Below are 57,671 nucleotides of genomic sequence, written 5' to 3'. Positions count from 1 at the left end.
CCGTCCTCCGCTTCGTCGAAGGTCGTGCGCAGCGCTTCATGGCGCGCGATCAGCGCATCGCACGCGAGCCGCAGCGCGTGCGCGTCGAGCGGGCCCGTCAGCGCGAGCCGCTCGGTGATGTGATACGCGTCCGGCGCGTCGATCAGCCGCGCGTGCAGCCACAGCCGCGTCTGCGCGAACGATGCCGGCACACGGTCGCCGCGCGGCGTGCGCGGCGGGATCGGCAGCATGCGAAAGTCGATGCCGGCCGCGCCGAGCTTGTCGATGAACACCGCGCGCTGCGCGTCGGGCAATTGCGCGAAACGCGTCGCGAGTGCGAGCCAGTCGGGTTGCATCCTCGTCATCCGTCGTCCTTATTGGGTTTCCAGTTCGCCGAGCAGCGCGTCGATCGCGCTCGCCGCGTCGGTCGCGCCGCGTGCCGCGCAGGCCGCATCGATCGCGTCCGCGCAGCGTGCGAGCGTGCGGGTGTCGAACAGCGTGCGCAGCGGCAGCGCGAGGCCCCAGTGCAGGTTCGCCTGCGCATGGGCTTGCGTCGCGAGCAGCGAGTGGCCGCCGAGCAGGAAGAAATCGTCGTCGCGGCCGATCGCGTCGACGTGCAGCACGCGTTGCCAGATCGCCGCGAGCGCGCGCTCCGTGTCGGTCACGAGTTCGCTGGCCGCGGCCGCCTCGCGCACCGGTGCGGGCAACGCATGGCGGTCGCACTTGCCGTTCGGCGTGACCGGCAGCGCGTCGAGTTCGATCAGCTGCGACGGCACCATGTAGGCCGGCAACTGCGCGCGCAGCGAATCCAGCAGGGCCGCACGATCGAGCGGCCCTGCGTCGCCGCGTGCGACATAGCCGATCAGTTGCTCGTCGCGCACGATCACGACCGCGTCGTGCACGCCCGGCGCCGTGCGCAGCAGCGCCTCGATTTCACCCGGCTCGATCCGCTGGCCGCGCAGCTTCACCTGCGTGTCGACGCGGCCGAGGTAGTCGAGCGCGCCGTCGGCGCGACGCCGTGCGAGGTCGCCGGTGCGATACATGCGCGCGCCCGGCACGAACGGATCGGGCACGAAACGCTCGGCGGTCAGCCCCGGGCGGCCGAGATAGCCGCGCGCGAGCCCCGCGCCGGCCAGATACAGTTCGCCGGTCGCACCGGCCGGCACCGGCTGCCAGGCCGCGTCGAGCACGTGCAGCTGCAGGTTCGCGATCGGATGGCCGATCGGCACCGCGAATGCGTTGGCGTCGTCGGGGCCGCAGGTCCAGTGCGACACGTCGATCGCGGCTTCCGTCGGCCCGTACAGGTTCACGAGCGTCGCGTTCGGCACGAGCCGCGCGACCTTCACGACGAGTTCCGGCGCGAGCGCCTCGCCGCTCGCGACGATCAGGCGCACGCTGTCGCATTGCGCGGCGGCGTGGAAATCGTCGAGATACGCGGCGAACGCGGCCAGCATCGACGGCACGAAGTGCAGCACCGTCACGCCGTGCGCATGGATCGCGGCCGCGAGGCGGGCCGGATCGCGGTGGTCGCCGGGCGCGGCGATCGCGAGCTTCGCGCCGGTCGCGAGCGGCCACACGAATTCCCACACCGACACGTCGAAGCCGAACGGCGTCTTGTGCAGCACGACGTCGTCGCGCGTGAGCCGGTACGCGTGCTGCATCCACGCGATCCGGTTCGCGAGCGCGCCGTGCGAGTTGCCGGCGCCCTTCGGCTTGCCGGTCGAGCCGGACGTGTAGATCAGGTACGCGAGCTGGGCGGCGTCGATGTCGGTCGCGATCTCGGCGGCATCGCCCGCTTCGCCGTGCTCGCCGCCATCGTTCGCTTCATCGGCGAGCAGATCGGCGACCGTCAGCAACTGCGTCGTCGCGTCGTCGCCGAGCGCGGCCTCGACTCGCGCGCTCAGATGGGCCTGGGTGATCGCGACCGCGGGCCGCGCGTCGCGCAGCAGGTACGCGATGCGCTCGGCCGGATAGTCGGGGTCGACCGGCAGGTACGCGGCGCCGGCCTTCAGCACGCCGACGAGCGCCGTCACCATGTCGAACGAACGCTCGACGCACAGCGCGACCGGCGTGTCGGGCTGCACGCCGCGCCGGCGCAACGCGGCGGCGACGCGCGTCGTGTTCCGGTCGAGTTCGCGATAGGTCGCGCGTTGCACGTGGCCCTGGGCATCCGTGTATTCGAGTGCGATCGCATCGGGCGTTGCGCGTGCGGCGTCCGCGAATTGCAGATGCAGCGGTTGCCGCTGCGCGTCCGGCCAGCTCCGTGCGGTGTCTTGCGCGCTGGCCAGCGCGTCGCGCGTCGCGTCGTCGGCGATCGACAGCGTGCCGAGCAGCGCGTCGGGCGTGCGGGCCAGCGCATCGAGCGCGCACGCGAACGCGCGGTGCCAGGTCTCGACCTGGTGCGCATCGACGCGCGCGGTGTCGTAGCCGTAGTCGATCGTGAGCTCGGCGCCGCTTTCGATCACGAGCGTCAGCGCGAAATCGGTCGACTCGATGCTGCGCACGCCGCGCAGCGCGAGCGCACGCGGATCGGCATCGCGCGCCGTGTCGTCGACCGGGTAGTTCTCGAACACGACCAGCGTGTCGAACAGCGCGCCGCCGGCGCCGCGCGCCCAGCGCTGGATGTCGGCGAGCGGCGTATGCGCATGCTCGGCGGCCGCCGCGTTCTCGCGCTGCAATCCTTGCAGCCAGTCGGCCGCGCGTTGTTGCGGCGCGGGCGCCGTGATCACCGGCAGCGTGTTGATGAAGAGGCCGAGCACCGTATCGACGTCCGCGAGCGCATCGGGACGGCCCGCGACGGTCGCGCCGAACGCGACGGCCGGCTGGTGCGTCATGCGCTGCAGCGCGAGCGCCCACGCGCCCTGCACCAGCGTGTTGACGGTCAGCTTCAGCGCGCGCGCCGTGTGCGCGATACGCGTCGTCGCGGCCGCGTCGATCGTCGCGCGCCACGTGACCATCTCGGCGTCCGCGCGGTCGGCCACACGCTCGGCGATCAGCGTCGGCGCGTCGAGGCGCGCGAGCCGCCGGGTCCAGAAACGCTCGTCGGCGTCGCGGTCGCGCGTGCCGAGCCACGCGATGAAGTCGCGATAGCGCAGCGCCGGGCGGCTCGCGAACGGCGACACCGCGTCGGGGTCGCGATAGTCGCGCAGCACGTCCGCGAGCAGGCGCGCGGTGCTCCAGCCGTCGAGCAGCACATGGTGGCGCGTCCACACGACGCGCCACGCGTCGTCCGTTACGCGGATCACCGTGAGCCGCATCAGCGGCGGCTCGCGCCAATCGAAGCCGCGTGCGCGATCGACCGCGAGCCACGCGTCGAAGTCGGCGTCGAGCGTGTCGCCGCGCGTACGCCAGTCGAGTTGCTCGACCGGCATCCGCGCATGGCGATGCACGCATTGCAGCGGTGCGGCCTCGTCGGGCATCACGCTGGTGCGCAGGATGTCGTGACGTGCGACCGAGGCGGCGAACGCGGCCGCGAGCCGGTCGGTATCGAGCGCAGTCGCGGTCGCGACGAGCTGGTTCACGTAGCTCGCATGACCGGGCGCGAACAGCGCATGGAACAGGATCCCCTGCTGCATCGGCGACAACGGATACACGTCGTCGATCGTGCGCCAGTCGAGCGGCGCGCGCTCGATCGCGGCCTGCGTGAGGCCGGCGGCCTGCGCGAGCGGGAAGTCGCCTGGCGTCGCGCCGCCGCCGCGATGCGCGACACGCGATGCGCATGCGTCGGCGAGTTCGCGCAGTGCGGCCGCAAAGCGTTCCGCGAGCGCATCGATCGTCGCGCGCTCGAACTGCGGCGCGCCGTATACCCAGTGAACCTTCAGCGTGCGCGCGCCGTCGCGGTCGGTATCGAGGTACGCATGGATCGCGAGCGTGTTGCCGAGCGGCCCTTGCGGGTCGCGCTCGATGCCGGTGCCGCCGAAGCGCGGCACGAGCGCTGCGTCGCGCGGCGCGTCGAACTGGCCGAGATAGTTGAACGTGACGCGCGGACGCGGCACGGCGGCCAGCGCCGCACGCGTCGCCGCGTCGCCGTAATGCGCGAGCACGCCGAAGCCGAGCCCCTTGTGCGGCACCGCGCGCAGCGTGTCCTTGACCGCGCACAGCGTGTCGCGCGCGGTGGCTTCGACCGGCAGCGTGACCGGATAGTGGCTCGTCAGCCAGCCGATCGTGCGGCTCGCGTCCGCATCGTCGAACAGCGCCTCGCGGCCATGCCCTTCGAGTTCGACGCGGCACGACGCGGCGCCGTCGGCACCGGCCAGCGCCAACGCGAGCGCCGCGCCCAGCAGTTCGATCGTCTGCGTGCGATACGCGGCGTGCGCGTCGGTCAGCGCGGCGCGGGTCAATGCCGCGTCGATGGTCTGCACGACGACGGCCGCGTCGGCGTTCGTCGCCGGTGCGTCGGGATGATCGGGCACCAGGTCGTCGCCCTGTGCCATGCCGGCCCAGTAAGCCGCTTCAGCGGCGAACGGCGATGCCGGCTCCGTCGCGGCACGCGCGAGGCGCGCGGCCCACACATCCGCGCGCAGGCCCGGCTGCGACAGGCGAACGGGCGTGCGCTCGCATGCGGCGCGATACGCGGCGTCGAGGTCGTCGAGCAGGATGCGCCACGACACGCCGTCGACGATCGCGTGGTGAATCGCCAGATACAGCCGCGCCGCGCCGTCCGGCAGCCGCGCCGCGCATGCGCACGCGAGCGGCCCGCGGCCGAGGTCGAGGCGACGCTGCAACGCGTCGAAGCGCGCCAGTGCGTCTGCTTCGTCGCGCGCGGCGACTTCGACGAACGGCAGCGCGTCGTAGGGTTTCAGCGCATCGCTCGCGCGCCACTTGCCGTCCGCGCCACGCGCGAAGCGCTGGCGGAATGCGTCGTGATGGGTGAGCAACGTATCGAATGCACGCGCGAATGCGTCGGCGTCGAACGGACCGCGCACGTCGAACGCGACCGACTGGTTCCAGTGGCCCGGATGCGGCACGTCGAGCGCGAAAAAGCGCTGCTGTGCAGGCGTCAGGACCGCTGCGGAAACCGTTGCGGACCGAGCCGGCACGGTCGATGTCGTTGCGGCGGCAACGTCCTCGATCTTCGCGATGCGCGCGAGTTCGGCGACCGTCGGGCCGTCGAACAGCTGCTTCGGCGTGAAGCGCACGCCGCGCTTGCGGGCGCGTGCGATCACCTGCAGCACGAGGATCGAATCGCCGCCGAGCTCGAAGAAATTATCGTCGCGGCCGACGTGCGGCGCCTTCAGCACCGCTTGCCAGACTTCGGCGAGCGCCGTTTCGACGGGCCCCTGCGGCGCATCGCCGGCGGCCACCGCCACCGGCGCGGCGGCCAGTTCGCGCAGCGCCGCGCGATCGAGCTTGCCGTTCGCGGTCACCGGCAGGCGTGCGAGCACGACGAACTGCGCGGGCACCATATAGTCGGGCAACGTCGCGCCGAGCGCCACGCGCACGGCCGCTTCGTCGAATGCCGCGCCGTCGCGCATCACGACGAACGTGGCGAGCCGCAGGCGGGCGTCGTGCTCGATCGCGAGCGTTTCGGCCTGCGCGATCGGGCCGGCCGCGCGTACCGCCGCGCTCACCTCGCCCGGCTCGACGCGATAGCCGCGAATCTTCACCTGGTCGTCGATGCGGCCGAGGAACGCGAGACGGCCGTCCGCGCGCAGGCGCACGCGGTCGCCGGTTCGATACAGGCGCGCACCGGCCGCGAACGGATCGGGCACGAAGCGCTCGGCGGTCTGCGCGGGCCGGTTCAGGTAGCCGCGCGCCACGCCCGGCCCGCCCAGATACAGTTCGCCCGCCGCGCCGGCCGGCACGCACGCGCCGAATGCGTTGAGCACGAGCGCGCGCGCATTCGGCAGCGGGCCGCCGAGCGGCACGCCGCTCGCGGGATCGCGCGCATCGGCGGCGATCGACGCGGTGTCGCACGCGATCGCGCCGACGGTCGCCTCGGTCGGCCCGTAATGGTTGATCACGCGGCAGGCCGGCGCGAGCGCGGCGATTCGCGCGACGAGCGCCCACGTCAGCGTTTCGCCGCCGGTCACGAGCGCATGGCGCGGCAGCACGTCGGCCGGCACGCGCGCGTCGAGCAGCGCCTGCAGGTGGCTCGGCACGATCTTCAGCACGCCGACGTCGCGGCGGCGCATCTCGTCGGCGAACAGGTCCGGATCGAACGCGCACGCGGCCGGCAGCAGGTGCAGCGTGCGGCCCGCGCACAGCGCGCCGAACAGCGTCGTGTGGCCGAGGTCGGCGGCAACCGTCGACACCATCGCGAACGACGCGTCCGGTGCGAATGCGAGTTCGTCGAGCATCCCCTGCACGTAGTCGGCCAGTGCGCCGTGCGACACGACGACACCCTTCGGCGTGCCGGTCGAACCCGACGTATAGATCAGGTACGCGCCCTGTTCCGGATGCGGCGCGACGCGGATGCCGGCCGCATGCGCGAGCGTCGCGTCCTGCGCAAGCGTGTCGACGTCGAGCGGCTGGGCGGCGCTGCCGGCCGGCCACGCGGCCCCGTCCGGCTGCTGCGCGACGAACGCCCAGCGTGCGCCGCAATCGGCGGCCGCGGCCGCGAGGCGCGCGGCCGGCTGGGCCGGGTCGAGCAGCACGGCCAGCGCGCCGGCCTTCAGTGCGCCGAGCAGGCCGACGACGAAGCGGGCCGAGCGCTCGATGCAGACGATGACCGGTGCTTCGGCCGTCGCGCCGCGCAGTTTCAGCGCATGTGCGATACGGTTCGACGCATCGTCGAGTTCGGCGAACGTCAGCGACGCCGACGCATCGGCGAGTGCGACGCGATGCGGATACGCGGCGGCCTGCCGCGCGAACGCGGCGACGATGTCGGCGTGTTCGATCCGCAACGCACGGCCGTCGCGCGGCTGGCGCGATGCCGGCGACGCATCGCATGGCAGCGCGGCCGTCGCGCGGTGCGGTTCATGTGCGGCGGACGCGACGAGCGCCGCATAGCTGTCGAGCCATGCGCGCGCGGTGTCGGCTTCGATGCAGTCGGTCGCATAGGCGGCGACGAGTTCGATCCCGTGCGCGTCGTCGGTGAAATCAAGCGCGAAGTCGAAGCGCGCGGCGAGATCGGGCCCCGGCGTCGCAACGGCGGTCGCGCCCGGCAGCACGCTGTCGTGCCGCGCGTCGAACTGCTGCGCGAATTTCACGCGCAGCCATTCGTCGCCGCGCCTGACGGGCGGTTTCACCGCATCGACGACGCGCTCGAACGGCACGTCCTGGTGCGCGACCGCATCGAGTGCCGCCGTACGCGCCGCGTCGACCAGCGCGCGGAACGGCAGCGTCGGCGCCACCTGCACGCGCAGCGCGACCGTGTTCAGGAACAGGCCGAGCAGCGCGCGGGTTTCCGGGCGCTGCCGATGCGCGACCGGCACCGCGACGACCACGTCGGTCTCGCCGGTCAGGCGCGACAGCCATGCGTCGAGCGCGGCCAGCAGTACCGTGAAGACCGTGGCCTGTGCATCGCGCGCGAGACGCCGGACGTCTGCCGCAACCGCGTCGGGCAGGCGAACCGACACGCGTGCGCCCTGCAGCGTGCGCGTCGCACCTGGCTTCCGATCGACCGGCAGCGCGAGCGAGCCCGGCACGTCGCGCAAGGTGTCGCGCCAGTAATCGAGCTGGCGCTCGCCTTCGCCGCCGGCGAGCATGTCGCGCTGCCAGTCCGCATAGTCGGCGTACTGGATCGGCAGTGGCGGCAACGACGGTTCGCGCCCTTCCGCATACGCACGGTACGCGGCCGACAATTCGTCGAATGCGCAGCGCGAGCTCCAGCCGTCGGTGATCGCGTGGTGCGCAGTCAGCAGCAGCCGGTGGCGATCGTCGGCGAGCACGACGAGCGTCGCGCGCAGCAGCGGCCCGTTCGACAGATCGAACGGTGCGCCCGCGTCGCGCTCGGCGATACGCGCGGCTTGCGCGTCGCGAGCGGCCGGCGGCTGGTCGCGCAAGTCGAGCGTCGCGATCGTAACCGGCAGACGGGCATGGATGCGCTGCATCACGATGCCGTCGTCGTTGTCGACGAGTGTCGTGCGCCACGCGTCGTGCCGCCCGATCACGTGATCGAGCGCACGCTGCAGCGCAGCGCGGTCGAGCGCGCCGTCGATCGTCCAGTGCGCGGCGATGTGATACGCGGCGCTGGCATCGCGCGTTTGCGCGAGCACCCAGAAGCGTTGCTGTGCGAGCGATGCGGCACGATCGACATGCGGGGCACCCGATGCGGCGGCTTCGGCCGGTGCACGGCGTGCGGCAATCGCGGCGAGCGGCTCGCCCGTTTCGCGCTCCGCGCGATCGACGCGCGCGGCCAGCTCGGCCAGTGCCGGATCGGCGAACAGCGTGTCGAGCCGCAGGTTCACGCGCAACGCGGCGCGGATCGCGGCCTGCAGTTGCATCGCGGCGAGCGAATCGGCGCCCAGCGCGAAGAAGCGATCGTCGCGCGACGGCGTCGCGTCGAGGCCGAGCAGCGTCTGCCAGAAGCCGGCGATCTGCGCTTCGGTCGGCGTGCGCGGCGCGGCGCCGGCGGGTGCTTCGGCGTCGCGCGCGGCCGCGCTGCGCTCGCGCAGCGCGGCACGGTCGAGCTTGCCGTTCAGCGTGTACGGCAGCGCATCGCAGCGCACGAAGCGGTGCGGCTGCCACGCGGCGGGCAATTGCGCGCCCACGTGCGCCTTCAGCGCCGCGTCGTCGGCGGCCGCGCGCAGCGCGACGCACGCGATCAGCCGCGTCGGCCCGTTGCCGGTTTCGGCGATCACGGCCGCGTCGGCCACTGCCGGATGCGTGCGCAGGCACGCGGCGATTTCCGCGGGCTCCACACGCACGCCGCGCACCTGGACCTGATCGTCGAGGCGGCCGAGATAATCGAACGCACCGTCGGCGCGCAGGCGCGCAAGATCGCCGGTGCGATAGACGCGGGCACCGGGCTCGCCGTGCGCATCGGGAATGAAGCGTTCGGCCGTCAGCGCCGGGCGGCCGTGATAGCCGCGCGCGAGACACACGCCGCCGAGCAGCAGCTCGCCGCCCTCGCCCGCGTCATTCGGCTCGCCGGCCGCGTCGCCGTCGATGCGCGCGACACGCGGGCCGATCGCGCGACCGATCGGCAGCGACGCATACGCATCGTCCGCTGCCAGCGCGGGCATTTCACCCGGCTCGACCGGCCACAGCATCGGTGAGATCACGGCCTCGGTCGGCCCGTAGCCGTTGATCAGGCGTACCGACGGGAACGTGCGGCGCACGAATTCGAATGCCTGTTGCGGCAGCGCTTCGCCGCCGAACGCGAGCACGCGCAAGGCCGGCGGCACGCCGTCGCGCGCGGCGACGGCCGCGAATTCGCGCAGGTAGGCCGGCGGAAATGCGGCGACGCTGACCGCTTCGCGCACCATCAGCGCATGCGCGGCGTCCGGCGCGAACGGTTGCGGCGGCGCGATCGTCACGCTCGCGCCAACCGCGAGCGGCGCGAGCCAGCACTCGTGCGCGGCATCGAAATTGACCGACGCGAAATGCAGCAGGCGGTCGCCGCCCGCGATCGGCAGCGCGGCCGCGAGCGCATCGCAATGCGCGGCGAGCGGCCCGTGCTCGACGACCACCGCCTTCGGCGTGCCGGTCGAGCCCGACGTATAGATCATGTAGGCGGCCGAGCGCGGATGCACCGGCACGTCCTCGTCGTCGACGCCGGCGGCGGCCTCCGCGGAGCTTGCGTCGAATGCGTGTTCGAACGACGCGCCGAGCGCCGCGCGGCCGGCCGCATCGACGACGCCGTGCCGCAGTTGCGCATCGCGGACGATCCAGTCGAGGCGCGCGGCCGGATGACGCGGATCGAGCGGCACGAATACGCCGCCCGCCTTCAGCACGGCGAGCAGCGCGACGAACAGCTCGCACGAGCGCTCGACGCAGACACCCACCCGCACTTCCGCGCCGACACCGGCCGCGCGCAGTTGGCGGGCAAGGTGCGACGCACGCGCGTCGAGCGCGCCGCGCGACAGGCGCAGGTCGTTCTGAAAAGGCGCGGCGAGCGCCGGGGCGTCGGGCGCGCGGCGCGCCAGTTCGCGGATTCGGTGATGCAACGCAGTCGGGAAACTCGTCATGTGCGTGAAGTCCTTCGGTCCGGCCGCTTCGGCCAAGTCTCGGGGCCGCATGGGGCGGCTTCACTGGTGTGACGAACGGCGCGGCCGATTTTTTACCGTTTTGCGCGCAAAGCCGGCACGGATGCATTTTTTGAAGGCAGGGCTAAATATTTGCGCGGCCCGTTCGTCTATCAGGGAGGAAAGTCGCAACCGGGCCCGCCCCGCGCGCCGCTTTCGCATCAGTCTTGCCGTTTCCGCAGGGTTTGCCTGCCCTTCATTTACCGACGTTGCCGATGACCGCTGCCCACGAGCCTTCTTCCCCGCCGTCCCTCGACGCCTCCCCCGGCCGCCCCGCGGCCCGCCTGATCCTCGCGTTGCTGCGCGAAAGCCGCGCGTCGCTCGCGCTGGCGCTCGTCGCCTGCGTGCTCAACGGCGTCGCGAGCGTGCTGCTCGTCGCGACGCTGAACCGCGCGCTCGCGACGCCCGGCGCGGCCGACGCGGCGCTCGCGTGGCGCTTCGCGCTGTGCGCGGTGATCGCGCTCGTCACGCGGATCGTGTCGGGCACGCTGTTCGCCCGGCTGTCGCAGGACACGATGGCGCGGCTGCGCGTGCATCTCGCGCGGCGCGTCGGCGCGGCCGAGCTGCGCGACATCGAGCGGATCGGCGCGGCGCCCGTGCAGTCGGTGCTGACCGACGACGCGACCAACGTGTCGATGCTGTTCTTCGCGCTGCCGAACCTGGTGATGCACGGCTCGATCGTGTTCGGCTGCCTCGGCTATCTCGCGTGGCTGTCGTGGCCCGTGTGCGTGCTCGCGCTGACCGCGATCGTCGCCGGCTCGCTCGGCTACCACACCGGCGATCGCCGCGCGATCGCGTCGCTGGAGGCGGCCGGCCACGCGCAGGACCGCCTGTTCGGCTATCTCGGCTCGCTGTTCTCCGGCGCGAAGGAGCTGAAGCTGCACGACGCGCGCGCGCGCCAGTTCGTCGACGGCCAGCTCGGCGCCGCGATCGGCGAGGTGCGCGACCACCGCCGCCGCGCGTTCAGCGCGTATGCGGTCGGCGTCGGCTGGATCATCTTCCTGTTCTACGTGTTCCTCGGCGCGGCCGCGTTCTGGCCGCAGCTCGGCGTGCATGCCGATGCGGGCACGGCGGCCGGCTACGTCGTCGTGTTCCTGTTCATGCTGGTGCCGCTCGACGGTCTGCTGAACAACCTGCCGACCGTCAACGCGGCGCGCGTGTCGCTCGGGCGCATCGAAGGCGTGATGGCCGAATTCGGCGCGCTGCGGACGGTGCCGCCCGCCAGCGACGCACCCGACGTGCCGCCGGCAGGCGCCGTCACGCTGCGCGGCGTCACGCACGCGTATTTCCACGAGCGCGACGAACGGATGTTCCGCATCGGGCCGATCGACCTGACGATCCGGCCGGGCGAGCTCGTGTTCATCGTCGGCGGCAACGGCAGCGGCAAGACGACGCTCGCGAAGGTGCTGACGGGGCTCTACGAGCCGGAGGAAGGCACGATCGAGGTCGACGGCCGCCCGATCGGCTGGCGCGAGCGCGCCGCGTACCGGCAGCGTTTCAGCGCGGTGTTCAACGACTTCCACCTGTTCGATGCGCTGCTCGGCATCGTCGATCCCGACGATCCGGCGCGGGCGCAGGCCGATGCGCGCGCGAACGCGCTGGTCGCGAAGCTCGCGCTCGATCACAAGGTGAAGGTCGTCGACGGCGCGTTCTCGAACCGCGCGCTGTCGACCGGGCAGCGCAAGCGGCTCGCGCTCGTCGTCGCGTACCTGGAGGACCGGCCGTTCTACCTGTTCGACGAATGGGCGGCCGACCAGGATCCGTCGTTCAAGGCGGTGTTCTACGAACAGTTGCTACCCGAGCTGCGCGCGCGCGGCAAGGCCGTGATCGTGATCACGCACGACGACCGCTATTTCGGTCTCGCCGATCGCCTGCTGAAGCTCGACAACGGGCAGATCGTCAGCGACACGACGCCCGCGCGGTCACGCGTACGCGATGGTGCGGATGCGCTGAGCGCGTAAGTATCGTCAAACACCGGCCGCCTGCGCGCAGCGGATGCTGCACGCAGGCGGTTTCAGGTTCGAAGGATGGTGAGCGTCGGGAAGCACCGGAAGCACCGGAAGCACCGGAAGCACCGGAAGCACCGGAAGCACCGGAAGCACCGGAAGCACCGGAAGCACCGGAAATATATCGTTCGGTGTACGTAGTTGTTTACGACGCCGACGTAATGCAGCGAAATAGGCATTCGCGCCACACGCGCGAGACAATGCAATTCGCGACCACGCCGCCCCACCCGCCGACGACCCGCCGCGCGTTCAGCGCACGGCCGGCAGCTTCAGCATCGTATCGGTCATCACGTCGGCCAGCTTCAGCGCCGACATCGGGCCGCCGAATCCCCAGATGTTCCGCTCGACGAGCGCGATCCTGCGCTCGCGCAGCGCGGGCACGAAACGCCACACCGGCGAATCGAGTTTCGACGCGAGCGGCACGTCCATCCCCGTCGCGGTGACGAACAGCACGGCGAGATCGCGTTGCCGAAGCAGATCGGCGGACGTCACGTAGAGCGTGCCTTCCCGCGTCGGCTTCTTCGGCCACGGATCGAGCCCGAGCGCGCGCGCGAGGCCGGCCGACGTGCTGTTGCCCGTATAGGCCCAGTAGCGGTCGGGCAGCCCGAGATCCTGCAGTAGTGCGATGCGTTCGCCGCCGCGGCCCGCGGCCGCGAGCCGAGCCGCATTGCGCGCGATCCCTGCGTCGAGTTGCGCTTCGACCGCCTGCGCGCGCGCCTCGCGCCCGGTCACGCGACCGATCGTCCGGAAGATCTGGCGCATCCAGTCGAGCTGCGTGACGGGCACGCCGTCTTCCGACACGTTCGGGCTGAACTGGAACAGGATCGTCGGCGCGATCCGGTCGAGCGCGGCGAAGATCGGCGCATGCCGGAAGCCGACGCCGATGATCAGGTCGGGCTTCACCGCGGCAATCGCCTCGAGCCCCGGCTCCTGCCGCGAACCGATGTCGGTCACGTGCGCGAGCCGGTCGCTCTGGTAGCCGAGCCAGCCGGGATAAAACGCGGTATCGGCCATGCCGACCGGCACGAGGTCGAGCGCGATCACACTTTCCGCGAACATGAAGTCGAGCGCGACCACGCGCTGCGGCCGCACGGGCATCGTCGCGCTCGCCTGCGACACGACGGGGTTGGCGGCGAGCGAGCGGCCCGGTTGCGACGGCATGCCGCCCTGCCCGCCGCGTGCGCCGTCCGCGATCGCGGCGGCCGGCGCACCGCAGCACGCGGCGCCGAGCGCAGCCAGTGCCGCGAGCGCATGGCGGCGGCCGGCATGCGGTACCGGCATCACCGGATCGCGTCCTGCCCGGCCAGCGCCGCGTCGTCCATCGTCAATAGCAGCGGGCAGCTTCCACACAGTTGCGTTTCTCCAGGAATTTCATAGCGCAGGCAGCACACGCGGCGCGCGCGAAACGGCGTCGGCAGCAGCGGCGAGCGCGGCACGGCGTCGCGCACCGGCATGCGCAGCGGATTCGGCTCGCCGGCGACGCACGACGCGCCGAACAGCCAGTCGGCATCGCGAACGGGATCGGCCGCGCACGGCAGCGCGCGGTACGTGTCGAGCAGATAGTCGAGCAGGTTGCCCGCGTTGCTCCACAGCACGCGCGGCGTGACGCGGCCCATCGCCGCGAGCACGTCGATCACCGCGCCGAGATGCGCGACGAGCCCCGCATAGCGCGGCGCAGGTTCGTCGCACGGCGCGCCGAGCGCGTCCGGCGCGACGTACAGCGCGGCCGGCATGCCGTCGTCGAGCGCGACGAAGGTGCGCTCCGGCGCCATGTCGAGCGGCCGGCCGAGCGTCAGCGCGGCGACCACGCCGGCGGGCGCCGCGCGGCCGAAGTAGTACTTGCTCCATTGCGACACCAGCGCGCGCGCATGCAGCGCCGGATCGCCGCCGTAGTGGCGGACCATCGCGTCGAGCACCGCATCGCGATGCTCGGGCAGCGCGCTGACCGGCACGACGATCCGGCCCGGCGCGTGCGTGTCGTCGGGCGTCCCGAGCCACACGGCGTCGAGATGCGCGGCGAACGGTTCGGGCGCGAACGCGGAGAATCGCTTGGCGCGTGCGCCGTCGAGCGCCGGCGTCATCGCCCCGCGCGCCGGGCGCGGCGCCCCTCGAGGATCAGCAACCCGAGCAGGTAAGGCGCGCCGATCAGCGCGGTCAGCACGCCGGCCGGCACTTCGCGCGGCGCGACGACCGTGCGGGCGGCCAGATCGGCGAGGCCGAGAATCAGCGCGCCGCATGCGGCCGCGAGCCACAGCCGCGTGCGATGCCGGCGCGCGCCGAGCATCGTCGCGACGTGCGGCGCCATCAGCCCGATGAAGCCGACCGGGCCGACCGCCGCGACGGCCGCGCAGGCGGCGAGCGTCGCGATCGTCAGCGCGAGCGGCCGCAGCGCGGCGACCGGCAGGCCGAGCGCGGCCGCCTGGTCGTCGCCGAGCGCGAGCATGTCGAGCGGCCGCGCGAGCCATGCGAATACCGGCAGCGCCAGCACGCACCACGGCAGCAGCATCGACACCTCGCCCCAGCTGCGGCCGTAGGTGCCGCCGACGAGCCAGACGACGAAGCGCGCGGGCTGCACGCTTTGCTGCGTGATCAGCCATTGCGCGAGCGTGGTCCAGAGCGCGCCGGTCACGATGCCGGTCAGCGCGACCGCGAGCGGTGCGTAACGATGCCGGTGATTCAGCACGAGCGTGATCGCGAGCGACGCCGCACCGCCGCTCAACGCGGCCGCCGCGAGCGTCACGTGCCCCATCAGCGGCCACGTCGACAACGCGAACAGCGTGACGAGCCCTGCGCCCTGCGTGACGCCGAGCACTTCGGGGCCGGCGAGCGGGTTGCGCACGACGCTCTGCATCGCGACCCCGCTCACCGCCAGCAGCGCACCCGAGAGGAGCGCGCACAGCAGCCGCGGCATGCGCAGGTCGATCAGCATCCGCGCGACGGAATCGTGACCCGACAGCGCGGCGGACCAGCGTGCCGGCGACAGCCATTCGGGGCCGGCCGACACGCCGACGAACACGACGAGCGCGCCGGCCACGACGAACAGCGCGGAGCGCAGCGGCCAGCCGAGCCGTTCGAGCCAGCCGACCATGCGCGTCGCCCCGCCGCCGGCCGCGCGTTCGGCTTGTGCGTGCAGCACGCCCGACCACGCGGCGCCGCGCCGGATCATCGCGAGCATCAGCGGCGTGCCGACGAGCGCGATCGCGACGCCGGTCGACAGCGTCGCGTCGAGGCCCGACGCGATCACCGCACTGTCGGTGACGAGCACGAGCGCACCGCCCGCGAGCGCCGACAGCGGCACCAGCACGCCGAGCCGCGCCGCGCGTGCGCCGCGCACCTGGCGCAGCAGGTTCGGCGCGACCAGCCCGACATACGACAGCGGGCCCGCGATGCTGACGGCCACGCTGGTGAACGCGACGGCGACGATCGTCGCCGCGAGCCGCGTCGCGTCGACACGCACGCCGGCCGCGGCCGCCGCCTCGTCACCGAGCGCGAGCGGATTCAGCGGCCGGATCACGAACGGCAGCGCCAGCAGCGGCACGACGAGCCAGCGTGCGGCGAGCGCGAGCCCGGTCGCGCCCGGCTGATAGAGACTGCCGTTGGTCCACAGCGCGGCGCCCGCGATGTTCTGCTCGAAGAACGCGAGCACGAGCGTCGACAGCGCCGCGAACAGCAGCATGCAGACGCTGCCCGCGAGCACGAGCCGCAGCGGCGTCGCGCGCCAGCCGCCGGCCGCGGCGATCGCGCACGCGGCGGCGACCAGCCCGCAGACGAACAGCAGCGGCACCGATGCGACCCCGGCGAGCGCCGGCACCAGCATCGCCGCGAGCAGGCCGAGCTGGGCGCCGCCCGTCACGCCGAGCAGGTCGGGGGACGCGAGCGGGTTGCGCGTGAGCGACTGGAACAGCGCGCCCGCGATGCCGAGGCAGCCGCCCGCCGCGAGCGCGGCCGCGACGCGCGGCAGGTTGAGATCGAACAGGAACACGGCCGCGAGCGCGGCCGCGTCGCTGCCCGGCACGGCGTTCCACCACACGCGCAGGTCGGGTGCGACGCGCAGCACCGCCAGCACGGCGATCAGTGCAACGAGGCCGAGCGCGAGCGCGCCGGCGCGGCGGCCGGCTATCGCACCGTGGGCGCCCTGCCCGCTCGCGGCGAGCCGCTTGCGCATCGCGAACGTCGTCATACGGCGATATCCCGCTGGACTGTGCGATCGAACGCGCCCGCCGTGCCCGATGCCGGCGGCCCGTAGGCCGGCACGCACATCGGCGCGCCAGTCTGCGGATGCGCGAGCTTCAGCATGTCGACGCCGAACGCCGCGCGCAGCCGCGCCGGCTCCAGCATCGCGTCGGGCGAGCCCTGCGCGACGAGGCGGCCGGCACGCATCAGCACGATGTCGTCGCTGTACGCCGCCGCCTGGTTCAGGTCGTGCAGGACCCACACGATCGTCAGCCCGCGCGCGCGGTTCAGCGCGCGCAGCGCGTCGAGGATGTCGAGCTGGTGATGGATGTCGAGATAGGTCGTCGGCTCGTCGAGCAGCACGATCGGCGCCTGCTGCGCAAGCGCCATCGCGATCCATGCGCGTTGCCGCTCGCCGCCCGACAGCGCGCCGACGTCGCGCCCGGCGTCGCCGGCGAGACCGCTCGTGTCGAGCGCCTCGTCGATCGCCGCATGATCGGCGCGCGACAGCCCGCGCAGGAAGCCGCCGTACGCGTAGCGCCCGTACGCGACGAGCTCGCGCACCGTCAGGCCCGACGGAATCTGGTTGAACTGCGCGAGCATCGTGAGCTCGCGCGCGAGCGCGCGGCGGCGAAACGACGCGAGCGGCTTGCCGTTCACGTCGACCTGGCCCGCACGCGCGGGCTGCAGGCCCGCGAGCGTGCGCAGCAGCGTGCTCTTGCCGCAGCCGTTCGGGCCGCACAGAGCCGTGACGCGGCCGGCCGCGATCGACAGGTCCAGCCGGTCGATCACGACATGGTCGCGATAACCCACGCTCAGCCCGCGCGCGGCCAGCGCGGCGGTACTACGCGTCATCGGTCCTCCGTTCGGTCGCGCGCGGGACCGTGTAACTCTGCGCCATCGCGACGACCACCTTGCGCGGCCCCTCGAACGGGTCACGTGCGTGCGCGGTCAGCATGTTGTCGAGCATCAGCACGTCGCCGGTCCGCCACGGGAACACGATGCGCTGGCGGTCGAGCACGCCGCGGATCTCGGCGAGCGCGTCGGCCTCGAGCGGCGCGCCATCGCCGTAGTACACGTTGCGCGGCACGTTCTCGAGCCCGACCGCGTCGACGAGCGCTTCCTGCATGTCGTCGTCGAGCGCGGACAGGTGAAACAGGTTCGCCTGGTTGAACCACACGCGCTCACCCGTGCGCGGATGGCGCGCGACGGCCTGGCAGCGTTCGCGCGTGCGCAGCAGCAGTTCGCCGTCGTCGTCGGTGCGCCATGCGCATTCGATCCCGCGCGCCGCGCACATCCGCTCGACCTCGGCCGGCGCGTCGGTGCCGAACGATTGCTGCCACGGCAGGTCGAGCCCCTGGCCGAAATTGCGCACGTACAGCAGTTCGCGCTGCTCGAAGCGCGCGATGAGCGCCGGATCGAGCGCGCGATAAACGGCGCGGCTGTCCGCGATCGGCGTCGCCCCGCCCTTCGGCGCCGCGAGCGCGCAATGAAACCAGATCCGCAGCGGCCACTCGCGCGTGTACGACTGTTCGTTGTGCAGCGGAATCGCGCGGTGCGGCGGGTATTCGGTCGACGTGTAGACGGCGCCCTCGACCTGGCTGCGCGGCGTCGACGCGTATTCATAGCCGATTAGCGGATCGCCGAACGATGCCGCGAACCGCTGGAACGCATCGATCGACGGCACGTGAAAGCCCGTGAACAGCACACCGCCCGCCCGTTCGAGCGTGTCGGCCGCGATCGCCTGCGCGAGCGGCGCGATCTCGTCGATCGAAATGCCGTCGGCGCTGCGCGGCGACACGACGGTGGGCAGCCCGGGCTCGATACGCAGGTCGTCGAGCGTCGGCAACGAAAGCAGGGTCATGCAACGTCCTCTTCAGGTGACGCGCCGGATCGCGGCGCGGCGGGTCACGACGTGCGCGTCGCGCGCTCGCCGTCCATCGCGCGGCGCAGGCTCGCGGGGCGCATGTCGGTCCAGACGGTCTCGATGTGCGCGAGGCAGTCGGCTTTCGGGCCGCGCACGCCGACCTCGCGCCAGCCGGCCGGCACGGGCCGGAACGTCGGCCAGATCGAATACTGTTCTTCGTCGTTGATGACGACCGTGTAGACGAGGTCGTCGGTATCGGCGGAAGGCGTCGTGGCTTGCGTCATGATCGAAAAAACGGGAAGCGGTTGAAGGATGCGAAGCGGCAAGTGACCGGACCGTCGGATCGTTGGACCGTTGAATCGGCCGCTCCTGTCTTGAAGACGATTGGCCGGCGCGTTTTTTTACCGTCGCCGCGCGCGCCCGCCGAGAAACACCGGGCACGCGACGCCGCGATGGCATGCGTCGAGGCATTCCGCGCAGTGCCGCTCCGCGTCGCGCACCATGAAATGCACGAGGGTTTGCGACACGTTCAGCGCGCGCGCCGCGGTCTGCAGCGTCTCCTCGCGCAGCCGCACCATCTCGAACGCCGCGCGGCTGCGCGCCGGCAGGTCGTCGAGCGCGGCCCATACGCGGCGCAGCGTGTCGCGCGTCAGCAGCGCGGCCTCGGGCGTCGGTTCCGGCGACGGCACGTCGAAGCCGTCGTCCTCTTCCGTGTGATAGACGTTCTCGAGGCTTTGCCGGCGGCACGCGTCGATCGACGCGTTGCGCACCATCCGCGTCACGTACGCGACCGGCTGGCGCACGGCGTCCTGGTTCGGGAACTCGACGAGCTTCACGAACACGTCGTGCACGACGTCCTCGGCCCGGCTCGCACAACCGACGAAGCCGCGCGCGACGTTGACGAGCATCGCGCGATGGGCGATCAGCACGTCGAGCAGCGCGCCCTGCGCACGCGGCTGCGCGCCGCGATGCGCCCGCGGTGCGGGACGTGACGGGAGGTCCGGACAACTGCCGAGGAACGGGTTCGCCGCTGCGGCTGCCGGCCGTTCGAGCACTTCCGCCATTGCCATCGATCTGCTCCGTCAGATTTCGAGATAGCGCAATTTAACGTAAACGCAAATCATTCTCAATACGATTACGAAATGCCCCTTCAGATCGTCAGGATTTGTCTGATTAATTGACGGGATCCGTGTTTTTGTCGGACGGGATGGCTGCCGCGGAGCGGTGGCGTGGGGAAAGCTTTCCGCGGGAAGGAATTGGCATGGCACCGTAAACGGCCCGCGGCGCCTGGTGGGTGTGGCACGGCGTCGGGAGCGCCGCAAAGAAGCGCCGGCATGCCGGCGCTTCTTTCATGGCGCGCGCGGCGCGTCCGGCCGCGCACGCAGCGCGCGTCAGTAGATGAACAGCCGGATCGTTGCGGTCGCATCGAACCGCCCGATCTTCGGCGGCCCGAACGACTTCAGCACCGCGTCCATCCGCACGCTTTGATTCATCACGTTCGACGGAAACTGCGCGAGCGTGAACTGCTGGTTGAACGGAATCGCGTTGCCCTTGCTGTCCTCGATGCCGATCCCGAAATTGCTGTCCTTCGCCGGCACCAGCAGGCCGTTCTGCAGCGGATAGCTCGTTTCGAAATAACCGTCGACGCGCACCGCGACGTTGCACTTCTTGGACAACGACAACGAGAACGGCTTGCGCGGCACCGCGGGCAGGAAGCCGTTACCCACCGCCTGCACCTGACCGAAGTTGACGATGCCCGGTTCGGGCGTCACGAGCACGTCGACGAAGCACGGCGTCGGCTTGAGGTTGCGCAGGCCGCTCAGGCGGTACTGGAAGCTCGTGCCGAATGCATTCAGCCCGAACTCGCCGTCGAACTGGAACACCGTATAGATATCGCTCGGCGGCTGGACCCAGTTGCCCTTCTTGCGCACGACGACCTGGTAGTCGATGCTGATGCGGGTCTGCTCGCAACGCCTGCGATCGAAGTCTTCCCTGCTGCACGGCGGCACCGCATAGCCGGTAAACACCCCGCCGCCGCGATTGCTCGTCTTGTCGAAGTAGTCGACGCCCTGGTAGCGGATGCCGATCTCCAGCCCCCACGCCGCCGGGTTCGTGCGGTTCGGATTCGCGTAGAAGTAAATGTTGTCGACGACTTTCAGGCTGTCGGCATCGCCGAGATCCTTGTAGCAATACCCCGATGTCGTGCGGACCGGCGACACCCAGATCACGTAGCCGTCCGGCGCGTCGGTCGGATACGACGCCACGCCACCGATCGGCTCGGTCAGCGAGGTCGCGCCGCTGTTCGTCAGGCATCGCAGCGCCCACGCCGGCTGCGCCGCCGCGACCAGCAACGCAAGCACGAGCCAGCGCAGCCATGCTGCCGGCCGTTGCCGTTCGCGCATCCCGCCGCTCATCGCTTCACGCTCTTGCACGCACCGGCGTCGCACGCGTATTCGACCGCCACCTGGCCGCCGTAATCGTCGATATGCGTGACGAACAGCGTCGACGGCGTCGCGGCCTTGAACGGCACGCCGGCCGTGCTCATCGGGCTCACCATCACCGGCTCGATCGGCACCGGCGTCTTCTGCGCGCCTGCCGTCACCTCGACCACCGTCACGTGGTACGGCGTCGGATTGTCGAACACGAGCGTGTGCGCGGCCGGGTCCAGCCGCAGCGTCATCGGCAGCGTCCAGTCCTCGTCGCGCGCGGGCTGCACGGCCTTCGGCCGGTAGAACAGCTTCATCTGCGTATGCAGCGCGATCTGCAACGTGTTCGGTATATCGGACTTCGGCGGCACTTCGCGGATGTTCAGGTAGAACACCGATTCGCGATCGGCCGGCAGCGCGGCACCGGGCAGCTTCGCGATCCGCAGCACGTTGCGCTCGTTCGCCTCGATGCGCTGCAGCGGCGGCACGACCATCAGCGGCGACGCGATCTTGTTGCCCTTCGCGTCCTCGAGCCACGACTGCACGAGATACGGATACGTCGTGCTCTTGTTCGTGATCGTGACGATCGCGGCCTGTTCGCCTTCGTTGAAGATCACGCGGGTGCGGTCCGGGACGATCGCCGCGTGCGCGACACCGGCGAGCAGCGCGCTCGCCGCGCTCAGCATGCACGACGCGCGTCGCAGGAAGGAAAGGGAGAAAACGTGGTTCATCGCTGGATCCGTGAAATCATCGTTCGATCCGTGCGGCCGCTGCGTGCGACTCGCCGGATGCCTGGCACGTCACCGGAATCGGCGTGCCTTCGAGTTGAAGCTGGTTCGGCAGCACGTCCACCGTGCACAGCGTGCGTTCGCCCGCGCGCACCGCGAGCGCGGATTTCGGCTGAACCTGGGTCAGGAACGCGGCCCCGCCCTCGCCGACGATGCCGAGCTCCTTGCCGTTCGCCGCGTCCTGCACCGACGCGCCGAACGGCAGCGGCTTGCCGGCCGCGTCGGTCAGCGTCAGGTACAGGTTGCTGCCGCGTGCCGCCGAAAACCTGACGAAGCCGATCGCGCCGTCGGTCAGCACCATGCGCTGGATCGGGTTCGACACCTGCACTTCGAGCGGCAGCTTCTCGACGTTGACGGTCGCGTCGTACACGTTGTACGGCGAGATCCCGTCGAGCACTGCATAGCCGCGCGAGTCGGTGTGCGTGAGCGTGCCGGACAGCGGCACGTCGCGCACGCCGTCGGTCGAGACCAGGAGGCGCGTATCGCCCGCGTTGCCGTTCGCGTGTGCAGCCAGCCCGTACTGCGTCGCGACGAGCGAGCCGTCGACCTCGAGCGACGCGGCCGCATACGCGTTCGCGACCGTCGACGCCTGTGCGCTCAACTGGTAGGTCGACGTGCGCTGGCGGAAACTCGCGTTCGCCGATGCGCGGCCATCGGTCGCGCCCGCGTTGACCTGGTAGGTGCGGCCGTCCGGATCGTCGTAGATATAGCCTGCGTTCGCGCTCGTGCTGCCGTTGCCTGTCGTCAGGTTCGACGTGACCGTGTGACGACCGCCGATCGGCAGCGTCGCGGTCACCGAGAACTGGTTGCCGCTCGTGCCCGCGCTTTGCGTCCGGAACGCCGACAGGCTGACGTTCAGGTTGCGCAGCGCACCGATCGAGAACGCACGCGTCAACGTGAGGCCGATGCGCTGCTCCGACGAGCGCGCCCAGTAAGTCGTCTGGTCGTACGAAAAATAGGTCGACGTGTCGCCGAAGCGCTTCGACAGCGTCGCCGAATAGCGCTGCTTGCTGTTGGCGAGGCCGTATGCGGTCGGGTCGCCCGAGAACTGCGCGAAGTTCGTGTATTCGCGCTCGGAAAAGCGGTAGCCGAAAAAGCGCACGTCGGCATCGAGCGTGTCGAAATGCTTCGAATAGTTGATCCGGTACGAGTTGCCGTTGCGCGTCGCGCCGTTCCACCACAGGCGCGCACGCGCATGCGTGACGTCGGCCGAGACTGCGCCGAACGTGCCGAAATCGCGCCCGACACCGAGCGCGATCGACGTATAGCCCGACGCGGCGATGAAGCCGCCGTACACGGTGAAATCCAGCGGCAGGCCGTACGCCGCTTCACCGAAACCGAAGAACGGCGTGATGCCGGCGCCCCCGAACTGCCGCGGCTTGCCGACCGCGGCCTTGTAGCGCAGCTGTCCGGTGCGCGCGAGAAACGGCACGGCGGCCGTCGTCACCTGGAAGCGCTGCACGCTGCCGTCTTCTTCCTCGACCGCGACGTCGAGCGTGCCCTGCACGCTCGTGTTGATGTTCTGCAGCGCGAATGCGCCCGGCGACACGCGCGTCACGTACAGCACGCGGCCCGCCTGCGAGACGGTCACGGTCGCATTGGTGCGCGCGACGCCCGCGATCAGCGGCGCATAGCCGCGCAGCGAAGGCGGCAGCATGCGGTCGTCGCTGCGGATCGACGCGCCGGTCAGCGCGAACGTGTCGAAAATGTCCGAACTCAGGTAGTCGTCGCCGAACGTCACCGTCGACTGGATCGACGGCAGCGCACGAAATGCGTAAAGCCGGCTGAAGCGGAACGTGCGATCCGCGTACGCGCTGCTGCCCGCGTTCGACTGCGCCTGGTAGTCGCCGCGAAAGCGCCACGCGTCCCAGTTCGCCCCGATCGTTCCGTAGGCCTGGATCGAATTCGTCTGCTCGCCGCCCGAACCGAAGTTGCGGTTCGTGTTCGCGATCACGCGATAGTCGAGCATCGCGCCCGGAATCCCTTCGGACCAGCGCTCCGGCGGCAGGTAGTTCGAATCGGTGAATTCGAGCGCGGCCTGCGGAATCGTGATCTTGAGCCGACCGTCGCTCTTCAGGTAACGCACGGTGGCGCCCTCGATCGCGCCGAGATCGACGCAGCGACCGCCCTGGAAGCGCGGCAGGTCCTTCGCGAGCGACGGCTTCAGCCCGAACTGCGCGACGAGTTCCGGAGGCAGGCACGGCTTGCCTGCGCCGGACGGGTCGAGCGCGATGAACTGGATCGCCTGCAGCCCGTAGAACAGGTCGTTGACCTGCACGTCGAGCATGTATTCGCCCGGCAGCGTGAAGTCGGCCTGCGCGAACTGCGACAGGTCGACGTTGTTCGAGCCGTCGATGTCGAGGAACGACGAATTGAATTCCGTCGCATGGCTCTGGCTGCCGACCACCAGCACGGAGACGCAAAGGAAGGAATGTCTGATTCGCACGCGGCGCTACCGGAAGTCCGAGAAAAACTGGGCAGGAGGACAAGCCGGAGAAAGGGTGCGCGCACCCCTCCTCCGTGACGGCCGCTTACTGGTAGCGAACCGTGAAGTTCGCGACGCCGTCGGCCGTACCCGGCGTCACGTCGGCTGCCGTCGCTTCGTAGCGTGCAGCGAAGCGCACGGTGTTGTTGCCGTTCTGCAGCAGGGTTGCAGCGGCCTGTTCGACGCCGTTGTCGAGGTCTTCGCCCGTTGCGCCCTGTACGCGGATGCCGACGTTAGTTGCCGAGCCGATCGTGGCGAGCAGCTTCGGCTGGGCCGCGTTCGACGTACCCGTGAACGTGAAGAACGCGTTCTTCGAGATGCTGGTGTCGCAGTCGGTCAGGACGATGTCGAACTTGACCGGCTCGGACTTGTCACCGGCCTTCTTGAACGTGTGGGTCGGCACCTTGCCGAGGTTCACGGTCTGGTTGACCGAACCCGAATCGATACCGCACGCGCCCGCGACGATCTCGCCCGTGAAGTTGATCGTGCCGGTGCCGGCTGCGAAGGCCGAGGTGGACAGGGCTGCGAGTGCGACAGCGGCCAGGAGGGATTTTTTCATGACGTTTTCCGTGAGAATTGCAAAGGGAATGGACGACGTGGCGGATACAAAAGGCAGCGTGTGGTTGGCTCCCGTCCGTCACGAGGCGGCATTATCGAGATATGAATGAAAGAATTCTGTAAAGCATTGTCAAATCGCAAATGACAATCTTCGCCTTGCGTACTTTCAAACCCACTGTTTCCTTGAAATTCTCAATCCAGATATTTTCATCCGCAGTCCTTTTTGATTTTCTAGAACCGACTGAAAATTAAAGACATTTTCTTTTCGGGATCGCTTATTCCCCGCCTTTCCTTGCTGGATATGGCTTCGCCGGATTACCAATCAAAAAGGCCAAAATTCTGTCCGATCCTGCCATCGTTGCCCGACCGCAACGAATGCATTCATCGATTTTCAACTGAGAGGAAATTAACGGCCGATTTTCGGTGCTGCGGATTTCTCGCGCAAACGATTGCGCAATCCGCACAAACGTTTTACCGCGACATTTCGTCACCCGTCATTATTCCCGATACAAGAATCAATTGAATCGTCAAGCCGCGATTAAAAGCCGCATGTAATGCCGTGCGCCGTCACGACATTCGGCGTACCTGCGCGACAACGCGCACGCGACGTTTCGGCGCCCTGGATGGAATCGAAACAGGAGGAAGTCCGGCACGCTCGAGGCCGTGTGACGACGCGATCGGTCGCCAGGATGCGTTGCGGGTTGAAGGCGCGCTTCAGCTCGACAGCGGGGAGAAACTACGTGGATGACGACGACGCGCGGATGCGTTCATCGTCGATCCGTGCCGATGGCCGGATGGAAGCCACACCGGCCGGGGTGGCGACGACACATCGCAATGCGCGATCGCCACCCGCACAGCTAGCGAATCACGCGGCGGCCTCCCCGGCTGAAGCCGGCGTCCACCCGCCGCCCAGTGCGCGATACAGCGCAATCGCATTCGCGAGCCTCAGTTCCTTGAGCCGGATCAGTTCCTGTCCCGACTCGTACGTGCTGCGCTGCGCGTCGAGCAGTTCGAGATACGTCGCGACGCCGCCCGCATAACGACGCTCGGCGAGCTTCAGCCGCGCGCCGTCGGCCGCGTACACGTCCTGCTGCGCGGCAAGCTGGCGATCGATCCAGTCGCGCGCGGCGAACGCGTCGGCCACTTCGCGAAACGCGGTCTGCACGGTCTTCTCGTATTCGGCGACCGCGATGTGCTTGCGCGCGGTCGCGACGTCGAGATTCGCGCGATTGCGGCCGCCCGCGAAGATCGGCAGCGTGATGCGCGGCGCGAACGTCCACACGCTCGTGCCGCCCGCGAACAGGCTCGAGAACGCGTCGCTGACCGAGCCGTAGTCGGTCGTCAGCGCGACGCGCGGGAAGAATGCGGCGCGCGCGGCGCCGATCTGCGCGTTCGCGGCCTTGAGCCGCGACTCGGCCTGCCGGATGTCCGGCCGCCGCTCGAGCAGCGCGCTCGGCGCGCCGGGTGCCACCGGCGCGATCGCGAGCGCGTCGAGCGCGGTGCCGTCGGCCGGCACCGTGCGCGCGAAATCGCCGGCAAGCAATTGCAGCGCGCGCACCGACTGCGCGTGTTCGCGCTGCAGCGCGGCCTGCGACGCACGTGCGGACGCGACCAGCATCTCGGCCGAGCGCAGCTCGATCGCATCGCTCGTGCCGGCCGCATAGCGGCGCTGCGTGAGCGCGGCGATGCGCTCGCGCGCGTCGAGGGTGTGCCGCGCCAGCGCCAGTTGCGCGTGCAACGACCGTTCGGAAACGTACGCGCCGGCGACTTCGGCAATCACGCCGATGCGCACCGTGCGCTGCGCGTCGGCCGTCGCGAAATACTCGGCGAGCGCCGCATCGGACAGGTTGCGCACGCGGCCGAACAGGTCGAGCTCGTACGCGCTGATACCCACGCCCGCGCGATACAGCCCGCTCACCGCGCTCTCGCGCACGACCGGGTCGTACTGGCGCGTGCGCTCGTAGCCGAGGTTCGCGTCGAGCGACGGCATCCGGTCCGCGCGCTGCACGCCGTACAGCGCGCGCGCTTCGTCGAGCCGGCCGGCCGCGATCCGCAGGTCGCGATTGTTCGCGAGCGCCGCGTCGATCCAGGCCTGCAGCGCCGGGTCGGTGAAATATGCGCGCCAGTCGTCGAGCAGCGCGGCATCGACAGGCGCCGCGACCGACGCCGGCTGCGTGCCGCCGTCGACCGGCGCATAGCTGGCCGGCACCGGCGCCGCCGGCCGCTCGTAGCGCGGCGCGAGCGAGCAGCCGGCGAGCGCGAACGCGAGTGCAGCGGCCAGCGCGACCGGGGCCCGCGACGTCGCGCGCGCCTTCAGGTGAAACGTCATTGCGCACCCTCCATCGTCGCCGGCCGCGACCCGCCGCGCCGGCGCGGGCCGACGTCGAACAGGCGGCCGACGATCACGAAAAACAGCGGGACGAGGAATACCGCGAGCACCGTCGCCGTGATCACGCCGCCGAGCACACCGGTGCCGATCGCCATCTGCGCGCCGGACGCGGCGCCCGATGCGAACGCGAGCGGCAGCACGCCGACGCCGAATGCGAGCGACGTCATCACGATCGGCCGCAGCCGCAGGCGCGCGGCCTCGAGCGCCGCGTCGACGAGCGACATGCGCTGCGCGACCAGGTCCTTCGCGACTTCGACGATCAGGATCGCGTTCTTCGCGGACAACCCGATCGTCGCGATCAGCCCCACCTTGAAGTAGATGTCGTTCGGCATCGCGCGCAGCGTGACGCCGAGCACCGCGCCGATCACGCCGAGCGGCACGACCAGCATCACCGCGAACGGGATCGACCAGCTCTCGTACAGCGCCGCGAGCGCGAGAAACACGACGAGCACCGACAGCGCGAACAGCATCGGCGCCTGTGCGCCCGACAGCCGCTCCTCGAACGACTGCCCCGACCACGCGTAGCCGATGCCGGCCGGCAGTTTCGCGGCGAGCCGCTCGATCGCGGCCATCGCTTCGCCGCTGCTGTGCCCCGGCGCGGCCGAGCCGTTGATCGTGAACGACGGATAGCCGTTGTAGCGCGTGAGCTGCGGCGGCCCGAGCGTCCAGTGCAGCGTCGCGAACGCCGCGAGCGGCACCATCTCGCCGCGCGCGTTGCGCACGCGCAGCTTCTGCACATCGTCCGGATCGAGCCGGTGCCGCCCGTCGGCCTGCACGATCACGCGGCGCACCTGCGTGCCGTGCATGAAGTCGCCGATATAGTCGGAGCCGAACATCACCGCGAGCGTCGTGTTGATCTCGTCCATCGACACGCCGAGCGCCGACGCCTTGGCACGATCGATGTCGAGCTTGAGCTGCGGCGCGTCCTGGGTGCCGGCGAACATCAGGTCGGTGAGCGCCGGATCCTTGCCGCCCGCCGCGAGCAGTTGCTCGCGCGCGGCGCTGAACGCCGCATGGTCGAGCCCGCCGCGGTTCTGCAGCCGGAAGTCGAAGCCGCCCGTCGAACCGAGATCGGGCAGCGCCGGCGAGTTCATCGCGAACACCGTGGTGTTCGCCGTGCCCGCGAAGCGCGCGTTGATGCGCGCGACGATCGCCTGAACGTGATCGCGCCCGGCCTTGCGCTCCTTCCAGTTCTTCAGCGTGACGAAGATCATCCCGCCGTTCGGCCCCTCGCCGTACAGGTTGAAGCCGCCGAGCGCGAACGTGTACGCGGCCGGCTCGTCGCGACGAATGTACGACTCGACCTCGCGCACGCTCTGCATCGTTTCCGCGAGCGGCGTGCCCTGCGGGCGGATCACCATCACCATGAAGTTGCCCTGGTCCTCGTCGGGCAGGAACGCGCTCGGCAGTTGCGTGAGCATCAGCGCGGCCGCCGCGGTCAGCGCACCGTACACGACCAGCCAGCGCAGCGGCTTGTTCAGCATCGCGCCGACGCGCGTCGCATAGCGCTGCGTCGAGCGCGCGACGAAGCGGTTGAAGCCGCCGAAGAAACCGCGCTTCTCGTGATGGTCGCCGGACACCGGCTTGAGCAGCGTCGCGCACAACGCGGGCGTCAGCGACAGCGCGAGAAACGCCGAGAAACCGATCGAGACCGCGAGCGCCAGCGCGAACTGGCGGTAGATGTTGCCCACCGCGCCGCCGAAGAACGCCATCGGCACGAACACCGACGTCAGCACGACCGTGATGCCGACGATCGCGCCGCTGATCTGCTGCATCGCCTTGACGGTCGCGTCGTAGGGGCCGAGCCCTTCCTCGACCATCAGCCGCTCGACGTTCTCGACGACGACGATCGCATCGTCGACGAGGATGCCGATCGCGAGCACCATCCCGAACATCGTCAGCACGTTGATCGAGAAGCCGGCCGCATGCATCACGCCGAACGTGCCCGCGAGCGCGACCGGCACGACGAGCGTGGGGATCAGCGTCGCGCGCAGGTTCTGCATGAACAGGAACATCACGAGGAACACCAGCACGCCGGCCTCGACGAGCGTCGTGACGACCTTGTTCATCGACACGCGCACGAACGACGACGTCTCGTACGGGATCTGGTATTTCACGCCCGGCGGGAAGTAGGCGGACAGCGTGTCCATCGCCGCGCGCACGCGCTGCTCGGTGGCCACCGCGTTCGAGCCCGGCGCGAGCTTGATGCCCATGCCCGTGGCGACCTTGCCGTTCACGTACGACGGATAGTTGTAGTCGTTGCCGCCGAACTCGATGCGCGCGACGTCGCGCAGGTAGAGCGCGGCGCCGTCCGGCTGCGTGCGCAGCGCGATCGCGCCGAAGTCGGCCGGCGTCTTCAGCGGCGCGTCGGCAAACACCGTCGCCGCGATCGGTGCGCTGTCCGGCACCGCGCTGCGGCCGATGTCGCCGACCGTCACGCGCGCGTTGTGCGCGCGCACGGCCGACGCGATGTCCGACGCGGTGAGGCCGTGCCCGGCCAGCTTCACCGGGTCGGGCCAGATCCGCATCGCATATTCGGCGCCCCAGAACTGCACCCGGCCGACGCCGTCGACGCGGCGCAGCGCCTGCACGACGTTCGCCGACGCGTATTCGCCGAGCTGCACGTCGCTCATCCGGCCGTCGTCGGAGGTCAGCGACACGACGAGCTGGATGTTGTCCGCGGCCTTCTCGACCTGGATGCCGTCGCGCCGCACGGGTTCGGGCAGCCGCGCCTCGACCGTCTTCAGCCGGTTCTGCACTTCGACGGCCGCGAGATCGGCGTTGACGCCCTGCTTGAACGTCAGATAGAGCGACGCCATCCCGGCGCTGCTCGTCGCGGACGTATACAGCAGCCCCGGCGCGCCGTTCATCTCGCGCTCGATCAGCGCGGTCACCGATTCCTCGACGACCTGCGCGGACGCACCCGGATACGTCGCATAGATGCTGACGACGGGCGGCGCGATGTCCGGATACTGCGCGACGGGCAGCGCGCGAATCGCGAACACGCCGCCGAGCATGATGAAGAGTGCGATCACCCACGCGAAGACGGGGCGATCGATGAAGAAACGTGCCATGTTGGTCTATGTGAACCGGTCAGGTTTGACGGGCGGCCGCCGGTGATGCGGCCTTCGGCGAGGCCTGCTCGACGGGCTTGACGGCGGTGTCGGGCGCGAACTGCGCGGCGTTGTCGACGATCACGCGCTCGCCGCCCGCGAGGCCGCGCGTGATGCGCCAGTCGCGGCCGCTCATCCGGTCGGCGACGACCTCGACGTCCCTCACCTTGCCGTTCTCGCCGACCACGCGCACCGACGTGCGATCGGCCGTGCGCAGCAGCGCATCGCGCGGCACGAGGATCGCGCGCTGGTCGACGGCCGCGTCGAGCGCGATCCGCACATACGCGCCCGGCAGCAGTTCGCGCTCGGGATTCGGGAACAGCGCGCGCATCGCGACGGTGTCGGTGGTCGGATCGACCGCGAGATCGCTGAACAGCAGCTTGCCCTTCAGCGGATACGCGGTGCCGTCGGCGCGCAGCAGCGTCACCGTGACGTCGTGCTGCGCGATGCCCGTCGCGCGCCCGCTCTTCACCGCGCGGCGCAGTGCGTCGACGTCGGCCGCCGGCTGCGAGAAATTCACGTAGATCGGGTCGAGCTGCTCGACGGTCGTGAGCGGCGTCGCCTGGTCCTGGCCGACGAGCGCGCCTTCGGTCACGAGCGCGCGCCGGGCGCGGCCCGAAATCGGCGCGGTGACGGTCGCATAGTCGAGCTGCAGTTGCGCGCGGGCGAGCTCGGCCTGCGCGGACGCGACGTCGGCCTTCGCCTGCGTGTCGCCCGCGACGGCCTCGGTGTGATCGCGCTCGCTGACCGCGCGGTCGCGCACCAGGTCGTCGTAACGGCGGCGCTTGTCGCTCGCCGCGAGCGCGGCGGCCTGCGCCTTCGCGAGCGCCCCTCTCGCGGCGTCGCGCGCGGCCTTCAGCGGTGCGGGGTCGATGCGGAACAGCACCGCGCCCTGCTTCACTTCCTGGCCTTCCTCGTAAGTCCGCGCGGTGACGATGCCCGCGACCCGCGCGCGCACTTCCGCCTGCCGATATGCGTCGAGCCGGCCCGGCAATTCGACGGTCATCGGTACGGCCGTCGGACGCACCGTCACGACCGTCGCGTCCTGAATGGCCTCCGGCGCCTTGTCCCGTTCGCCCTTTCCGCAGCCGCTCGCGGCCAGCGCGGCCGCGAGCGCGAACGACGCCAGCCGCAGGCGGCGCCCCAGGGAGCGTTTGTTATTCATGTGCTGACCTCGGATCGTTCGCCGCCATACAATGCGGCGGCTCAGGGTGGCCGATTATAATCAGTCACGACTGATTAAATACAGGCGGTTGCAATCCGGCCGCCATACTGTCTCAATAAAACGACAGCGAACTGTAAGGAAATTCACGACATGGCCCGCAAGACCCGGGAAGAATCGCTCGCCATCAAGCACCGGATCCTCGACGCCGCCGAGCTCGTGCTGCTCGAAAAAGGCGTCGCGCAAACCGCGATGGCGGACCTCGCCGAGGCCGCCGGAATGTCGCGGGGCGCCGTGTACGGCCATTACCGCAACAAGATGGAAGTGTGTCTCGCGATGTGCGACCGCGCATTCGCGCGTACGTCGGAAGGGTTCGACGCGGTGGACAGCCTGCCCGCGTTCGCCACGCTGCGCCGCGCGGCGTCGCATTACCTGCGGCAATGCGGCGAGCCGGGCGCGATGCAGCGCGTGCTCGTGATCCTCTATACGAAATGCGAGCAGAGCGAGGAGAACGGCGCGTTGCAGCGCCGCCGCATGCTGCTCGAGCTGCAGATGCTGCGCATCACCAAGGCGCTGCTGCGCCGCGCGATCGCGGCCGGCGAACTGGCCGCCGATCTCGACGTGCATCTCGCGGCCGTCCATCTCGTGTCGCTGCTCGAAGGCGTGTTCGCCTCGATGATCTGGACCAACCGCTTGCGCGGCAATCGGTGGAACGACGCGGAAGCGATGCTCGACGCCGGCTTCGACGCAGTCAGGACATCCGCCGCGCTGCGCGTGCGCGCGCAAAAATTTCCTGTCTGACGAAAAGCCGCGCAATAAATGCTGAGTTAACCCGATTTACCGCAGTGCGAAACGAATGAGCCGACCCTCTTTAAAATTTTTAACGTTTCGCGGAACATCGGTAGACTGACGCTGTCATCTTTCTTTAGCGTCTTCGTGATAAACCGGGTTCGACCCGGAAAGGTCACGCCGCCGTTCGAAGCGGGCCTGCCCGCGAGTTGGGTCGAACGGAAACGACACAGGCCCCTGGCGGGGCCTGTTTTGTTGCACGCCCGTCGCCCGCCCCGTCGTCACCCGACGGATCTGCCGCCGATGGTTCACGCCCACACCTCTTTGAACCGCTTTTCCTGGATGTGGACACCTTTGGTCAAGCCTGCCGCAATTCCTGATGCTTTCGCGCCCGGGCGCGCGCAGCGCCTCGTGCGCGCGCTCGTGCCGGCCGCCGTGCTCGGCGCCCTCGCCGCCTTCGGTCTCGCCGCCGCGCTGCCGGCCGTCTCGCAACTGCCGGGCGCCGTCGATTCGGGCACGGCCGCGCTGCCGCAGCGCGTGCTGTCCGACACGCCGTTTCCCACCGCGCAGCATTTCGTGACGAGCGAACTCGCGCGCACGATCGGCGAGCGCAACGAACGCGATGAACGCACCGACCGCAACCTGCAGCCGGGCCTGTTCGCGCCGCTCAGCGCGCACCGCAACGACATGCTCGGCTATACGAGCCTGTTCCAGCTCGCGCCGCCCGAGCAGCAGCACGGAATGCGCGCGGGCGACATCGAACTCACGCTGTCCGATACGCTGAACCGTCTCGACGTGCCGCCCGAAGTGCGCATCCAGCTCGGCGATCTCGTCACCGGCAAGGTCGCGCTGCGCGCCGGCGCGCAGCGCGGCGACTACTACCGCATCGCGTACGACACCAACAACGGCACGCCGCACCTCACCGCGCTCGAGCTGCGCGTCGCGGGCCGCACGTTCGGGGCGATCTGGTTCCGCGCGCCGGGCGCCGACCACGGCGCGTACTACACGCTCGACGGCGCGCCGCTCGAAGCGGCCGCGTTCACGATGCCGGTCAAGTGGACGCGCATCAGCTCGTTCTTCGGCGAACGCGTCCACCCGCTGTCGCAGGCGATGGCATTCCATACCGGCGTCGACCTCGCCGCACCGTCCGGCACGCCCGTCAATGCGGCGGCCGACGGCGTCGTGTCGTTCGTCGGCACCGATCCGGGCGGCTACGGCCACTACGTGATCGTCGATCACGCGGACGGTTATTCGACCTACTACGCGCATTTGTCCGCGTTCGCGCGCGGGCTGAAGACCGGCGAAACCGTCAAGCAGGGCCAGCGCATCGGCTCGGTCGGGATGACCGGCGCGGCCACCGGTCCGCACCTGCATTTCGAAGTGCGCGTCGCGAACGACCCGGTCGATCCGCTCGTCACGCTCGCGAGCGCGCAGACAGGGCTGTCCGACATGCAGCTCACCGCGTTCCGCCAGGAAGCGGCGCAATGGCGCTTCCGCCTCGCGTCGATCAGTACGACGCCGTTTGCATTCGCGCAGAGCGACGGCCCGCTGTGGGGCGACTTCGCGACCGGTCCGTCGACGCTGCGTTCGGTGTTCGATACGCACTACAGCGCGTCCTGACGCTGACGTGACGCGCTGTAGTGCCGAAGTTCTCAAGCACCGAAGTTCTGAAGCACCTTCACGCCCGTCGCCGCTCGCTCGGCGACGACGCGGCCCGCTGCGGATAGCCGCACGCTCTCACTTTCATCACCGGAAACGCGCCGCATGCATCGCACGCGGCGCGCACGCCGTCACCGCACCGGTTCCGTGCGTTCAGCCGCAGCCCGCGCGATGCGCTCCGCGCGAGGACGACGCGACAGCAACCAGCGCGCCGCACCGTCGAGCGACGTGCACAGCACCAGATAGATCGCCGCGACGAACAGGAAGATCGGCGCCGGATACACCATCAGCCGGTTGTTCACCTGCGTCGCGACGAACGACAGTTCCGGCACGCCGACGATATACGCGAGCGACGTGTCCTTCACGAGCGCGACCCACTGGTTGACGAACGACGGCGTCATGATCCGGATCGCCTGCGGCAGCAGCACGTAGCGCACGGTCTGCCAGCGCGTGAGCCCGAGCGACAGCCCCGCCTGCCACTGCCCGTCGCCGGCCGCGACGATGCCCGCATGCACCGCATGCGCGAGATACGCGCCGCCGATCAGCGCCAGCGCGCACACGACCGTCGCGAGTCCCGGCACGTCCATGTGCAGCAGCATCGGCATCAGGAAGTACGTCCAGAAGATCAGCATCAGCACCGGAATCGCGCGAAAGAAGCCGATGAACGCGAGCAGCAGCACGCGCAGCGGGCCGCGCGCGAGCGCCATCGCGACGCCGAGCGCCACGCCCAGCACCGCCGATGCGATGGCCGACGCGATCGCCAGCACGAGCGACAGCGCGGCGCCGCCGAGCGGGCCATCCGGGAATGCGCCGACGAGCAGGTACGGCAGGTTGTCGAGCAGCAGCGAGAGATCCATCGTCAACGCCCCGCCCCGAGCCGGTCGCGCCATTGCGTGGCCGCGTAGGCACCGGCCTCGATCGCGGCCACCGCGGCGATGTACAGCACGGTCGCGACACCGAAGGCGGCAAAGGTCTTGAACGTCTCCGTCTCGACCTGCCGCGACGCGTACGACAGCTCGGCGACACCGATCGCCATCGCGAGCGACGAGTTCTTCACGAGATTCATGTATTGGCCGAACAATGGCGGCAGCGCGATGCGCACGGCCTGCGGCAGCACGACGTAGCGCAGCGACTGCATCGGCGTGAGGCCGAGCGCCGCGGCCGCATCGTGCTGCGCACGGCGCACGCCGCGCAGCCCGGCTTCGCATTCCTCGGCGACGAACGCGGCCGTGTACGCGCTCAACCCGAACCAGCCCGCGACGAACTCGAACGACGGCCATGCGAGCGTGAACGGGCCCGCGCTCAGCTGATGACGCGCGTTCAGCCACGCGACCCATGTGTCGGGCAGCAACGACGCGACGCCGAAATACCAGAACAGCAACTGCACGAGCAACGGCGTGTTGCGGAATGCGACGACATAGCCGGCCGCGAGCGTGCGCGGCGCCGTGCCGCGCGCATGCCGCATGACGGCGAGCAGCAGTCCGCCGACCGTCGCTGCGAGCGCCGACGCGGCCGCGAGGCCGAGCGTCAGCAGGAAGCCCTGCCAGAGCCAGGACAGATATTTGGGAGCCAAGCCGAGCATGGTGGTGCGGGCGCGAAGCAAGCGATCAAGAGAAACGGAAAACGCCGCGATTCCCGCGCACCGGCACGACCGATGGCGGAACGCGGCGCGTCCTGCATGCGACTCAGGTCTTGTCGCCGATGCGGAAGATGCGCGTGAGCGGCGTCTTCGTCGTCGGACCGAACCACGCGTCGTAGATCTGGCCCGCGCGGCCATTCGCCTCGAGCCCCTTCAGCGTGTCGTTCACGAAGCCGAGCAGGCGCGTCTCGCCCTTCGGCACGCCGACGCCCATGTAGTCGTTCGAGATCGTGAATGCCGGGATCTCGTAGTTCTGCTTGTCGGGCACGTTCGCGAGCAGGCCGATCAGCTTCGGGCCGTCCTGCGTGATCGCCTGCACGTTGCCGGCGCGCAGCGCGGCGAACGCGAACGGCGTGTCGTCGTACGCGACGATCGTCGCCTTCGGGAATTTCTCGCGCAGCGTGATCTCGTTCGTCGTGCCCTTGTCCGCGCCGACGCGCAAGCCGTTCAGCTGGTCGGCCGATTTCAGCACGCCCTTCTTCGCGAGAAACTGCTGGCCCGACGAGAAATACGGGATGCTGAAGTCGACCTGCTTCGCGCGCTCGTCGGTGATCGTGAAGTTCGCGAGCACCAGGTCGACCTTGCCGGAGGTCAGGAACGGAATGCGGTTCGCGGGATTGGTCGGCTGCAGCTGCAGCTTCACGCCGAGCTTGTCGGCCAGCGCCTTCGCATAGTCGACGTCGAGGCCGACGATGTGATTGCTCTTGCCGTCGACATAGCCGAACGGCGGATTGCTGTCGAAGGTCGCGACGCGCAACACGCCGGCCTTCCTGATGTCGTCGAGGCGGTCCGCGTGCGCGACCGTGCCGGCCGTAACGAGTGCGGCCCCGACGAGCCACGTAGCGAGAGTGTGGAATTTCATGAGCACGACCTGATTTGTTATGAAGGCCGGCGCGGATCGCGCGGCGGCCGGTTCGAGGAACATCGCGACGCTGTGTGTCGTCGCGAAGCCGCTAACGTATCAGCGCGTGCGGCGATTCCGAACCAACAAATGGTGCTTTGCTCTGCGGGTTTCGTGATGAGGCTTGCAGCGGCTGCATGCGGCGCATGCGCACAAAAAAACGCCCGCTGCACGCAGCGGGCGCGAATCCCAGTCAAGGAGGTGTCACACGAACTACGCGTTCAGAATAAGCGCATCGTCCGCTGCGGACAACGAAGCGATTCCGATATCGATATCGTGCGCCCCGCGATGAGCTTGCACGCGCGCATGCGAAAACGCCATGCATAAAAAACGGCGCTCCGCCTGCATGGCGGAGCGCCGTCCTGTTGCACGTTGCCGGTCGATGCGGGCAACCCGGCGGGCTGCCCTGCCGATCACGGTTCGTGACGCAGGTACCCTTCCTTGCTCGGATCGCGCATCCGCCACGACACGATCAGCGAGATCGCGCACAGCACCGTCACGTACCAGTAGAAGGTTTCCTCGCTGCCGATCGACTTGAACCACAGCGCGACGTACTCGGCCGAGCCGCCGAAGATCGCGTTCGCGACCGCATACGACAGGCCGACGCCCATCGCGCGCACTTCGGGCGGGAACATCTCGGCCTTGATGAGGCCGCTGATCGACGTGTAGAAGCTGACGATCGCCAGCGCGATCGTGATCAGCACGAACGCGGCCGTCGGGCTCGTGACGGTCTTCAGCGCGTGCATCAGCGGCACCGTGCCGATCACCGCGAACGTGCCGAACAGGATCATCGACGTGCGGCGGCCGATCTTGTCGGACAGCGCGCCGAACACCGGCTGGATCAGCATGTAGACGAGCAGCGCGACGGTCATCACGTTGCTGGCCGTCTTCGCATGCATGCCGGCCGTGTTCACGAGGTATTTCTGCATGTACGTCGTGAAGGTGTAGAAGATCAGCGAGCCGCCGGCCGTGAAACCGACCACCGTGAAGAAGGCGTCCTTGTGCTGCCACACGCCGCGGATCGTGCCCGCGTCCTTCTTGTCACGCGATGCGCTCGTGGACGTCTCGTCGAGCGATTTGCGCAGGTACAGCGAGATCAGCGCGGCCGCCGCCCCGCAGACGAACGGAATGCGCCAGCCCCACGCCTTCAGCTCGTCGTTCGACAACGCCTGCTGCAGGATCACGAGCACCAGCAGCGCGCACAGCTGGCCGCCGATCAGCGTCACGTACTGGAACGACGCGAAGAAGCCGCGCCGCCCCTTCAGCGCGACCTCGCTCATGTAGGTTGCGCTCGTCCCGTATTCGCCGCCCACCGACAGCCCCTGGAACAGGCGCGCGACCAGCAGCAGCGCCGGCGCCAGCGCGCCGATCTGCGCATAGGTCGGCAGCACCGCGATCACGAGCGAGCCGCCGCACATCATCAGCACCGAGATCATCATCGCCGTGCGACGGCCGTGACGGTCGGCGATGCGGCCGAACAGCCAGCCGCCGATCGGACGCATCAGGAAGCCGGCCGCGAACACGCCGGCCGTGTTCAGCAGCTGCGTGGTCGTGTTGCCGCTCGGGAAGAACGCCGGTGCGAAGTACAGCGCGCAGAACGAGTAGATGTAGAAGTCGAACCACTCGACGAGGTTGCCCGACGAGGCGCCGACGATGGCGAACACGCGCCGCCGGGTGTCATGCGCGGACAGCGCAGCTTGGTCGGTCTGGACGTCCATGGGTTGGTCTGTTCCTTTTAGTGCTTTCTGGGCGAGACGGCTCGCGGGCCGTCGCGTACGGTCGCACGTGGCACCGGTTCCGGCGGCACGGCGCTACGGGATTTTAGCGAAATGTAAAGTAACGGGCTTTCCGGGTTCGTCCGGATGTAGAAAATTTTTCTCCCGGTACGCGTTCGTCATATGAAAACGCCAGCCCTCAGGCTGGCGTCCGGTGCAAACTGTTCTCGGGCGATCGTCAGACGCGCACCTCCGGCGGCACGTAGCGGCACTCGTAGCGCTTGCGCACGGTCCCGGCCTCGTCGACGCTTTCCAGGAACACGTCGAACTGCCAGAGCCGCGCCATGTGCTTGAGCACTTCCTCGCTGTCGTTCGACAGATGGCGGTTGTCGGTCATGAAATGGCGCAGCGTGAGGCTGCGGTCGCCGCGTGTGTTCACGGCCCACACCTGGATGTTCGGCTCGCGGTGATGGATGTCGTACTGCCGCGACAACGCCTGCCGCACGTACTGGTAGCCGGACTCGTCGTGGATCGCCGACACCTCGAGCGAATCGCGCATGTCGTCGTCGAGCACCGAGAACAGCCGCATCTCGCGGATCAGGTTCGGCGACAGGTACTGCGCGATGAAGCTCTCGTCCTTGAAGTTGCGCATCGCGTAGTGCATCGCCGGCAGCCACGGGGTGCCCGCGATCTCCGGAAACCACTTGTAGTCCTCTTCCGTCGGCGCCTCGCAGATCCGGCGGATGTCGCTCATCATCGAGAAGCCGAGCGCATACGGATTGATCCCGCTGTAGTACGGCTTCGTGACGGGCGGCTGGTAGACCACGTTGCTGTGCGAGTGCAGGAACTCCATCATGAAGCCGTCTTCCAGCTTGCCCTGGTTGTACAGCGTATTCAGCAGCGTGTAGTGCCAGAACGTCGCCCAGCCTTCGTTCATCACCTGCGTCTGCCGCTGCGGATAGAAGTACTGGCCGATCTTGCGCACGATGCGGATCACTTCCCGCTCCCACGGCTCGAGCAGCGGCGCGTTCTTCTCCGCGAAATACAGCAGGTTCTCCTGCGGCTCAGGCGGATAGCGTCCTTCCTGCTCCTCCATCTGCTCGGGCTTCTTGCCCGGCAGCGTGCGCCACAGCTCGTTGACCTGCGACTGCAGATACGCCTCGCGCTCGCGCCGCAGCGCGGCCTCCTTCGACAACGACGGCTTCTGCGGCCGCTTGTAGCGGTCGACGCCGTAGTTCATCAGCGCATGGCACGAATCGAGCAGTTCCTCGACGCGATCGAGGCCGTAGCGCTCCTCGCATTCGGCGACGTAGTTCTTCGCGTACACGAGATAGTCGATGATCGCGTGCGCGTCGGTCCACAGCCGGAACAGGTAGTTGCCCTTGAAGAACGAGTTGTGCCCGTACGCCGCGTGCGCGATGACGAGCGCCTGCATCGTCATCGTGTTCTCTTCCATCAGATACGCGATGCAGGGATTCGAGTTGATGACGATTTCGTACGCGAGGCCCATCTGGCCGCGGCGATAGCTTTTCTCGGTCGCGAGGAAGTGCTTGCCGAACGACCAGTGGCGATAGTTGACCGGCATCCCGACCGACGCGTACGCATCCATCATCTGCTCGGCGCTGATCAGCTCGAGCTGGATCGGATAGATGTCGAGTTCGTATTGCTCGGCGACCTGCGAGATGTGCGTGTCGTATTCCTCGAGCAGCTCGAACGTCCAGTCGGACGGGCACGGCAGCGGCTTGCGTTCGGCAACGTTCATACGCGCTTCCTTCTGCCCGGCACCGGGCAAGTCGGCGGCCGGCGCCGCCGGTTCGGTCCGGCCGCTTTGCTGCGATGCGGCAGGGCCGGCCGTGTCGTCGCCGGAAGGGCGCGGCGCGTAGCCGCGCGACTCGTTGTGCAGATGGCGGGTCGTCATGACATTTCCACCTGCTTTTCGAACAATTCGCGAAATACCGGGTAAATATCGGCAGCCGATTCGACTTTCTTCATCGCGAGGTGCGGTTGCGACAGCGCCAGCTGCGCGTACTCCAGCCACAGGTTCTGCTCTTCCGGGGCGACCTGGATATACGCGAAGTAACGCGTCTTGGTGAGGATATCCTCTTCCAGGATTTTGCGACACTTCGGCGAATCGTCAGTCCAGTTGTCGCCGTCGGACGCCTGTGCGCCGTAGATGTTCCATTCGGTCGGCGAGTAGCGCTCGTTCTGCACCTTGCGCATCAGTTCGAGCGCGCTCGACACGACGGTGCCGCCGCTTTCGGTCGAATGGAAGAAGGTGTCCTCGTCGACCTCCTCGGCGCGCGTGTGGTGACGGATGAACACGACCTCGATGCGCTCGTAGTTGCGCTTCAGGAACAGGTACAGCAGGATGAAGAAGCGTTTCGCGAGATCCTTGCGCTGCTCGTCCATCGAGCCCGACACGTCCATCAGGCAGAACATCACGGCCTGGCTGGACGGTTGCGGCTGCTTCACGCGGTTGATGTAGCGCAGGTCGAACGGATCGATGAACGGGATCCGCCAGATGCGCCCCTTCAGGTGATGGATCTCGGCCTCGAGCGTCGCGATATCCTCGCGACGGTCTTCCGGATCGAGCTTCATCACCTCGAGCCGCGCTTCGAGTTCGCGCAGCTCGTTGACGAGCGGCGAACCGAGCGCGATGCGTCGCCCGAGCGCGCTGCGCAGCGAGCGCACGACGTCGATGTTGTTCGGCGTGCCTTCCGCCGACCAGCCCGCGCGCACGTTCTTCCAGCTCGGCACCGTCAGCAGGTGCGTCTTCACGAGGCGCGGCAGTTCGAGGTCGTCGAAGAAGTACTGCATGAATTCGTCGCGGGACAACTCGAACACGAAGTCGTCCTGCCCTTCGCCTTCGTTGCTCGCCTGACTGCCGCCGCCGCCCGAGCCGCCCTGCGGACGCGGAATCTTGTCGCCGCGCACGTAGTCCTCGTTGCCCGGGTGCACGTATTCGCGACGCCCGCCCGGCGCGTGCCGGAAATTCGGCTCGGCGATGTCCTTGCGCGGAATCGTGATGCTTTGCGTGCTCTGGATATCCTTGATGCTACGGTCGCGCACCGCGTCGGACACGGCACGACGAATGTAGTTCTTGACGCGACGCAGAAAGCGTTCGCGGTTGGCGATGCTCTTGTTCTTGCCGGCCAGCCTGCGGTCGATGATTTGATGAAGCACTCCCGGTCTCCCGCTCGAAAGTCGATCTGCCGGGGCACTCGCCGCGCATGCCGTCTGCCGTCATGCGGGCGGCGCCTCTGAAAGCGCCCGTACGGACTCGCCGCACGGGCGCGGTACCGCGCGCGTCATGACGACTTGCGCACGCGCAGGTACCAGTCGCAAAGCAGCCTCACCTGCTTCGGCGTATAGCCCTTCGCGACCATGCGGTTCACAAAGTCCTCATGCTTGCGCTGCTCCTCCGCCGAACCCTTGGCGTTGAACGAAATCACCGGCAACAGTTCCTCGGTGTTCGAGAACATCTTCTTCTCGATCACGACGCGCAACTTCTCGTAGCTCGTCCACACGGGGTTCTTCCCGGCGTTCGCCGCCCGTGCACGCAACACGAAGTTCACGATCTCGTTGCGGAAATCCTTCGGATTGCTGATCCCGGCCGGCTTCTCGATCTTCTCCAGTTCCGCATTCAGCGCGGCGCGGTCGAAGCTCTCGCCCGTGTCGTGATCGCGGAATTCCTGGTCCTGGATCCAGAAGTCCGCATACGTGACGTAGCGGTCGAAGATGTTCTGCCCGTACTCCGAATACGACTCGAGGTAAGCCGTCTGGATCTCCTTGCCGATGAACTCCGCGTAGCGCGACGCGAGCACGTCCTTCACGAACGACAGGTACTTCTGCTCGGTCTCCGGCGGGAACTGCTCGCGTTCGATCTGCTGTTCGAGCACGTACATCAGGTGCACGGGGTTGGCCGCGACCTCGCTCGAGTCGAAGTTGAACACGCGCGACAGGATCTTGAACGCGAAGCGCGTCGACACGCCGGTCATCCCTTCGTCCACGCCCGCGTAGTCGCGATACTCCTGGTACGACTTCGCTTTCGGATCGGTGTCCTTCAGGTTTTCGCCGTCGTACACCTGCATCTTCGAGAACAGGCTCGAATTCTCCGGCTCGTGCAGGCGCGACAGCACCGAGAACTGCGACATCATCTTCAGCGTGCCCGGCGCGCACACGGCCTCGGCCAGCGACGAGTTGCGGATCAGCTTCTCGTAGATCTTGATCTCTTCCGACACGCGCAGGCAGTACGGCACCTTCACGACGAAGATCCGGTCGAGCAGTGCCTCGTTGTTGCGGTTGTTGCGGAAGGCCTTCCACTCCGATTCGTTCGAGTGCGCGAGGATCACGCCGTCGAACGGAATCGCGCCGAATCCTTCGGTGCCCTTGAAGTTGCCTTCCTGCGTCGCGGTCAGCAACGGGTGCAGCACCTTGATCGGCGCCTTGAACATTTCGACGAATTCGAGCAGGCCCTGGTTCGCCAGGCACAGGCCGCCCGAGTAGCTGTACGCATCGGCGTCGTCCTGCGCATACTGTTCGAGCTTGCGGATGTCGACCTTGCCGACGAGCGACGAGATGTCCTGGTTGTTCTCGTCGCCAGGTTCCGTCTTCGCGATGCCGATCTGCCGCAGGATCGACGGAAAGCGGCGTACCACGCGGAACTGGCGGATATCGCCGTTGTATTCGTGCAGGCGCTTGACGGCCCACGGACTCAGGATGCTCTTCAGGTAGCGGCGCGGAATGCCGTACTGCTCTTCGAGGATCGGGCCGTCTTCGTCGTAGTCGAACAGCCCGAGCGGCGATTCGTTGACGGGCGAACCCTTCAGCGCATAGAACGGCACACGCTCCATCAGCTGCTTCAGGCGCTCGGCGATCGACGACTTGCCGCCGCCCACCGGGCCGAGCAGGTAGAGAATCTGCTTCTTCTCTTCGAGCCCTTGCGCAGCGTGGCGGAAGTACGCGACCACCTGCTCGATCACTTCCTCCATTCCGTAGAATTCACGGAACGCGGGATAGACCTTGATAACCTTGTTCGCGAAGATCCGCGACAGGCGCGGGTCGATGCGGGTATCGATTTGTTCGGGTTCCCCGATTGCAGCCAGCATGCGTTCGCCAGCCGTGGCGTACGCTGACGGATCGTTCTTGCAGAGCGCGAGGTACTCCTCCAGCGAGAACTCTTCCTCTCGCGTTTTTTCGAAGCGGTTCGCGAAGCTGCTGTAAATATCCATGCTACCTCCCTCGCCTGAGTCTGAAGACGTGCCTGCCTTCTATGACTGCGCAGAAGCAAGCGCGTTCGAATTCATCCTAAACCCTTTCTTATTTTTTTTCACGAACTCTTCGTATGAAGTTCGTCATTCTCGACAACACCGCTTGGACAACGCATTTCGACGCTTTACAATCGATCTCCCGTGTCGCAGAAACGGCATCCGCGACGTCTCGTCGAGCATCGGAACGTCTCGTGCGTTGGACACCTCCGTCGTCGTCGCGGCACCCTTCACTTCCCCCTTCATCCCTATACGTTCGAGCGGACGTTTACGACGACACGCTGCGCGCGCCGTTACAAATTTTTTTCGCATCGTCCGGAGATACCCGTAGTGCGGATGCGAACACGCAGCGCGCGGCGACGCACGAACGTTCACGTGCGCTGTCACATTCCATCGGTCGAAACGACGACGCCCGCATGTCGCGGGCGTCGTGTGCTGCCAAATGGGGAGAGATACCGGGAAAGATACCGGGGAGCGTTACCGCGAAAAGATGCGCGTCACGCGCGAATCAGAACGTTTCCCAGTCGTCGGCGCCGGCAGCCACCGGAGCGGGCGCGGCGGCCGCGGCCGCCGGCTTGCGCGCCGGCGCGGCGCGCTTCGGCGCTGCATCACGATCGTTGCGCGCCACGGCCGGCGCGGGCGGCGAAACCGGCACCGCAGCCGGTGCGGGCACCGCGCGCGGCGCCTGACGTGCGGCGGCAGCGGTCGCCGGCTGCACCGCGTCGTCGTCGATCCGGAACACCGCCGCCGTCTCGCGCAGGCGCGCGGCCTGTTCGTCGAGCGATTGCGCGGCGGCCGCCGCTTCCTCGACGAGCGCGGCGTTCTGCTGGGTGACCTCGTCCATCTGCGCGACCGCGCGCGCGACCTGGTCGATGCCGCCGCTCTGTTCCTCGGACGCCGCCGCGATCTCGCCCATGATGTCGGTCACGCGCTGCACCGCGCCGATCACGTCGCTCATCGTGCGGCCGGCTTCGTCGACCAGCGTCGACCCCGTCCGGATGCGCTCCACCGACGCGTCGATCAGCATCTTGATCTCCTTGGCCGCGCTCGACGAACGCTGCGCGAGACTGCGCACCTCGCCCGCCACGACCGCGAAGCCGCGGCCTTCCTCGCCGGCGCGCGCGGCCTCGACCGCCGCGTTCAGCGCCAGGATGTTGGTCTGGAACGCGATTCCCTCGATGATCGCGATGATGTCCGCGATCTTCGCGGAGCTGTCGTTGATCTCGCCCATCGTGCCGACCACCTGGCCGACCACCGTATTGCCCTTGTTTGCAATCTCCGACGCGTTCGCGGCCAGCGAGCTTGCCTGCCGCGCATTGTCCGCGTTCTGCTTCACGGTGCCGGTCAGCTGCTCCATGCTCGATGCGGTTTCCTGCAGCGCGGACGCCTGCTCTTCCGTGCGCGACGACAGGTCGATATTGCCGGCGGCGATCTGGCGCGCCGCGGTCGCGATCGACTCGCTGCCGCCGCGCACGGTACGCACCGTGTCGACGAGGCCGCGCTGCATCCTCGCGAGACCGTCCAGGAGCTGGCCCATTTCGTCGCGCCGATGCACGACGATCGAGCGGCGCAGGTCGCCCGCGGCGATCGCGTCGAAATGCGCGAGCGCGTCCGCGAGCGGACGGCCGATCGCACGGCTGAGCGTCAGCCAGGAAAACGCGGCGGCAACCAGACCGGCCGCAAGCAGGACGATCGACAGCACGCGCAGCGTCTCGTACAACGATTCCGCGCGGTCGAAGCCCGCCTGCCCGTCGGTGAACTGGAAATTGCGCAATGCTTCGCCCGCAACCGAGAGCTCGTTATAAAGCGTCGAGAGCTGCTTGGCGCCCTCGCCGATCCGGTCGTGGTCGCCCGCCGCGACCAGCCCTACGAACGCGTCGCAACTGCGCTGCAGCGCCTGCCGCTTCGCGGCGACGTCCTGCGCGAGCCGGTCTTCCTCCGGGCCGCGCGGCAGTGCAAGGTATTTTTGCCACCACGCGTCGGACTGCGTGCGCATCGCGCGGCTGCGTTCCACGGCCGCAGCCGAGTCGGGCGTGCCCGCCAGCAGCGCGGCGCGATCGAGCGCCAGGCGCTCGCGCGCCGCGTACATTTCGGCAACGGCCACGTCGACCGCGCTCGGCATCTGGTTCGTGAAAATCTCGCGCGTCGCATCGTTCGAGCGCGTCATCCCGTACACGCCGAGTACGCCAATCACGCCCAGCAGTACCGCGAGAAACGCCATCGTCAAACCGATGCGCGCACGTATCGTCAGGTTTCCGATCACCATCATTCTTCCTGTATTGCGTCGTCGTGAACGGGCAAGGCCCGTTTTTCGAAACAGTGTTTCGCCCAGGTGTATTTACGACCGGATGTTGCGTAGCTTGATGGTATTCACATCAATTTTTTCAGCAATTCACCAGTTCATTACAGATTCCAGAATAATAGGGGCGAAGCATCGCCGGCCCGCGTCGCGAACGCGCACGGCAAGCAATCGAGGTCAGACAAGTGGGGAAAGATGGCCGGCCGCGTGCTGTCGCACGCGCCGGCCGGGATGCGCGATCCAGCCCTATTCGGCCAGTTCGGCGAGCGTGGGAATCGACGGCTGCGCGCCTGCGCGCGTGACCGACAGCGCCGCCGCGCGTTGCGCGAAGCGGATGGCGGCATCGACGTCCGCGCCGGCCGCGAGCCGTGCGGCGAAACCGCCGATGAAGGTGTCGCCCGCCGCGGTCGTGTCGACCGCCTTGACGACGGGGGCCGGATAGTGGCGTGCCGCGCCGTCGGCCGTCAGCGCGAACACGCCGCGCGCGCCGAGCGTGATCAGCACATTGCGCGCGCCGGCTGCCCGCAACGCACGCGCCGCGGCTTCCGCCTCGGCCGGATTGCGCACCGGCAGCCCGGTCAGCGCGGCCGCCTCGACTTCGTTCGGGATCAGGTAATCGACCAGCGGCAGCCAGCCGTCCGGCAGCGGCGCGACGGCAGGCGCCGGATTGAGCACCACGGTGCGGCCGAGCCGCCGCCCGGCCGACAGCGCGGCGAACACGGCGTCCGGCGGCGTCTCGAGCTGGCAGATCAGCACGTCGGTCGCGGCCAGCGCCGCCTCGTGCCGCGCCACCGTATCCGTCGTGACTTCGCCGTTGCCGCCCGCGACGATCACGATCGTGTTCTGGCTGGCGTCGTCGACGACGATCAAGGCGACGCCGGTCGACGCCGCCTTGCTCGTCGCGAGCCGCGAGCAGTCGATCCCTTCGGTCTCGAGGCCGGCCCGCAGCGCGGTGCCGTGCGCATCCGCGCCGACGCAGCCGATCATCGCGACCTGCGCGCCGAGCCGTGCGGCCGCGACGGCCTGGTTGCCGCCCTTGCCCCCCGCGGCCTGCGCATACGCATGACCGGCGAGCGTTTCGCCCGGCAACGGCAGCCGCGACGCCCGTACGACGAGATCCATGTTGAGGCTGCCGACCACCGTCACGCGGCCGGCGCCTGCCGCACGCGCCGTCATGGGCGAGCACCGGGCGCGGCCGGCTCGCGGTAGACCGCCGTCGATTCGCGCAGCACGAGCCGCGGCGACACGACGCGGCGACGGCTCGGCGCGGCCGTCGAGCCGCCGCCGATCCGCTCGATCAGCGTCTGCGCGGCCATTTCGCCGAGGGCGCGCACCGACTGGCCGACCGTCGACAGCGCCGGATAGGTATAACGGGAGAATTCGATGTCGTCGAAGCCGATGATCGAGCAGTCGTCCGGCACGCGCATGCCGCGCTCGGCCGCCGCGCGCAGCGCGCCGACGCCCATCAGGTCGTTGCCCGCGAAAATCGCGCTCGGGTGCACCGACTCGAACAGCCGCGATGCCGCGTGATAGCCGCCCAGGCACGAAAAATCGCTTTCCGCGATCGCGCCCGGCACGATGTCGATCCCGCGCTCGGCCATCGCGCGGATGAAGCCGTGCACGCGCATCGCGCTGACGGCCGTGTCGGTCGGCCCGGTGATGCAGCCGATCTTCGCGTGCCCGAGTTCGAGCAGATGACGCGTCGCCAGGTAGGCGCCGCGTTCGTGGTCGATCTGCACGAGATCGGCCGCGAGCCCCTCGATGTTGCGGTCGACGACGACGAGCGGCGCATGCGCGTCGGCGAGCGTCTGCGCGAGCACCGCGTCCTCGCCGGCCGACGCGACGATCAGCCCGTCGATGCGCTTTTCCTGCAGCACGCGCAGGTAGTTGCGCTGCTTCACGGGATCGTCGTCCGAGTTGCAGAAGAACACGCAATAGCCGTTGGCCGCGCACTGGTCCTCGATGCCGCGCGCAAGCTCCGCGAAGTACGGATTCGTGCTGTTCGGCACGACGAGGCCGATGGTCGCCGTCGAGCGCGCCTTCAGCGAGCGCGCCACGGCCGATGGCACGTAGTTCAGCTCGCGGATCGCGCCTTCGACCTTCGCACGCACATCCGCGGACACCGGCCGCGAATTGTTCACCACGTGCGAGACGGTCGTAAACGACACGCCCGCCATGGCCGCCACATCCTTGATCGTCGCCATTTCCCGTTTCTCTCTGGTCTGCTTTCTGTGTAGTTTTACCGGGCGCGCGCGCGCCGGCTGCGATACGTATCGAGCACGACCGCCACCACGATCACCGCCCCGGTGATGATCCGTTTGGTCGGCTCGTTCGCGCCGATCTGCGCCAGCCCCGCGGCCAGCACGGAAATGATCAACACGCCGAAGAACGTGCTGATCACCGAGCCGCGCCCGCCCATCAGGCTCGTGCCGCCGATCACGACGGCTGCGATCACCTGCAGTTCGAGGCCCACGCCCGCGTTCGGGTCGGCGGCCTCGAGCCGCGAGATCTGGAACAGCGACGCGAGCCCCGCGAGCGCGCCCATCAGTGCGAATACGAGGATTTTATACGGCCGCGGGTTAACCCCGGCAAGCCGGACGGCTTCTTCATTCGTGCCGATACCGACAAGATAGCGCCCGAACACGGTGCGCGTGAGCACGAACTGCGCCGCGATCATCACCGCGACCGCGATCAGGAACGCCGGCGAGATGCCGAGCGCGATCGGGTTCGACAGGAAATCGAACGCGTCGCCGATGTAGGCCGTGCGCGAATTCGTCAGCTGGTACGCGACACCGCGCGCGGCTTCGAGCACGCCGAGCGACACGATGAACGACGGAATCCGCCAGCCCACCGTGATCGCGCCCGTCAGCGAGCCGGTCATGGTCGCGACCGCGATCCCGATCAGCGCGGCGGGCAGCGGCCCCCAATGCCATTTCAGCGCGGCCACGCTGACCATCGACGCGGCCAGCGCGAGCACCGAGCCGACCGACAGGTCGATGCCGGCGATGATCAGCACGAACGTCATCCCGACCGACATCACGACGAGATCGGGGATCTGGTTCGCGATCGTGCTGAACGTATCGTAGGTCAGGAAATGCGAGCTGAGCGTCGAGAACAGCACGATCATCGCGGCGAGCGCGCCGGCGAGCCCGAGATAGTTCGACACGCCGAGCCGCGTGCCGGACAGCGTGCGCGCGCGGCGCCCGGTCACGTCCTGCTGCGCGCCGGCGTCGCTCGGGGATACGGGAGGCTGGGTCATTGCTGTCGTCCTGTCGTCGAAGAGGCGGAAGCCGCGCGCGGCGCGCTTTCCGCATCCGGATGGCGTGCGCCGTCCGGCAGCGCTGCGCGGCCGAAGCCGGCGAACGCCGCGGCCAGCAGCGCATCCTGGGTCCAGTTGCCGCGTTCGAACACGGCGGTCATGCGGCCGGCCGACATCACGCCGATCCGGTCGCAGATCAGCATCAGCTCGCGCAGGTCGCTCGAGACGACCACCAGCGCACGGCCCTCGCGCGCGAGCGCGCCCATCAGCGTGTAGATCTCGAATTTGGCGCCGACGTCGATCCCGCGGGTCGGCTCGTCGAACAGCAGCACGCCCATGTCGCGCGCGAGCCAGCGGCCGATCACGACCTTCTGCTGGTTGCCGCCCGACAGTTCGCCGACCGCCTGCGCGGCGCCGTGGGTGCGGATCCGCAGCGCGTCGATCTGCTGCTCGGCGAGCGCCGTCTCGCGCGCCGTATCGACGATGCCGCCGCGCGCGAGCCGGTCAAGCTGGCCGAGCGACACGTTCGACGTGACCGACTGCGACAGCAGCAACCCTTCGCCCTTGCGGTCCTCGGTGATCAGCGCGATGCCGTGCTTCACCGCGTCGACGGGCGAGCCGATGCGCGCCGGCTTCAGCGGATCGCCGACCGCGATCATCCCGGCGTCCGGCGTGTCCGCACCGTAGATCAGCCGCAGCAATTCGGTGCGCCCGGCACCGATCAGCCCCGAGATGCCGAAGATTTCGCCCGAGCGCACTTCGAGCGACACGTCCTGCACGGCCGTGCCGCGCGTCATGCCCGACACGACGAGGCGCGGCGCGCCGATGCGGCGCGCGCCGAGGTCGATGTGCTCGCCGACCTCGCGCCCGACCATCAGCGTGACGAGCCCGTCGGACGTCGTCGCAGCCATGTCGCCGACGTGCACGAGCCGGCCGTCGCGCAGCACCGCGACACGCTCGGCGACCCGCGCGAGTTCCTCGAGCCGGTGCGAGATGTAGACGATCGCCACGCCGCGCGCCTTCAGCCGGTCGATCTGCTCGAACAGCAGTTCGACCTCGCGCGCGGTCAGCATCGCGGTCGGTTCGTCGAGGATCAGCACACGGCAGTCGCCGATCAGGTTGCGCGCGATCTCGACCATCTGCTGGTGGCCGATGCCGAGTGCGCCGACCGGCGTATCGGGATCGACCGCGTCGAGCCCGACCTGCGCCATCGCGGCACGCGCATCGTCGCGCAGCCGCGCGCGATCGATGATGCCGAAGCGCCGCGGCAGACGGTTCAGGAACAGGTTCTCGGCGACCGTCAGCGTCGGCAGCAGGTTCAGCTCCTGCATCACCATGCGCACGCCGAGCGCCTCGGCCTGCGTGCGGCTCGCCGGCGCGTAGGCGTGGCCGCCGAGTTGCATCGTGCCGGTCGTCGGGTCGACGAGGCCGCCGATGATCTTCGACAGCGTGCTCTTGCCGGCGCCGTTCTCGCCCGTCAGCGCGAGCGCTTCACCCGGCACGAGCGTCAACGTGACGTCGGCGAGCACCGGTTCGGCGTAGGTCTTGCCCACACCGGAGACGGACAGCACGGGAACGGCTGAACGGGAGGGTTGGAAGGTCGGTTCCATCGCGATCCTGGTTGCGGCCGCGCGCACGCGGCGCGCGGGTGTGACGCTCACAAGTGCATGTGCATGCAGTGGCCGTGATCGCGCTCACTCCGGATAACGGCCGCCGGGCCCGCTTCTTGAGGCCGGCGGCCGCGACGGGGCGGCGTTACTTCGTCACGAGATCCACCGGCGTCTCGACCACGCCGGACATGTCGGCCTGCTTGCGATGCTCGGCGATCGCCTTGAGCGCCGTGTCGATGCCGAACACGGCCTGCTTCGCCGCGTACTGGTCGGCGGTCGCGAGCACGCGGCCGTCCTTCAGCATCGGCCTGATCGCGTTGATGTTGTCGTAGCCGACCACGAACACCTTGCCCTGCTTGCCCGCCGCACGCACGGCGGACACGGCGCCGATCGCCATGTTGTCGTTGCCGCACAGCAACGCGCGCAGGTTCGGGTATTCGTTGAGCATCGCGGACGCGACCGCATTGCCCTTGTCGATCTCCCATTCGCCCGACTGCACCGACACGACCTTCATCCCGCCCGCCTTCATCGCGTCCTCGAAGCCGGCCGTGCGCTGCTGCGCGTTGGTCGTCGTCGACACGCCTTCGAGGATGCCGACCTGGTCGCCCGCCTTCAGCCGCTTCGCGAGGTAGTCGCCGATCTTGCGCGCGCCCTTGCGGTTGTCGGGGCCGACGAACGGCACGTTCAGGTTCTTCGACTTCAGCACGTCCGGGTCGAGCCGGTTGTCGATGTTCACGACGGTGATGCCCGCGTCGACCGCCTTCTTCACGACCGGCACGAGCGCCTTCGAATCGGCCGGCGCGAGCACGATCGCATCGACCTTCGACACGATCATCTGCTCGACGATGCGGATCTGGTTCGCGGTGTCGGTCTCGTCCTTGATGCCGTTCGTGATCAGGTCGAACTGGCCGGCGTTGTGCTTCTGGTATTCCTTCGCGCCGTTTTCCATCGTCAGGAAGAACTCGTTGGCGAGCGACTTCATCACGAGCGCGACCTTCGGCTTGGCCGCAGCCTGCGCATGGACGGCCGGTGCGGCAGCGACCGCGACGGCGGCAAGCGCGGCGGTCAGGAAGCGACGGCGAAAGAGGACATTCATACACATCTCCTGGCGACTGGCCCGACGGGCCAGATTATTGTTTGACTGTTGTTTTAATGTGAGCAAACGTTTGCGCTACACTTCCCGGGCATTGGCCATCGTTGCTGCTTGTCGGTACCACGGAATGGAAGCGAGGCAGACGGCCGACTGCCTGGCGCGTGCTGTCGTCGACGCGCCACCGCCGGCGGGACGCCGGCGGAGTGGAAGCTATGCTGTACCGTTTCGGATCGACGCGCAACCCGTCTGATCAATATTTAAGGGTTTATTCGGAGCGCGCGGTTGCACGTGCCGATTGCGGCGCGTTACATGATCGAAGCGAGGTACGCGCATGCGCCCTCTTGTTTTTCTGTTGACCGGCGATTGGTTGACGGCCGCCGCTCACGGCAACCCGGCTTGTGAGCGACAGCTTCGATCGAAGGACCGACGCGTCGGCACGCCCTGAGATGGCGGATGCAGCATCGGCGCCCGATGCAACGCGTCCGAAGGGCGCCTGCCGCGCCCCCGGAACATCGTCCGGCCGTCAGACCGCTTCGCGCAGCAGCCCGGCGATTTCCGCTTCGTTAAGATGCGGCGCGAACATCTCGATCAGCCGGTACGCATACGCGCGCAGGAATGCGCCCTTGCGCAACCCGACCCGCGTCGTGCTCGCCTCGAACAGGTGCTGCGTGTCGAGCGCGACGAGCCCGGTGTCGCGCTGCGGATCGAAGGCCATCGCCGCGACGACGCCGATCCCCATGCCGAGCTCGACGTAGGTCTTGATCACGTCCGCGTCGATTGCAGTCAGCACGACGTCGGGCACGGCGCCGGCCTGCGCGAATGCCTGGTCGATGTGCGAGCGGCCCGTGAAGTCCTGGTCATACGTGATGATCGGGTACTCGGCGATTTCGTCGAGCGTCAGGTTCTCGCGGCCGACGAGCGGATGCCCCTTCGGCACGACGACCGTGTGGTGCCACGAATAGCACGGGAACGTGACGATGTCCGGATAGCGATCGAGCGCCTCGGTCGAGATGCCGAGATCGGCTTCGCCGTTCAGGATCATCTGCGCGATCTGCTGCGGGCTGCCCTGGCGCAGCGCGAGATGCACCTTCGGAAACACCTCGGTGAACTGGCGGATCACCTTCGGCAGCGCGTAGCGCGCCTGCGTGTGGGTCGTCGCGACGACGAGGTGGCCGCTGTCCTGGTCCGCGAACTGGCGCGCGACGCGGCGCAGGTTTTCCGCATCCAGCAGCATCCGCTCGATCAGCTGGTGCACGGCCTTGCCGGGCTCCGTGAGCCCCGTGAGCCGCTTGCCGCGCCGGATGAAGATATCGACGCCCAGTTCATCCTCGAGATCCTTGATCTGCTTCGACACGCCCGACTGCGACGTGTACAGCACGTTCGCGACTTCCGTCAGGTTCATGTTCTGGCGCACGGCCTCGCGCACGAAACGCAATTGCTGAAAATTCATGGGTATGCCTCTTAGGCTGTCGTTGTTTGAATGTCGATTCGGAGCGGTATCCGCCCTCTTCTCTTTACCGCGGCCGGGCGTCAGTGCGCGGGAAACACGCGGACCGCGCGCGGCACGGCCGTCGCACCGTCGCCGACCTGCAGCGCGAGCGCACGCCACGCGTCGCGATCGAGTTCCGCTTCGAGTGCGCCGCCCGTGCGCGCCTCGAGTTCGACCCGCACCGAGCCGCCGAGCGGGATCACGCGGCGCACATCGACCGCGATGCCGTCGCGATGGTCGTCGCCGGCCGGCCACAGCTGCAGGTCGTGCGGCCGCACGTATGCGTTCGCGGGGCCCGCGAAATCGGCGTCGACCGCGATCGGCGCGGCCGCCCCCTCGGCCACGAAGCCGCGGCCGGCGACCGTGCCCGGCAACCGGTTCGCCGCACCGAGGAATTCGTAGACGAACGCGCTTTGCGGATGATCGTAGACGTCCTGCGGGCTGCCGACCTGCTCCACATGACCGCGGTTCAGCACGACGATCCGGTCGGCCACTTCCAGCGCCTCCTCCTGGTCGTGCGTGACGAAGATCGTCGAGATGTGCAGGTCGTCGTGCAGGCGCCGCAACCAGCCGCGCAGTTCCTTGCGCACCTTCGCGTCGAGCGCGCCGAACGGCTCGTCGAGCAGCAGCACCTTCGGCTCGACCGCGAGCGCGCGGGCCAGCGCGATCCGCTGACGCTGGCCGCCCGACAGCTCGGACGGGTAGCGCTGCGCGAGCCAGTCGAGCTGCACGAGCTTCAGCAGTTCGTGCACTTTCTCGCGGATCACGGCTTCCGACGGCCGCTCGCGGCGCGGCTTCACGCGCAGCCCGAACGCGACGTTCTCGAACACGGTCATGTGGCGGAACAGCGCGTAATGCTGGAACACGAAACCGACCTGGCGCTCGCGCGCGCCGACCGACGCGACGTCGAGCCCTTGCAGCACGACCTGGCCGGCGTCCGCGTGCTCGAGGCCCGCGATCACGCGCAGCAGCGTGGTCTTGCCGCAACCGGACGGCCCGAGCAGTGCGACGAGCTCGCCCGGCGGAAAGTCGAGCGACACGTTGTCGAGCGCGGTGAAATCGCCGAAGCGCTTCTGAAGGTGACGGACGGTGATACCCATTCTGGTTGCCTCTTTACGATTTCGACGAAATGGCGGCGGCGGGGCCGGCATGAGCGGGAACGTCATCGCGTGCGCCGGCCAGTTCGGCGGCGAGGTGACGCTCGGCGAGCAGCTTCAGCGCGAGCGTAACGAGCGCGAGCAGCGCCAGCACCGACGCCACCGCGAACGCCGCCGCGAAGTTGTATTCGTTGTACAGGATCTCGACGTGCAGCGGCATCGTGTCGGTCACGCCGCGGATGTGGCCGGACACGACCGACACCGCGCCGAACTCGCCCATCGCGCGCGCATTGCACAGGATCACGCCGTACAGCAGGCCCCACTTCACGTTCGGCAGCGTCACGCGCCGGAAGATCTGCCAGCCCGATGCGCCCAGCACGCGCGCGGCCTCCTCCTCGTCGGTGCCCTGCGCCTGCATCAGCGGGATCAGTTCACGCGCGACGAACGGGAACGTGACGAAGATCGTCGCGAGCACGATGCCCGGCACCGCGAAAATGATCTGCACGTCGTGGCCCTGCAGCCACGGTCCGAGCCAGCCCTGCGCACCGAACAGCAGCACGTAGACGAGGCCCGAGATCACCGGCGACACGGAGAACGGCAGGTCGATCAGCGTCGTCAGCAACGCCTTGCCGCGGAATTCGAACTTCGCGATCGCCCACGACGCGCACACGCCGAACACGAGGTTCAGCGGCACCGCGATCACGGCGACGGTCAGCGTCAGCTTGATCGCCGACCATGCGTCGGGATCCGCGAGCGATTCGAGATAGAAGCCGACGCCCTTGCGCAGCGCCTCGAAGAACACCGCGGCGAGCGGCACGACGAGGAAGAACGCGAGAAACGCCAGCGCGACGCCGATCAGCAGCCAGCGCACGGCGCGCGGCTCGCTGACGGGATCCGGTTGTTTCGCGGCGCGCACGCGCGCGGCGGACGGGTTATTCAGCACGGCGGTGGACTCCTGGCTCATTGCTGGCCTCCGGCGGCAGTCGCGGCAACGGTGACGGTCGCGGGCGCGGGGCCGCTCGCGCCCTTGCTCGTGCGGCGCTGCAGATACCACTGCAGCGTGTTGATGAGCAGCAGCATCAGGAACGACACGACCAGCATCACGACCGCCAGCGCGGTCGCGCCCGCGTAGTCGTACTGCTCGAGCTTCGTGATGATCAGCAGCGACGTGATCTCGGATTTCATCGGCACGTTGCCGGCGATGAAGATCACCGACCCGTACTCGCCGAGCGCGCGCGCGAACGCCAGCGCGAAGCCGGTGAGCAGCGCGGGCAGCACGGCCGGCAGCACGACGCGGCGGAACGTCAGCCAGCGCGTTGCGCCGAGGCACGCGGCGGCCTCCTCCTGCTCGCGCTCGAAATCCTCGAGCACGGGCTGCACGGTGCGCACGACGAACGGCAGCCCGATGAAGGTCAGCGCCACCAGCACGCCGACCGGCGTGAACGCGATCTTGATGCCGAACGGCGCGAGATACTGGCCCACCCAGCCGTTGGTCGCGTAGACGGCGGCCAGCGAGATGCCGGCGACCGACGTCGGCAGCGCGAACGGCAGGTCGACGATCGCGTCGACGAGCCGCTTGAACGGGAACGTGTAGCGCACCAGCACCCACGCGACGAGAAAGCCGAACGCGGCATTGATCACCGCACCGCCGAGCGCGGAGGCAAACGTCAGCCGGTACGACGCGAGTACGCGCGGCGACGCGACGGCGGTGACGAACTGGTCCCACGACAGCGTCGCGGTCTTCAGGAACGTGGCGGCGAGCGGGATCAGCACCACGAGGCTCAAATAGGCCACCGTGATGCCGAGCGTCACGCCGAAACCGGGCAGCGCGCTCGGCTTGCGAAAGGTGTACGTCGTCATCGGATGCTCTTGCTGGGTCGTTGCTGCTCACGGGTCCGACGCAAACGCCGGCGCGAGGAGTCGCGCCGGCGGGCAGTCGGGGATGCGGCGCGCTGTCGTGGCGCGCCGCTGTCGTTGTGGTTTGCTGCCTGGTGTTACTGCGGCTTGTAGATCGAGTCGAACACGCCGCCGTCCGCGAAATGCGTCTTCTGCGCGTTCGTCCAGCCGCCGAACGTGTCGTCGACCGTGTACAGCTTCAGCTTCGGAAACTGCTTCGTCAGGTCCGCCGGCACGTTCTTCGAACGCGGACGGTAGTAGTTGCGCGCCGCGATTTCCTGGCCCTGCGGGCTGTACAGGAAATTCAGGTAGGCCTCGGCCAGCTTGCGCGTGCCCTTCTTGTCGACGACCTTGTCGACCACGGCAACGGGCGGCTCGGCCAGGATGCTCACCGACGGCACGACGATCTCGAACTTGTCGGTGCCGAATTCCTTGATCGACAGGAACGCCTCGTTCTCCCACGCGATCAGCACGTCGCCGATCCCGCGCTGCACGAAGCTCGTCGTCGCACCGCGCGCGCCCGAGTCGAGCACGCCCGCATTCTTGTAGAGCTTCGTCACGAATTCCTTCGCGCTCTGCTCGTTGCCGCCCGGCTTGTGGACCGCGTATGACCATGCGGCCAGGTAGTTCCAGCGCGCCCCGCCCGACGTCTTCGGGTTCGGCGTGACGATCGAGATGCCCGGCTTGGTCAGGTCATCCCAGTCCTTGATCCCTTTCGGGTTGCCCTTGCGCACCAGGAACACGATCGTCGACGTGTACGGCGATGCGTTGTCGGGCAGGCGCTTCTGCCAGTCCTTGTTGACGAGCCCCTTGTTGGCGATCGCGTCGATGTCGTAGGCGAGCGCCAGCGTCACGACGTCGGCCTGCAGGCCGTCGAGCACCGAGCGCGCCTGCGCGCCCGAGCCGCCGTGCGACTGCTTGAAGTTGACCGTCTCGCCCGTCTGCGCCTTCCACGCCTTGCCGAACGCCTGGTTGAAGTCCTGGTACAACTCGCGCGTCGGGTCGTAGGACACGTTCAGGAACGTTGTATCGGCCTGGGCACGCGTCGCGACGCCCAGCGCCGCCGCCGCGCCCAGCGCGAGTGTTGCGATCAGGCGGCCCACTCCGCCCACCAGCCCCGTATTGCGCTTCGCCATCCTTGGTTCTCCAGTGTTGTCGGTATTGCGATGTCGGGCCAGTCTAGCGAACGGGTTACATGATTAAAAATAATCGTTCCTTATTTTTTAATACTCAAAAGTGCTAACGCAGACGGGATGGACGGTTGAGGCAGATGAACCGGCGTCCGGGCGTCGCGAAATCACGTCGGAACCGGCGCGATCGCGTCGAACTTCAAGTAACACTTGAAATTCGCGAAGCACTGTATAAAAATACAGCTCACTGTCTATCCATACAGTTCAGCCATGACCAAACTCACCGCCCGTCAGCAGCAAGTGTTCGACTTGATCCGCCGCGCGATCGAGCGCTCCGGTTTCCCGCCCACGCGCGCCGAGATCGCGGCAGAGCTGGGCTTCAGCTCGCCGAATGCGGCCGAGGAACACCTCCGTGCGCTGGCGCGCAAAGGGGTGATCGAGCTGGCCGCCGGCGCGTCGCGCGGCATCCGCCTGCTCGGCATCGACGACGCCCCCCATCAGTTCACGCTGCCGCATGCCGGCCTGATGCAACTGTCGCTGCCGCTCGTCGGCCGGGTGGCGGCCGGTAGCCCGATCCTCGCGCAGGAGCACATCTCGCAGCATTACGCGTGCGATCCCGCGCTGTTCACCAGCAAGCCCGACTACCTGCTGAAGGTGCGCGGCCTGTCGATGCGCGACGCCGGCATTCTCGACGGCGACCTCCTCGCCGTGCAGAAGCGCACGGAAGCGAAGGACGGCCAGATCATCGTCGC

At 68.5% G+C, this 57,671-nt stretch carries 38 protein-coding genes (2 of these 38 running past the window's edge); 4 read left to right on the top strand and 34 right to left on the bottom strand.

All coding sequences use genetic code 11. The features are described from left to right. A protein-coding gene (locus U5A56_RS22305; RefSeq protein WP_321924598.1) for a non-ribosomal peptide synthetase crosses the window boundary here: on the bottom strand, positions 1-344 show its 5' portion. 4,657 nt of this gene lie to the left of the window's left edge; only the first 344 of its 5,001 coding nucleotides appear in the window; the start codon lies at positions 342-344; its stop codon lies beyond the left edge, outside the window. 9 nt (positions 345-353) lie between these two features. After that, the gene (locus tag U5A56_RS22300; protein WP_044843629.1) at positions 354-10,052 is read right to left on the bottom strand and encodes a non-ribosomal peptide synthetase; all 9,699 of its coding nucleotides are present in this window, start codon (positions 10,050-10,052) and stop codon (positions 354-356) included. 272 nt (positions 10,053-10,324) lie between these two features. On the opposite strand from U5A56_RS22300, the gene U5A56_RS22295 reads away from it, so the two are divergent. Further along, positions 10,325-12,070 carry a cyclic peptide export ABC transporter gene (locus U5A56_RS22295; protein ID WP_044843577.1) on the top strand — a complete coding sequence of 582 codons (1,746 nt, stop codon included), beginning with the start codon at positions 10,325-10,327 and terminating at the stop codon, positions 12,068-12,070. 294 nt (positions 12,071-12,364) lie between these two features. Here U5A56_RS22295 and U5A56_RS22290 read toward each other — a convergent pair whose 3' ends face one another. The 14 genes from U5A56_RS22290 to U5A56_RS22225 all read right to left on the bottom strand — a co-directional run bounded on the left by U5A56_RS22290 (position 12,365) and on the right by U5A56_RS22225 (position 31,079). Continuing rightward, positions 12,365-13,396 carry an iron-siderophore ABC transporter substrate-binding protein gene (locus U5A56_RS22290; protein ID WP_321924595.1) on the bottom strand — a complete coding sequence of 344 codons (1,032 nt, stop codon included), beginning with the start codon at positions 13,394-13,396 and terminating at the stop codon, positions 12,365-12,367. Continuing rightward, positions 13,396-14,196 carry a siderophore-iron reductase FhuF gene (gene fhuF, locus U5A56_RS22285; protein WP_321924593.1) on the bottom strand — a complete coding sequence of 267 codons (801 nt, stop codon included), beginning with the start codon at positions 14,194-14,196 and terminating at the stop codon, positions 13,396-13,398. Before fhuF ends, U5A56_RS22290 begins: the two co-directional genes overlap by 1 nt. Beyond that, positions 14,193-16,295: a Fe(3+)-hydroxamate ABC transporter permease FhuB gene (fhuB, locus tag U5A56_RS22280; RefSeq protein ID WP_321924591.1), complete on the bottom strand. Its 2,103-nt coding sequence runs from the start codon at positions 16,293-16,295 to the stop codon at positions 14,193-14,195. Before fhuB ends, fhuF begins: the two co-directional genes overlap by 4 nt. Next, the gene (locus U5A56_RS22275; protein WP_321924589.1) at positions 16,292-17,143 is read right to left on the bottom strand and encodes an ABC transporter ATP-binding protein; all 852 of its coding nucleotides are present in this window, start codon (positions 17,141-17,143) and stop codon (positions 16,292-16,294) included. The genes fhuB and U5A56_RS22275 overlap by 4 nt, the downstream gene beginning before the upstream one ends. Beyond that, positions 17,133-18,152, bottom strand: a complete 1,020-nt coding sequence (locus tag U5A56_RS22270; RefSeq protein ID WP_321924587.1) for a TauD/TfdA family dioxygenase — start codon at positions 18,150-18,152, stop codon at positions 17,133-17,135. The genes U5A56_RS22275 and U5A56_RS22270 overlap by 11 nt, the downstream gene beginning before the upstream one ends. Positions 18,153-18,196: 44 nt before the next feature. After that, positions 18,197-18,439, bottom strand: coding sequence for an MbtH family protein (locus U5A56_RS22265; protein WP_044843583.1), 243 nt, complete (start codon positions 18,437-18,439; stop codon positions 18,197-18,199). A gap of 117 nt (positions 18,440-18,556) precedes the next feature. After that, complete coding sequence (locus U5A56_RS22260) at positions 18,557-19,225, bottom strand: RNA polymerase factor sigma-70 (protein WP_044843584.1); 669 nt, start codon at positions 19,223-19,225, stop codon at positions 18,557-18,559. Between the two features lie 321 nt (positions 19,226-19,546). Then, positions 19,547-20,569 carry a fimbrial protein gene (locus U5A56_RS22255; protein WP_321924702.1) on the bottom strand — a complete coding sequence of 341 codons (1,023 nt, stop codon included), beginning with the start codon at positions 20,567-20,569 and terminating at the stop codon, positions 19,547-19,549. After that, on the bottom strand, positions 20,566-21,312 hold the full coding sequence (locus tag U5A56_RS22250; RefSeq protein WP_321924585.1) for a molecular chaperone: 747 nt from the start codon (positions 21,310-21,312) through the stop codon (positions 20,566-20,568). Before U5A56_RS22250 ends, U5A56_RS22255 begins: the two co-directional genes overlap by 4 nt. A 16-nt stretch (positions 21,313-21,328) precedes the next feature. Then, complete coding sequence (locus U5A56_RS22245; protein ID WP_321924700.1) at positions 21,329-23,782, bottom strand: fimbria/pilus outer membrane usher protein; 2,454 nt, start codon at positions 23,780-23,782, stop codon at positions 21,329-21,331. A gap of 118 nt (positions 23,783-23,900) precedes the next feature. Then, positions 23,901-24,413, bottom strand: a complete 513-nt coding sequence (locus U5A56_RS22240; protein WP_044843588.1) for a fimbrial protein — start codon at positions 24,411-24,413, stop codon at positions 23,901-23,903. Positions 24,414-25,277: 864 nt separating this feature from the next. Continuing rightward, the gene (locus U5A56_RS22235) at positions 25,278-26,741 is read right to left on the bottom strand and encodes an efflux transporter outer membrane subunit (RefSeq protein WP_321924583.1); all 1,464 of its coding nucleotides are present in this window, start codon (positions 26,739-26,741) and stop codon (positions 25,278-25,280) included. After that, on the bottom strand, positions 26,738-29,875 hold the full coding sequence (locus U5A56_RS22230) for a multidrug efflux RND transporter permease subunit (protein WP_321924581.1): 3,138 nt from the start codon (positions 29,873-29,875) through the stop codon (positions 26,738-26,740). The genes U5A56_RS22235 and U5A56_RS22230 overlap by 4 nt, the downstream gene beginning before the upstream one ends. Positions 29,876-29,894: 19 nt before the next feature. Next, on the bottom strand, positions 29,895-31,079 hold the full coding sequence (locus U5A56_RS22225; protein ID WP_321924580.1) for a MexX/AxyX family multidrug efflux RND transporter periplasmic adaptor subunit: 1,185 nt from the start codon (positions 31,077-31,079) through the stop codon (positions 29,895-29,897). Between the two features lie 150 nt (positions 31,080-31,229). Here U5A56_RS22225 and U5A56_RS22220 point away from each other — a divergent pair, with 150 nt between their 5' ends. Together U5A56_RS22220 and U5A56_RS22215 are read left to right on the top strand one after the other, a co-directional pair. Further along, entirely contained in the window at positions 31,230-31,877 is a 648-nt protein-coding gene (locus tag U5A56_RS22220) for a TetR family transcriptional regulator (protein WP_321924579.1), read from the top strand. A 330-nt stretch (positions 31,878-32,207) separates the two neighbouring features. Then, on the top strand, positions 32,208-33,485 hold the full coding sequence (locus tag U5A56_RS22215; RefSeq protein ID WP_321924577.1) for a M23 family metallopeptidase: 1,278 nt from the start codon (positions 32,208-32,210) through the stop codon (positions 33,483-33,485). A gap of 170 nt (positions 33,486-33,655) precedes the next feature. Here U5A56_RS22215 and U5A56_RS22210 read toward each other — a convergent pair whose 3' ends face one another. The 18 genes from U5A56_RS22210 to U5A56_RS22125 all read right to left on the bottom strand — a co-directional run bounded on the left by U5A56_RS22210 (position 33,656) and on the right by U5A56_RS22125 (position 56,925). Beyond that, entirely contained in the window at positions 33,656-34,381 is a 726-nt protein-coding gene (locus U5A56_RS22210; protein ID WP_044843594.1) for an amino acid ABC transporter permease, read from the bottom strand. Between the two features lie 2 nt (positions 34,382-34,383). Further along, positions 34,384-35,106 (bottom strand): amino acid ABC transporter permease, encoded by a 723-nt coding sequence (locus U5A56_RS22205; RefSeq protein ID WP_044843595.1) that lies wholly within the window; start codon positions 35,104-35,106, stop codon positions 34,384-34,386. A gap of 103 nt (positions 35,107-35,209) precedes the next feature. Next, entirely contained in the window at positions 35,210-36,025 is an 816-nt protein-coding gene (locus tag U5A56_RS22200; protein WP_321924575.1) for an ABC transporter substrate-binding protein, read from the bottom strand. Between the two features lie 452 nt (positions 36,026-36,477). Next, on the bottom strand, positions 36,478-37,782 hold the full coding sequence (locus U5A56_RS22195; protein WP_321924573.1) for an MFS family transporter: 1,305 nt from the start codon (positions 37,780-37,782) through the stop codon (positions 36,478-36,480). Between the two features lie 235 nt (positions 37,783-38,017). Continuing rightward, positions 38,018-39,697 (bottom strand): SpoVR family protein, encoded by a 1,680-nt coding sequence (locus tag U5A56_RS22190; protein ID WP_044843597.1) that lies wholly within the window; start codon positions 39,695-39,697, stop codon positions 38,018-38,020. Further along, on the bottom strand, positions 39,694-40,962 hold the full coding sequence (locus tag U5A56_RS22185; protein WP_321808169.1) for a YeaH/YhbH family protein: 1,269 nt from the start codon (positions 40,960-40,962) through the stop codon (positions 39,694-39,696). The genes U5A56_RS22190 and U5A56_RS22185 overlap by 4 nt, the downstream gene beginning before the upstream one ends. 125 nt (positions 40,963-41,087) lie before the next feature. Beyond that, a complete protein-coding gene (locus U5A56_RS22180; protein ID WP_044843599.1) occupies positions 41,088-43,010 on the bottom strand; it encodes a PrkA family serine protein kinase in 1,923 nt (640 codons plus the stop codon). A 544-nt stretch (positions 43,011-43,554) separates the two neighbouring features. Then, entirely contained in the window at positions 43,555-45,312 is a 1,758-nt protein-coding gene (locus tag U5A56_RS22175) for a methyl-accepting chemotaxis protein (RefSeq protein ID WP_321924698.1), read from the bottom strand. A gap of 279 nt (positions 45,313-45,591) precedes the next feature. Then, positions 45,592-46,521, bottom strand: a complete 930-nt coding sequence (gene rbsK, locus U5A56_RS22170) for a ribokinase (protein WP_321924570.1) — start codon at positions 46,519-46,521, stop codon at positions 45,592-45,594. Further along, positions 46,518-47,549 (bottom strand): LacI family DNA-binding transcriptional regulator, encoded by a 1,032-nt coding sequence (locus U5A56_RS22165; RefSeq protein WP_044843601.1) that lies wholly within the window; start codon positions 47,547-47,549, stop codon positions 46,518-46,520. Before U5A56_RS22165 ends, rbsK begins: the two co-directional genes overlap by 4 nt. A 35-nt stretch (positions 47,550-47,584) precedes the next feature. Beyond that, positions 47,585-48,604, bottom strand: coding sequence for an ABC transporter permease (locus U5A56_RS22160; RefSeq protein ID WP_321924568.1), 1,020 nt, complete (start codon positions 48,602-48,604; stop codon positions 47,585-47,587). After that, complete coding sequence (locus tag U5A56_RS22155) at positions 48,601-50,214, bottom strand: sugar ABC transporter ATP-binding protein (protein ID WP_321924567.1); 1,614 nt, start codon at positions 50,212-50,214, stop codon at positions 48,601-48,603. The genes U5A56_RS22160 and U5A56_RS22155 overlap by 4 nt, the downstream gene beginning before the upstream one ends. Before the next feature lie 145 nt (positions 50,215-50,359). Further along, a complete protein-coding gene (locus U5A56_RS22150; RefSeq protein WP_044843604.1) occupies positions 50,360-51,310 on the bottom strand; it encodes a sugar ABC transporter substrate-binding protein in 951 nt (316 codons plus the stop codon). Between the two features lie 520 nt (positions 51,311-51,830). Next, positions 51,831-52,757 carry a CysB family HTH-type transcriptional regulator gene (locus tag U5A56_RS22145; protein ID WP_044843605.1) on the bottom strand — a complete coding sequence of 309 codons (927 nt, stop codon included), beginning with the start codon at positions 52,755-52,757 and terminating at the stop codon, positions 51,831-51,833. Positions 52,758-52,837: 80 nt separating this feature from the next. Further along, a complete protein-coding gene (locus U5A56_RS22140; protein WP_044843606.1) occupies positions 52,838-53,896 on the bottom strand; it encodes a sulfate/molybdate ABC transporter ATP-binding protein in 1,059 nt (352 codons plus the stop codon). A gap of 13 nt (positions 53,897-53,909) precedes the next feature. Next, positions 53,910-54,857, bottom strand: a complete 948-nt coding sequence (gene cysW / locus U5A56_RS22135) for a sulfate ABC transporter permease subunit CysW (RefSeq protein WP_044843607.1) — start codon at positions 54,855-54,857, stop codon at positions 53,910-53,912. Beyond that, positions 54,854-55,753 (bottom strand): sulfate ABC transporter permease subunit CysT, encoded by a 900-nt coding sequence (cysT, locus tag U5A56_RS22130; protein WP_321924565.1) that lies wholly within the window; start codon positions 55,751-55,753, stop codon positions 54,854-54,856. The genes cysW and cysT overlap by 4 nt, the downstream gene beginning before the upstream one ends. A gap of 134 nt (positions 55,754-55,887) precedes the next feature. Next, positions 55,888-56,925: a sulfate ABC transporter substrate-binding protein gene (locus U5A56_RS22125; protein ID WP_044843609.1), complete on the bottom strand. Its 1,038-nt coding sequence runs from the start codon at positions 56,923-56,925 to the stop codon at positions 55,888-55,890. Positions 56,926-57,189: 264 nt separating this feature from the next. Between U5A56_RS22125 and lexA the strand changes: the two genes are divergently transcribed. Continuing rightward, a protein-coding gene (gene lexA / locus U5A56_RS22115; protein ID WP_006754655.1) for a transcriptional repressor LexA crosses the window boundary here: on the top strand, positions 57,190-57,671 show its 5' portion. 166 nt of this gene lie beyond the right edge of the window; 482 of the gene's 648 nt are visible here — the first part of the coding sequence; it begins with the start codon at positions 57,190-57,192; its stop codon lies off the right edge, out of view.

The organism is Burkholderia sp. BCC1998, assembly GCF_905339875.1.
Taxonomy (GTDB): Bacteria; Pseudomonadota; Gammaproteobacteria; order Burkholderiales; family Burkholderiaceae; genus Burkholderia.
This window is presented reverse-complemented; position numbering and strand designations above follow the sequence as displayed.

Excerpts from the sequence above, each read along its gene's own strand:
- rbsK (WP_321924570.1), bottom strand. The coding sequence starts at position 46,521 with ATGACGGCGCGTGCGGCAGGCGCCGGCCGCGTGACGGTGGTCGGCAGC.
- U5A56_RS22165 (WP_044843601.1), bottom strand. The coding sequence starts at position 47,549 with ATGGCGACGATCAAGGATGTGGCGGCCATGGCGGGCGTGTCGTTTACG.
- U5A56_RS22210 (WP_044843594.1), bottom strand. The coding sequence starts at position 34,381 with ATGGATCTCTCGCTGCTGCTCGACAACCTGCCGTACCTGCTCGTCGGC.
- U5A56_RS22145 (WP_044843605.1), bottom strand. The coding sequence starts at position 52,757 with ATGAATTTTCAGCAATTGCGTTTCGTGCGCGAGGCCGTGCGCCAGAAC.
- cysT (WP_321924565.1), bottom strand. The coding sequence starts at position 55,753 with ATGACGACGTACACCTTTCGCAAGCCGAGCGCGCTGCCCGGTTTCGGC.
- U5A56_RS22180 (WP_044843599.1), bottom strand. The coding sequence starts at position 43,010 with ATGGATATTTACAGCAGCTTCGCGAACCGCTTCGAAAAAACGCGAGAG.
- U5A56_RS22195 (WP_321924573.1), bottom strand. The coding sequence starts at position 37,782 with ATGGACGTCCAGACCGACCAAGCTGCGCTGTCCGCGCATGACACCCGG.
- U5A56_RS22150 (WP_044843604.1), bottom strand. The coding sequence starts at position 51,310 with ATGAATGTCCTCTTTCGCCGTCGCTTCCTGACCGCCGCGCTTGCCGCC.
- U5A56_RS22220 (WP_321924579.1), top strand. The coding sequence starts at position 31,230 with ATGGCCCGCAAGACCCGGGAAGAATCGCTCGCCATCAAGCACCGGATC.
- U5A56_RS22215 (WP_321924577.1), top strand. The coding sequence starts at position 32,208 with ATGTGGACACCTTTGGTCAAGCCTGCCGCAATTCCTGATGCTTTCGCG.
- U5A56_RS22290 (WP_321924595.1), bottom strand. The coding sequence starts at position 13,396 with ATGCCGGTACCGCATGCCGGCCGCCGCCATGCGCTCGCGGCACTGGCT.
- U5A56_RS22225 (WP_321924580.1), bottom strand. The coding sequence starts at position 31,079 with ATGAATAACAAACGCTCCCTGGGGCGCCGCCTGCGGCTGGCGTCGTTC.
- U5A56_RS22190 (WP_044843597.1), bottom strand. The coding sequence starts at position 39,697 with ATGACGACCCGCCATCTGCACAACGAGTCGCGCGGCTACGCGCCGCGC.
- U5A56_RS22205 (WP_044843595.1), bottom strand. The coding sequence starts at position 35,106 with ATGCTCGGCTTGGCTCCCAAATATCTGTCCTGGCTCTGGCAGGGCTTC.
- fhuF (WP_321924593.1), bottom strand. The coding sequence starts at position 14,196 with ATGACGCCGGCGCTCGACGGCGCACGCGCCAAGCGATTCTCCGCGTTC.
- U5A56_RS22300 (WP_044843629.1), bottom strand. The coding sequence starts at position 10,052 with ATGACGAGTTTCCCGACTGCGTTGCATCACCGAATCCGCGAACTGGCG.
- U5A56_RS22275 (WP_321924589.1), bottom strand. The coding sequence starts at position 17,143 with ATGACGCGTAGTACCGCCGCGCTGGCCGCGCGCGGGCTGAGCGTGGGT.
- U5A56_RS22140 (WP_044843606.1), bottom strand. The coding sequence starts at position 53,896 with ATGGGTATCACCGTCCGTCACCTTCAGAAGCGCTTCGGCGATTTCACC.
- U5A56_RS22260 (WP_044843584.1), bottom strand. The coding sequence starts at position 19,225 with ATGGCAATGGCGGAAGTGCTCGAACGGCCGGCAGCCGCAGCGGCGAAC.
- U5A56_RS22265 (WP_044843583.1), bottom strand. The coding sequence starts at position 18,439 with ATGACGCAAGCCACGACGCCTTCCGCCGATACCGACGACCTCGTCTAC.
- U5A56_RS22270 (WP_321924587.1), bottom strand. The coding sequence starts at position 18,152 with ATGACCCTGCTTTCGTTGCCGACGCTCGACGACCTGCGTATCGAGCCC.
- U5A56_RS22240 (WP_044843588.1), bottom strand. The coding sequence starts at position 24,413 with ATGAAAAAATCCCTCCTGGCCGCTGTCGCACTCGCAGCCCTGTCCACC.
- U5A56_RS22125 (WP_044843609.1), bottom strand. The coding sequence starts at position 56,925 with ATGGCGAAGCGCAATACGGGGCTGGTGGGCGGAGTGGGCCGCCTGATC.
- U5A56_RS22255 (WP_321924702.1), bottom strand. The coding sequence starts at position 20,569 with ATGAGCGGCGGGATGCGCGAACGGCAACGGCCGGCAGCATGGCTGCGC.
- U5A56_RS22295 (WP_044843577.1), top strand. The coding sequence starts at position 10,325 with ATGACCGCTGCCCACGAGCCTTCTTCCCCGCCGTCCCTCGACGCCTCC.
- U5A56_RS22235 (WP_321924583.1), bottom strand. The coding sequence starts at position 26,741 with ATGACGTTTCACCTGAAGGCGCGCGCGACGTCGCGGGCCCCGGTCGCG.
- fhuB (WP_321924591.1), bottom strand. The coding sequence starts at position 16,295 with ATGACGACGTTCGCGATGCGCAAGCGGCTCGCCGCGAGCGGGCAGGGC.
- U5A56_RS22200 (WP_321924575.1), bottom strand. The coding sequence starts at position 36,025 with ATGAAATTCCACACTCTCGCTACGTGGCTCGTCGGGGCCGCACTCGTT.
- U5A56_RS22230 (WP_321924581.1), bottom strand. The coding sequence starts at position 29,875 with ATGGCACGTTTCTTCATCGATCGCCCCGTCTTCGCGTGGGTGATCGCA.
- U5A56_RS22160 (WP_321924568.1), bottom strand. The coding sequence starts at position 48,604 with ATGACCCAGCCTCCCGTATCCCCGAGCGACGCCGGCGCGCAGCAGGAC.
- U5A56_RS22250 (WP_321924585.1), bottom strand. The coding sequence starts at position 21,312 with ATGAACCACGTTTTCTCCCTTTCCTTCCTGCGACGCGCGTCGTGCATG.
- U5A56_RS22175 (WP_321924698.1), bottom strand. The coding sequence starts at position 45,312 with ATGGTGATCGGAAACCTGACGATACGTGCGCGCATCGGTTTGACGATG.
- cysW (WP_044843607.1), bottom strand. The coding sequence starts at position 54,857 with ATGAGCCAGGAGTCCACCGCCGTGCTGAATAACCCGTCCGCCGCGCGC.
- U5A56_RS22155 (WP_321924567.1), bottom strand. The coding sequence starts at position 50,214 with ATGGAACCGACCTTCCAACCCTCCCGTTCAGCCGTTCCCGTGCTGTCC.